Annotated in this window: 46 protein-coding genes (2 of these 46 running past the window's edge); 19 read left to right on the forward strand and 27 right to left on the reverse strand. The window is 42.0% G+C overall.

What is annotated here, in order from left to right; all coding sequences use genetic code 11:
* Nucleotides 1-1,283 carry the 5' portion of a bacillithiol biosynthesis cysteine-adding enzyme BshC gene (bshC, locus tag I4Q58_RS14430; protein WP_203296609.1) on the reverse strand. It extends 322 nt beyond the left edge of the window, so 1,283 of the gene's 1,605 nt are visible here — the first part of the coding sequence; its start codon is at nucleotides 1,281-1,283; the stop codon falls past the left edge of the window.
* A 140-nt stretch (nucleotides 1,284-1,423) separates the two neighbouring features.
* On the opposite strand from bshC, the gene I4Q58_RS14435 reads away from it, so the two are divergent.
* Together I4Q58_RS14435 and I4Q58_RS14440 are read left to right on the forward strand one after the other, a co-directional pair.
* Nucleotides 1,424-3,904 (forward strand): M14 metallopeptidase family protein, encoded by a 2,481-nt coding sequence (locus tag I4Q58_RS14435; protein WP_203296610.1) that lies wholly within the window; start codon nucleotides 1,424-1,426, stop codon nucleotides 3,902-3,904.
* A gap of 74 nt (nucleotides 3,905-3,978) precedes the next feature.
* Nucleotides 3,979-4,800, forward strand: coding sequence for an MBL fold metallo-hydrolase (locus tag I4Q58_RS14440; protein ID WP_203296611.1), 822 nt, complete (start codon nucleotides 3,979-3,981; stop codon nucleotides 4,798-4,800).
* Between the two features lies 1 nt (nucleotide 4,801).
* Here I4Q58_RS14440 and I4Q58_RS14445 read toward each other — a convergent pair whose 3' ends face one another.
* The 4 genes from I4Q58_RS14445 to I4Q58_RS14460 all read right to left on the reverse strand — a co-directional run bounded on the left by I4Q58_RS14445 (nucleotide 4,802) and on the right by I4Q58_RS14460 (nucleotide 9,292).
* Nucleotides 4,802-6,826 carry a S9 family peptidase gene (locus I4Q58_RS14445; RefSeq protein WP_203296612.1) on the reverse strand — a complete coding sequence of 675 codons (2,025 nt, stop codon included), beginning with the start codon at nucleotides 6,824-6,826 and terminating at the stop codon, nucleotides 4,802-4,804.
* 100 nt (nucleotides 6,827-6,926) lie between these two features.
* Nucleotides 6,927-8,618 carry an energy-dependent translational throttle protein EttA gene (ettA, locus tag I4Q58_RS14450; RefSeq protein WP_203296613.1) on the reverse strand — a complete coding sequence of 564 codons (1,692 nt, stop codon included), beginning with the start codon at nucleotides 8,616-8,618 and terminating at the stop codon, nucleotides 6,927-6,929.
* A 22-nt stretch (nucleotides 8,619-8,640) separates the two neighbouring features.
* Nucleotides 8,641-9,114: a DinB family protein gene (locus I4Q58_RS14455; RefSeq protein ID WP_203296614.1), complete on the reverse strand. Its 474-nt coding sequence runs from the start codon at nucleotides 9,112-9,114 to the stop codon at nucleotides 8,641-8,643.
* A 1-nt stretch (nucleotide 9,115) separates the two neighbouring features.
* Nucleotides 9,116-9,292, reverse strand: coding sequence for a CAL67264 family membrane protein (locus I4Q58_RS14460; RefSeq protein ID WP_236002951.1), 177 nt, complete (start codon nucleotides 9,290-9,292; stop codon nucleotides 9,116-9,118).
* Nucleotides 9,293-9,517: 225 nt separating this feature from the next.
* Between I4Q58_RS14460 and I4Q58_RS14465 the strand changes: the two genes are divergently transcribed.
* On the forward strand, nucleotides 9,518-11,146 hold the full coding sequence (locus I4Q58_RS14465) for an acyl-CoA carboxylase subunit beta (protein ID WP_203296615.1): 1,629 nt from the start codon (nucleotides 9,518-9,520) through the stop codon (nucleotides 11,144-11,146).
* 81 nt (nucleotides 11,147-11,227) lie between these two features.
* On the opposite strand, the gene I4Q58_RS14470 is transcribed toward I4Q58_RS14465, so the two are convergent.
* From I4Q58_RS14470 to I4Q58_RS14500, 7 genes are all read right to left on the reverse strand, one after another.
* Complete coding sequence (locus I4Q58_RS14470) at nucleotides 11,228-13,060, reverse strand: vWA domain-containing protein (RefSeq protein WP_203296616.1); 1,833 nt, start codon at nucleotides 13,058-13,060, stop codon at nucleotides 11,228-11,230.
* Between the two features lie 93 nt (nucleotides 13,061-13,153).
* Nucleotides 13,154-14,233, reverse strand: coding sequence for an AMP-binding protein (locus I4Q58_RS14475; RefSeq protein ID WP_203296617.1), 1,080 nt, complete (start codon nucleotides 14,231-14,233; stop codon nucleotides 13,154-13,156).
* Between the two features lies 1 nt (nucleotide 14,234).
* Nucleotides 14,235-15,191 carry a CPBP family intramembrane glutamic endopeptidase gene (locus I4Q58_RS14480; RefSeq protein WP_203296618.1) on the reverse strand — a complete coding sequence of 319 codons (957 nt, stop codon included), beginning with the start codon at nucleotides 15,189-15,191 and terminating at the stop codon, nucleotides 14,235-14,237.
* Between the two features lie 3 nt (nucleotides 15,192-15,194).
* On the reverse strand, nucleotides 15,195-16,247 hold the full coding sequence (locus tag I4Q58_RS14485; RefSeq protein ID WP_203296619.1) for an o-succinylbenzoate synthase: 1,053 nt from the start codon (nucleotides 16,245-16,247) through the stop codon (nucleotides 15,195-15,197).
* Nucleotides 16,248-16,928 (reverse strand): metal-dependent hydrolase, encoded by a 681-nt coding sequence (locus I4Q58_RS14490; protein WP_203296620.1) that lies wholly within the window; start codon nucleotides 16,926-16,928, stop codon nucleotides 16,248-16,250.
* Between the two features lie 61 nt (nucleotides 16,929-16,989).
* Nucleotides 16,990-17,892, reverse strand: a complete 903-nt coding sequence (locus tag I4Q58_RS14495) for a 1,4-dihydroxy-2-naphthoate polyprenyltransferase (protein ID WP_203296621.1) — start codon at nucleotides 17,890-17,892, stop codon at nucleotides 16,990-16,992.
* A gap of 92 nt (nucleotides 17,893-17,984) precedes the next feature.
* Nucleotides 17,985-21,332 carry a choice-of-anchor I family protein gene (locus tag I4Q58_RS14500; RefSeq protein ID WP_203296622.1) on the reverse strand — a complete coding sequence of 1,116 codons (3,348 nt, stop codon included), beginning with the start codon at nucleotides 21,330-21,332 and terminating at the stop codon, nucleotides 17,985-17,987.
* A gap of 190 nt (nucleotides 21,333-21,522) precedes the next feature.
* On the opposite strand from I4Q58_RS14500, the gene I4Q58_RS14505 reads away from it, so the two are divergent.
* From I4Q58_RS14505 to I4Q58_RS14525, 5 genes are all read left to right on the forward strand, one after another.
* Nucleotides 21,523-21,897, forward strand: coding sequence for a DoxX family protein (locus tag I4Q58_RS14505; RefSeq protein WP_203296623.1), 375 nt, complete (start codon nucleotides 21,523-21,525; stop codon nucleotides 21,895-21,897).
* 8 nt (nucleotides 21,898-21,905) lie between these two features.
* Nucleotides 21,906-22,403 (forward strand): YdeI/OmpD-associated family protein, encoded by a 498-nt coding sequence (locus tag I4Q58_RS14510; protein WP_203296624.1) that lies wholly within the window; start codon nucleotides 21,906-21,908, stop codon nucleotides 22,401-22,403.
* Nucleotides 22,404-22,475: 72 nt separating this feature from the next.
* Nucleotides 22,476-23,090: a superoxide dismutase family protein gene (locus tag I4Q58_RS14515; protein WP_317194072.1), complete on the forward strand. Its 615-nt coding sequence runs from the start codon at nucleotides 22,476-22,478 to the stop codon at nucleotides 23,088-23,090.
* A gap of 90 nt (nucleotides 23,091-23,180) precedes the next feature.
* The gene (locus I4Q58_RS14520; protein WP_203296625.1) at nucleotides 23,181-24,173 is read left to right on the forward strand and encodes a glycosyltransferase family 2 protein; all 993 of its coding nucleotides are present in this window, start codon (nucleotides 23,181-23,183) and stop codon (nucleotides 24,171-24,173) included.
* A 107-nt stretch (nucleotides 24,174-24,280) separates the two neighbouring features.
* Nucleotides 24,281-25,144 carry an OmpA family protein gene (locus I4Q58_RS14525; protein ID WP_203296626.1) on the forward strand — a complete coding sequence of 288 codons (864 nt, stop codon included), beginning with the start codon at nucleotides 24,281-24,283 and terminating at the stop codon, nucleotides 25,142-25,144.
* A 70-nt stretch (nucleotides 25,145-25,214) separates the two neighbouring features.
* On the opposite strand, the gene I4Q58_RS14530 is transcribed toward I4Q58_RS14525, so the two are convergent.
* Genes I4Q58_RS14530 through I4Q58_RS14540 form a run of 3 tightly spaced genes read right to left on the reverse strand, consistent with a single transcriptional unit; the run spans nucleotide 25,215 to nucleotide 26,981 of the window.
* Nucleotides 25,215-26,081, reverse strand: coding sequence for an alpha/beta fold hydrolase (locus I4Q58_RS14530; protein WP_317194073.1), 867 nt, complete (start codon nucleotides 26,079-26,081; stop codon nucleotides 25,215-25,217).
* Between the two features lie 52 nt (nucleotides 26,082-26,133).
* Nucleotides 26,134-26,751 carry an L-threonylcarbamoyladenylate synthase gene (locus I4Q58_RS14535; protein ID WP_203296627.1) on the reverse strand — a complete coding sequence of 206 codons (618 nt, stop codon included), beginning with the start codon at nucleotides 26,749-26,751 and terminating at the stop codon, nucleotides 26,134-26,136.
* A 14-nt stretch (nucleotides 26,752-26,765) separates the two neighbouring features.
* Complete coding sequence (locus I4Q58_RS14540) at nucleotides 26,766-26,981, reverse strand: hypervirulence associated TUDOR domain-containing protein (RefSeq protein WP_203296664.1); 216 nt, start codon at nucleotides 26,979-26,981, stop codon at nucleotides 26,766-26,768.
* Between the two features lie 101 nt (nucleotides 26,982-27,082).
* On the opposite strand from I4Q58_RS14540, the gene I4Q58_RS14545 reads away from it, so the two are divergent.
* Together I4Q58_RS14545 and I4Q58_RS14550 are read left to right on the forward strand one after the other, a co-directional pair.
* Nucleotides 27,083-27,970: an alpha/beta hydrolase gene (locus I4Q58_RS14545; RefSeq protein ID WP_203296628.1), complete on the forward strand. Its 888-nt coding sequence runs from the start codon at nucleotides 27,083-27,085 to the stop codon at nucleotides 27,968-27,970.
* Between the two features lie 123 nt (nucleotides 27,971-28,093).
* On the forward strand, nucleotides 28,094-29,032 hold the full coding sequence (locus tag I4Q58_RS14550; protein WP_203296629.1) for an alpha/beta hydrolase: 939 nt from the start codon (nucleotides 28,094-28,096) through the stop codon (nucleotides 29,030-29,032).
* Nucleotides 29,033-29,061: 29 nt separating this feature from the next.
* Here I4Q58_RS14550 and I4Q58_RS14555 read toward each other — a convergent pair whose 3' ends face one another.
* Nucleotides 29,062-31,380 carry an ATP-dependent helicase gene (locus I4Q58_RS14555; RefSeq protein ID WP_203296630.1) on the reverse strand — a complete coding sequence of 773 codons (2,319 nt, stop codon included), beginning with the start codon at nucleotides 31,378-31,380 and terminating at the stop codon, nucleotides 29,062-29,064.
* A gap of 127 nt (nucleotides 31,381-31,507) precedes the next feature.
* Between I4Q58_RS14555 and I4Q58_RS14560 the strand changes: the two genes are divergently transcribed.
* Nucleotides 31,508-33,175, forward strand: a complete 1,668-nt coding sequence (locus I4Q58_RS14560) for an FMN-binding glutamate synthase family protein (protein WP_394369346.1) — start codon at nucleotides 31,508-31,510, stop codon at nucleotides 33,173-33,175.
* A 40-nt stretch (nucleotides 33,176-33,215) separates the two neighbouring features.
* Here the strand turns inward: I4Q58_RS14560 and I4Q58_RS14565 are convergent, their stop codons facing one another.
* Nucleotides 33,216-34,355 carry a hypothetical protein gene (locus I4Q58_RS14565; RefSeq protein ID WP_203296631.1) on the reverse strand — a complete coding sequence of 380 codons (1,140 nt, stop codon included), beginning with the start codon at nucleotides 34,353-34,355 and terminating at the stop codon, nucleotides 33,216-33,218.
* Between the two features lie 244 nt (nucleotides 34,356-34,599).
* Here I4Q58_RS14565 and I4Q58_RS14570 point away from each other — a divergent pair, with 244 nt between their 5' ends.
* A complete protein-coding gene (locus I4Q58_RS14570; RefSeq protein ID WP_203296632.1) occupies nucleotides 34,600-35,124 on the forward strand; it encodes a DUF7935 family protein in 525 nt (174 codons plus the stop codon).
* 2 nt (nucleotides 35,125-35,126) lie between these two features.
* Here the strand turns inward: I4Q58_RS14570 and I4Q58_RS14575 are convergent, their stop codons facing one another.
* The 5 genes from I4Q58_RS14575 to I4Q58_RS14595 form a co-directional block, all read right to left on the reverse strand.
* Complete coding sequence (locus tag I4Q58_RS14575; RefSeq protein WP_203296633.1) at nucleotides 35,127-35,762, reverse strand: response regulator transcription factor; 636 nt, start codon at nucleotides 35,760-35,762, stop codon at nucleotides 35,127-35,129.
* A 68-nt stretch (nucleotides 35,763-35,830) separates the two neighbouring features.
* Complete coding sequence (locus tag I4Q58_RS14580) at nucleotides 35,831-36,583, reverse strand: sensor histidine kinase (RefSeq protein ID WP_203296634.1); 753 nt, start codon at nucleotides 36,581-36,583, stop codon at nucleotides 35,831-35,833.
* 643 nt (nucleotides 36,584-37,226) lie between these two features.
* Nucleotides 37,227-37,922 (reverse strand): hypothetical protein, encoded by a 696-nt coding sequence (locus I4Q58_RS14585; RefSeq protein WP_203296635.1) that lies wholly within the window; start codon nucleotides 37,920-37,922, stop codon nucleotides 37,227-37,229.
* Nucleotides 37,923-38,100: 178 nt separating this feature from the next.
* On the reverse strand, nucleotides 38,101-39,012 hold the full coding sequence (locus I4Q58_RS14590) for a patatin-like phospholipase family protein (RefSeq protein WP_203296636.1): 912 nt from the start codon (nucleotides 39,010-39,012) through the stop codon (nucleotides 38,101-38,103).
* Nucleotides 39,009-41,066 carry a M1 family metallopeptidase gene (locus I4Q58_RS14595; protein WP_203296637.1) on the reverse strand — a complete coding sequence of 686 codons (2,058 nt, stop codon included), beginning with the start codon at nucleotides 41,064-41,066 and terminating at the stop codon, nucleotides 39,009-39,011. Before I4Q58_RS14595 ends, I4Q58_RS14590 begins: the two co-directional genes overlap by 4 nt.
* A gap of 84 nt (nucleotides 41,067-41,150) precedes the next feature.
* On the opposite strand from I4Q58_RS14595, the gene recG reads away from it, so the two are divergent.
* The 4 genes from recG (at nucleotide 41,151) to I4Q58_RS14615 (ending at nucleotide 48,091) form a co-directional block, all read left to right on the forward strand.
* Nucleotides 41,151-43,256, forward strand: a complete 2,106-nt coding sequence (recG, locus tag I4Q58_RS14600) for an ATP-dependent DNA helicase RecG (protein ID WP_203296638.1) — start codon at nucleotides 41,151-41,153, stop codon at nucleotides 43,254-43,256.
* A gap of 82 nt (nucleotides 43,257-43,338) precedes the next feature.
* Nucleotides 43,339-45,207 carry a CBS domain-containing protein gene (locus tag I4Q58_RS14605; RefSeq protein ID WP_203296639.1) on the forward strand — a complete coding sequence of 623 codons (1,869 nt, stop codon included), beginning with the start codon at nucleotides 43,339-43,341 and terminating at the stop codon, nucleotides 45,205-45,207.
* Nucleotides 45,204-46,406 (forward strand): succinylglutamate desuccinylase/aspartoacylase domain-containing protein, encoded by a 1,203-nt coding sequence (locus I4Q58_RS14610; protein WP_203296640.1) that lies wholly within the window; start codon nucleotides 45,204-45,206, stop codon nucleotides 46,404-46,406. Before I4Q58_RS14605 ends, I4Q58_RS14610 begins: the two co-directional genes overlap by 4 nt.
* Before the next feature lie 68 nt (nucleotides 46,407-46,474).
* On the forward strand, nucleotides 46,475-48,091 hold the full coding sequence (locus I4Q58_RS14615) for a SulP family inorganic anion transporter (protein ID WP_203296641.1): 1,617 nt from the start codon (nucleotides 46,475-46,477) through the stop codon (nucleotides 48,089-48,091).
* 1 nt (nucleotide 48,092) lies between these two features.
* Here the strand turns inward: I4Q58_RS14615 and I4Q58_RS14620 are convergent, their stop codons facing one another.
* Together I4Q58_RS14620 and I4Q58_RS14625 are read right to left on the reverse strand one after the other, a co-directional pair.
* Nucleotides 48,093-48,428: a tRNA-binding protein gene (locus tag I4Q58_RS14620; RefSeq protein WP_203296642.1), complete on the reverse strand. Its 336-nt coding sequence runs from the start codon at nucleotides 48,426-48,428 to the stop codon at nucleotides 48,093-48,095.
* Entirely contained in the window at nucleotides 48,421-48,732 is a 312-nt protein-coding gene (locus I4Q58_RS14625; protein WP_203296643.1) for a phosphoribosylpyrophosphate synthetase, read from the reverse strand. Before I4Q58_RS14625 ends, I4Q58_RS14620 begins: the two co-directional genes overlap by 8 nt.
* Nucleotides 48,733-49,157: 425 nt before the next feature.
* Here I4Q58_RS14625 and I4Q58_RS14630 point away from each other — a divergent pair, with 425 nt between their 5' ends.
* Nucleotides 49,158-49,724: a thioredoxin family protein gene (locus I4Q58_RS14630; RefSeq protein ID WP_203296644.1), complete on the forward strand. Its 567-nt coding sequence runs from the start codon at nucleotides 49,158-49,160 to the stop codon at nucleotides 49,722-49,724.
* Here I4Q58_RS14630 and I4Q58_RS14635 read toward each other — a convergent pair.
* Both I4Q58_RS14635 and I4Q58_RS14640 read right to left on the reverse strand, forming a co-directional pair.
* Entirely contained in the window at nucleotides 49,721-50,239 is a 519-nt protein-coding gene (locus I4Q58_RS14635) for a YfiT family bacillithiol transferase (protein WP_203296645.1), read from the reverse strand. The two genes, I4Q58_RS14630 and I4Q58_RS14635, sit on opposite strands and share 4 nt — an antisense overlap.
* Nucleotides 50,240-50,299: 60 nt before the next feature.
* Entirely contained in the window at nucleotides 50,300-51,232 is a 933-nt protein-coding gene (locus I4Q58_RS14640) for a peptidylprolyl isomerase (RefSeq protein WP_203296646.1), read from the reverse strand.
* Between the two features lie 144 nt (nucleotides 51,233-51,376).
* Between I4Q58_RS14640 and I4Q58_RS14645 the strand changes: the two genes are divergently transcribed.
* Nucleotides 51,377-54,490, forward strand: coding sequence for a VPS10 domain-containing protein (locus tag I4Q58_RS14645; RefSeq protein WP_203296647.1), 3,114 nt, complete (start codon nucleotides 51,377-51,379; stop codon nucleotides 54,488-54,490).
* Here I4Q58_RS14645 and recQ read toward each other — a convergent pair.
* Nucleotides 54,487-56,679 (reverse strand): DNA helicase RecQ, encoded by a 2,193-nt coding sequence (gene recQ / locus I4Q58_RS14650; RefSeq protein ID WP_203296648.1) that lies wholly within the window; start codon nucleotides 56,677-56,679, stop codon nucleotides 54,487-54,489. The two genes, I4Q58_RS14645 and recQ, sit on opposite strands and share 4 nt — an antisense overlap.
* 203 nt (nucleotides 56,680-56,882) lie before the next feature.
* Here recQ and I4Q58_RS14655 point away from each other — a divergent pair, with 203 nt between their 5' ends.
* Nucleotides 56,883-57,671, forward strand: the 5' portion of a protein-coding gene (locus I4Q58_RS14655) for a KpsF/GutQ family sugar-phosphate isomerase (protein WP_203296649.1). 177 nt of this gene lie beyond the right edge of the window; the window shows 789 of its 966 coding nt (coding positions 1-789); its start codon is at nucleotides 56,883-56,885; its stop codon lies beyond the right edge, outside the window.

Raw genomic sequence — 57,671 nt, forward strand, 5'->3', positions numbered from 1 at the left:
TGTTGAAGATGTTCCCGTTGTGGGGTGAAGTCGATTTCGATTTCGGAAATACGCTTGGTTTGCTTGGTACGAAGTTGTTGTTGGGGAAGGAATAACTCTTCAACAGAACTGTCTAGTTTCTTCAATTTTTCAACCTGCTTCTCCGTCACCAGCAATACCGAATTTCGAAGGTGAACTATTGGGAATGTCAGCGAAATGGCTTCAAAATACGACTTCAACTGAAGCCAATAGGCCAATTCACCTCCCCCACCGATATAACAGAGGTTTGGTAGTATCATTTCTTGATACACGGGTCGTAACAAGGCGTTTGGTGAAAATCGCTCAGGATGGTTTTTAAGTTCTTCTTCCATTTCCTTTTGGGAAAAACTGAGCTCTGTATTATCGATAAAATACGTTTCTTCACGCTTGATAATACGTTCGCGGACTCCTTCACCCAAATAAAAAAGGTTGATTTCCCGAGGATGCACCTGTTCTTTATAGCCGTTTTCCTTAAGCTTTTCAGACGTTTCGGAAACATGTTGATGCGACAATTGTACGTTCAGTTCCTTTTCAACAACGGAAACAAAGTCCTTCTTCAATATAGCATCATCACCATCTAGCACTACCAATCCGTATTCACCAAAAAACTGATTGGCCAAGTGGCGGGTAGCTTCCGCTAAATTCTTATGTTCAAAATAAGCTTCTCGAAACAGGGTAGTTAAATGGTGTGCGTATTCCGTTTCACCCAAAGCGTTTGAGAGCTCTGAAAAAACCGCATCCATATTCTCAAGCGACATCCGTCCAACGGCACCACCGCTTTCTCGGTTCCATTCCATTCGTTTGCCTTCAAAATTGAAATATTGAATTTCCTCGAAGTCATGATCTTCGGAGGCCATCCAAAAAACAGGAACGAAGGTATGCTCTGGATATTCCGTTTTCAGTTTTTTGCATAGATTCAGAACTGAAATAATTTTATATAGGAAATAGAGTGGGCCAGTGAACAAGTTCAGTTGATGACCCGTCGTAACGGTAAAAGTTTTCTCATCATTTAACGCTTGAATGTTTGTTGAAGTTTTCTCGGAAATCTGGAAACCTTCATATTGCTGCTCCAATTGCCGAACCAAAAGTTGACGTTGATTGTCTGAAAACTGTTTTGACTTTTCGGTCAGTTGCTTTTTAAAATTTTCAACAGAAGGATACCGGTGATAAAACGGTTTGGTTTTCTCAGATTTTTGCAGATAGTCGCAAATCAAGGAGGAGAAATACCCGGTTTCAGAATAAGGAAGCGTATACTTTTTTGGCATAAAGTGTTACAAATTACAGCAAATGTAGCCTATTTCAGCCGTCTATTCCTCTAAAAATACGTTAATCCGATCAATTGAAATGGGGCTTTTACCATCAAAAAGTTTCAATTATCTTTAAGCTTTCAATCAAAAATACCTTTATGAAGCGACTTTCTTACCTCCTCCTATTCCTAAGTTTTCCTCTTTTTGCACAACTTCAATCACCAGCCGAATTTCTCGGCTATGAAATTGGCGAACAATTTTCGCGTCACGCGCAAGTAGTCGATTACTTCGAGCATGTAGCCGAAAATAGCAGTATGGTTACTTACCATAATTATGGAAAAACGAATGAGCGTAGACCCCTTACCTATGCCATCGTTTCTTCACCTCAAAATTTGGCAAATATTGAAACGATTCGAAAAAACAACCTTGCGAGTATTGGTATGGGTGAAGGCTCCGCTTCACCAGATGTTGCTATCGTATGGTTAAGCTATAACGTTCACGGAAATGAAGCTAGCAGTACAGAAGCTGCTATGGCAACATTATACGAGCTAATCACCGAAAAACAGGCATGGCTGCAAAATACGGTTGTCATTATCGATCCCTGTGTAAATCCCGATGGTCGCGATCGCTATGCCAACTGGTACAACCAAGTAAAGCGAACGCCTTTCGACCCGAGTCAGGATGCCACCGAACACCGTGAACGTTGGCCAGGTGGACGTCCGAATCATTATCTTTTCGACCTAAATCGTGATTGGGCATGGGCGACACAGGTAGAAACCCGCCAACGTCTAAAAATTTATAATCAGTGGATGCCTCATGTGCATGTCGATTTCCATGAACAGGGCATAAACGAACCCTATTACTTTGCGCCTGCAGCAGAACCGTATCATGAAATCATTACGCCTTGGCAGCGCGATTTCCAAACACAGATCGGTAAAAACCATGCGAAATACTTCGATCAGGAAGGTTGGTTGTTTTTCACGAGAGAACGCTTCGATTTATTATATCCGAGTTATGGCGACACCTACCCTACGTATATGGGAGCCATTGGAATGACCTACGAGCAGGCTGGTCACGGTTTTGCTGGGTTGGGCGTATTTACGGATGAAGGTCAAATGCTAACCTTAAAAGATAGAGCGGCACATCATACTACGACCGGACTTTCAACAGTGGAGATTTCCTCGAAGAATGCCGCAAAATTGAATGAAGAATTCCGAAAGTATTTCGGCAATACAAATTCCGCGACCTATAAAAGCTTTGTAATGCAAGGAGATGCCGATAATATACAGGCATTGACAGATTTATTGGATTTACACGAAATTGAATATGGGTTTACCAATGGTTCGTTTAAAGGGTATTCGTATGGTACAGGCGAAAAAGGTTCGCTGGAAGCTAAAAATGCATTGGTGGTTAGCACTAATCAGCCGAAAGGCCATATGGTTACCGTTCTTTTCGAGCCAAAAACTGCTTTAAGCACACCGCTAACATACGACATTACAGCTTGGAGCCTTCCGTATGCGTACGGACTGGAATCGGTTGCCAGCAGTAGCTTGGTTTCAACAAATGGCTCACAACCAAACCGAATGGTAACCAACCAGGCCACTACGAAAGCAGCAGGCTATATTTTGGAATGGAATAGCATGGCTGATGCGAAGTTCTTAGCCGATTTATTGAAACATGATATCAGGGTTCGGTTTTCAGAAAAGAAATTGAAGTTTGGCGGAAATGAATTTGACCGAGGTAGTCTAATTATCACGCGATCAGATAACCGAAACACCGAAAATTTTGACAGTAAACTTACGGAAATCGCAAATAATCATAATCGAAAATTATACGCATCTCCGACCAGCTTCGCCGATGCCATGACCGATTTTGGATCGCCTGATGTAAAATTGATCAACAAGCAGAAAATAGCCGTTTTACAAGGAGAAGGCACTTCATCCTTAAGCTATGGTGCTATTTGGCATTTCTTTGAGCAGCAGTTGGACTATCCAGTAACCTCTATCAATACCGACGATATAGGCCGTGTAAATTTAGATGATTATAATGTATTGGTAGTGCCCAGCGGCTGGTACGGACGTGCTATGAATAATGATGCTATGAAAGGCATTAAGGATTGGGTACGCGGTGGTGGAAAATTGATCGCTATCGGACGCGCCCTTTCAAGTCTTGAGCGAGCCGATGGATTTGGGCTAAAACGAAATGAACAAGATAGTGCCGATACTGAAAAATCGGAGGATTCCAAATTAATTCCATACGACCAACGGGAACAGGAACGAACCAAAAACATGATTACGGGAAGTATTTATAAAGTTACGCTAGACCCATCCCATCCTATGGCTTTTGGGTACGGCGATACCTACTATTCGTTGAAATTGGGAAGTGATTCTTATAAATTCTTAGAGGATGGTTATACTGTAGGCTATATCAAAGGAGACCCTGTAAGTCTTTCTGGTTTTTCAGGTGAAGAAGCAAAAGCTGGTTTGGCCAATTCGTTGGTTTTTGGTGAAGAACGAATGGGACGTGGTTCTGTAATCTATTTCGTAGATGATGTCTTGTTCCGGGGCTTTTGGCATAATGGAAAGCTTTTATTCGTGAATAGCCTATTTTTTGTGAATAACAACGCTTTCGAATTATAAGGCATATCTTAAAGTAATGTAAAACAACAGAATAGCTAGTGGTTTTTCTAGTATTTTCGTAGAAAATACTAGCTATGAAATATATTTTACCAGTTTTCCTGTTTTCCCTATTGCTAATTTCTTGCAATGAAACAAAGAAAGAATCGCAAGAAACCGATGCATCCGAAGAGACAAAAATTGTGCAGACTTCAACTCAGGATGAAGAAAAGGAAATGGAGCAGAACGTACAGATAACGCCCATTTCCCATGCTACGATGGTCATCGACTGGGATAATACTATCATTTACGTAGATCCCGTTGGAGGGACAAAAGCCTTTGCAAATCAACCTACCCCGACTATTGTGTTACTGACTGATATTCACGGCGATCATTTAAACGTAGAAACCCTAGAAGCAATCAACAAGGATGGCATTACTTATATCGCTCCACAAGCGGTGATGGACAAATTGCCTAAATCCTTAGCTGCTCAAACTGAAGTGATGAATAACGATGAAGCTAAACTTTTACAAGGTTTTAGCATCGATGCGATTCCAATGTACAATTTACGCGAAGAAGCAAAGGATTTCCATGTGAAGGGAAGAGGTAACGGTTATGTGCTTGAGAAGGACGGTCATCGTGTATACATTTCTGGCGATACGGAAGACATCCCAGAAATGCGAAGTTTGACCAATATCAATGAAGCCTTTGTCTGTATGAACCTACCTTATACCATGACAGTTGAAAGTGCCGCCGATGCGGTGTTAGACTTCGAGCCGGATGTGGTATACCCATATCACTATAGAGGAAAAGATGGCCTTAGCGATATCGATAAATTCAAATCGATCGTAACCACCGCAAACAAAAACATTGAAGTAAAGCAACTCAACTGGTATCCAAACCAGGATTCAAAGAAGTAATTTACTTCCGATATTTTTCAAACCATGCCAAGGTATGTGCTACCTTGGTGATCAAATTACTGGGGCGTGCCGCAATTCCGTGGGACGCCTCCGGTATTTCTACCAGAACCGTTTCAATCTTTCGAAGCTTTAAGGCATGGTAATACTGCTTGGCTTCACTCGGCGGTGTTCGTAAATCGTTCATTCCCACCATTACCATCGTGGGTGTTTCAACATTGCCTACCAGCGACAATGGTGAAAATTTCCAATACGTTTCGAATTCTTCCCAAGGCTGACCTGGATAGCGGGAGTTCGCGTACCCATAATAATTATCGGCAACCAAAGTCTTGCTAATCCAGTTGATAACGGGTTTCGCTACCACGGCAGCTTCAAAACGGTTGTTCTTTCCAATCATCCATGCGGTCATAATGCCTCCGGCACTTCCACCGGTCACGAACAGTTTATCTTCATGGGCAATTCCCTTTTGTATAAGATGGTCCACACCATCCATGACATCGTTGTAATCTTCACCGGGATAATTATGATATAAAAGGTTGCCAAATGCTTCACCATAACTTGTGCTTCCCCTAGGATTCGGGTAAAATACGATATAACCATTGGCTGCATAAAGTTGAATTTCTGTTGAAAAATGAGGCCCATAATTCAGAATTGGACCACCATGATTCTCTACCAACAACGGATACTCCTTTGCTTCCGAATAATTCGGTGGATAAACCACCCATCCCTGAATATCGCGATTATCGAAGGTCGATTTGTACCATACTTCTTCAACCTTTCCTAATTTCCGATAGCCCAACACATCTTCATTTAAAGATGTCAGTACCTCAGCAGCACCACCCTTTTCAACCACTGCCACTTCCGCGGGGCGATCAGTTCTAGAAATGGTATAGGCAATTACATCATCATCCGAAAGACTATAATTTCCGCTGGCATACGGACGTCCCAGTGTGGTGCCGCCAACATTTGAAACGATATCGGTTACCTTTCCACTCAAATTGATATGCGCTAACTTCGTCAGTCCTTTATCGTTATACATAAAGTACAGTCCTTTCCCTTTTTCATCCCATGAAATATTACCAATACTTCTATCGAGTCCTGTTGAAACAGAACGCCTATTGCTACCATTCTTATCCATCAGCTGAAGCTGGGTAACCTGGTACGCCTGACGCTTGTCTTCATACCCTAAAAAGGCGATAGTTGAACCATCAGGTGAAACGATCGGGCTATAATCGGGTCCATCGCGGTCTGTTAACTGTTGAATACCTCCCGTTGAAACGGAAACCGAATACACTTCACTGTTTCTGAAGTCGTATTCCCAATCCTCATTTCTATTTCCTGAAAAATAAATCATATTCCCATCCGGGCTCCATGACAGCGAACCACCATGGTTGAAATCGCCGGAGGTAACCTGTCTTGCAGTCCGACCCAGCGCTGGAATCGTAAAAATATGTGTGAACCCTGGGTTTAAGTATCCGCGACCATCGGCTTCGTGCTTCAACCGGTCGGTAATCCTCGGTTTATCGGCCCAATCGGCTCCCTTTGGTTTCTGCGGCATTTTGGCAATAACGGGTGCTTCGCTGTCTACTTTCATGGTGAAAGCGATGTGCGACCCGTCTGGCGACCATTCCAAGTTTGAAGGGCTGTTCTCTAATTGCGTCAACTTGGCTAGCGCTCCTGTTTCCGTCCAATAAAGATATATTTCACTTCCATTTTCACTACTACTCACAAAAGCGATACGATCGCCGGAAGGTGACCAGCGCGCCTGACTTTCGCTTCCGTCCCTTGCCGTCATTTTATGGTGAATGGAAGGATCTTCGATACTGATAATCCATAGACTTCCTTCACTCCTGTCCTTCATAACATCGAAGCCCATCCTTCTATAGACGATGTATTCGCTATCGGGTGAAATTTGTGGATCGTTGGCATATTCCAATTGAAAAACATCTAAATAGTCGAAGTTTCTTTGTTGGCTATAAACAGTTGATGTACTGATTAGGATTGTGAAAAAGAGTAACAGTCGATTCATAATGGTAAGGATTGAAGCTTAAAGATACCCAATTCTGAAGTGTTCGGAAACAAAAAAGCCGAAGCGATTGCTTCGGCCTATTAACTATTGTTTCAAAAAACTAGCGTACCAGTTTCTTGTATTTGATTCGTTTCGGCATAACATCGCCACCCAAACGTTTCTTTTTGTTCTCTTCATAATCGCTAAAACCGCCTTCGAAGTAATATACTTGACTATTTCCTTCAAAAGCCAGGATATGGGTACAGATTCTATCAAGGAACCAACGGTCGTGACTAATCACTACCGCACAACCCGCGAAATTCTCCAATCCTTCTTCAAGGGCACGAAGTGTGTTTACATCCAAGTCGTTTGTCGGCTCATCCAACAGCAAGACGTTTCCTTCTTCCTTTAAAGTCATAGCCAAATGTAACCGGTTTCGTTCTCCACCCGAGAGTTTCGAAACCTTTTTGTTCTGTTCACTACCGCTGAAGTTGAAACGGCTTAGATACGCACGACTGTTCACTTGCTTTCCGCCCATCATAACCAATTCCTGACCGTCGCTGAAGTTTTCCCAAATTGTTTTTTCAGGATCGATATTCGAATGGCTCTGATCTACATAGGCGATTTTTGCGGTGTCCCCTACTTCGAACGAACCTTTATCGGGTTCTATTTCATCCATGATCATTTTGAAAATGGTAGTTTTTCCCGCTCCGTTTGGACCGATAATCCCAACAATTCCGGCTTGCGGTAATTTAAAGTTCAGGTCTTCATACAACAGCTTATCGCCAAAGGCTTTTGAAACACCTTTCGCATCGATGACATTTGTTCCAAGACGTGGACCGTTAGGAATATAAATTTCTAGCTTTTCATCCAGTTGCTTTTGGTCTTGGCTTAATAATTTATCGTAGTTGTTCAGACGTGCTTTTTGCTTTGCCTGACGCCCTTTCGGTGCCATACGGACCCATTCCAATTCGCGCTCCAAGGTTTTTTGTCGCTTACTGGCCTGTTTCTGCTCTTGCTCCATACGCTTCGACTTCTGCTCTAACCAAGACGAATAGTTTCCTTTCCATGGAATTCCTTCCCCGCGGTCCAGTTCCAAGATCCATCCAGCTACGTTGTCTAAGAAATAGCGGTCGTGCGTAACGGCGATTACTGTTCCTTTATACTGTGCCAAGTGATGTTCCAACCAATGAACGCTCTCTGCATCCAAGTGGTTGGTTGGCTCGTCCAATAGCAACACATCCGGTTCCTGAAGCAACAGGCGGCAAAGTGCTACGCGACGACGTTCCCCGCCAGAAAGCACCCCGATTTTTTTATCGGCTTCAGGCGTTCGCAACGCGTCCATTGCGATTTCCAGTTTGGTATCGAGTTCCCAAGCATTGGTGGCATCGATTTTATCCTGAAGCTTTGCTTGTTTGTCCATTAACTCTTGCATCTTATCAGGATTTTCATAGACTTCAGGCAGGCCAAAACTGTCATTAATCTTGTTGTATTCATCCAGGATATCGACAACTTCCTTGACGCCTTCCTTCACCACTTCAATAACGGTTTTCTCATCATCCAACTCAGGTTCCTGTTCCAGATAACCCACGGTGTATCCAGGCGAAAAGACCACATCACCTTGATAGTTTTTATCGACTCCAGCGATGATCTTGAGCAAGGTAGACTTTCCGCTACCGTTCAACCCAAGAATTCCAATTTTTGCGCCATAGAAGAAACTCAGATAGATGTTCTTCAACACAGGGGTTTGCGCGCTGGGGAAGGTTTTGGTAACCCCAGACATGGAGAAAATCACTTTTTTATCGTCTGCCATATACTTTGAAAATTAAATCGGTTTAGTTATGAACGCCTAACAATCGGAGTAACACCAATAATTGTCCCGAATGATAGGCTGTATGTTCTAGTATTAATAAGGTTTCACGAAGATAGGAATGTTTATCGCTATGCTTCACATTGCTTAAAAGATCTTTTTCCCCATCCTTCAACATGGCTTCAAAAGCATCGCGATCATCAAAATAAGATTTCTTTAAATCGAACCACTCTTTTTCGGTAACGGTATTCGTTTCCGGCCAATAATCGTCAGGCCAATTTGGAAGCGTGTAGGTTTCACCATTACAATAGTCAAGAATATCTTTTTGTGTGAAGGTGATATGATAGAGTAGTTCATATACGGAATAGGGTAATTCGGCGGGGCGCACCGTTATTTTTTCAAAAGGGACTTCCTCAAGCATATCCTTTAACAGCAAAAAGGCCATTCCGCCTTGCAGGTGTTTTGATAATTGCGTCTTTATTTCAGCATCACGTTTCATATTATACTCGTCCCTTTAGGGCATTAAAAACCCATGCAATGGCAAAAAATCCAATGCCAACCGAGGCAAACCCCCAGCCCGCAACATCATCGTACCTAAAAGCACCCATAGCAATTAAGGCACAACCAACAATTATCATTATAAAAGTCGCCCAAGCGAGCACCGTGTTCTTATTCATCATAAAATTTCGTTTTCGTTTTAAACAAATCCTCCCGACCTCATCATCTTCTTCTGGCGAAGGAATAGCGTACAAATATCGGTATTTTGTATGTTTTTCTCTCTTTAAGAAAGGTTAATCACTTCCTAAAACAGCGGTATTCCGAATGAAATTTCCTCAGAATTGCGAAAACTGCGAGAAAAGCTTTTCAGCATTTCGTATTTTTGAGAAAATTTCAAGTTTTCTATGGATATAAAATTCAACAAGAACGAAGATCATAACAAGCTGCTTGTTTCCGAATTGAAGAAACGCCTTGCAAAAGTGAAACTGGGTGGCGGCGAAAAGCGCATTGAAAAACATCATAAAAAAGGAAAGATGACCGCGCGAGAGCGTATCGATTACCTTTTGGACGACAAATCCAAAAGTATTGAAATCGGTGCCTTTGCGGGTGATGGTATGTATGAAGAACACGGCGGTGCCCCAAGTGGTGGAGTGGTCGTGAAAATCGGATATGTGAAAGGTCGACAATGTATCGTGGTAGCGAACGACGCTACGGTAAAGGCTGGCGCCTGGTTTCCGATAACCGCTAAAAAGAATCTTCGTGCCCAAGAAATTTCCATAGAAAACAACCTGCCAATCATTTATTTAGTAGACAGCGCGGGTGTTTATTTGCCGATGCAGGATGAAATCTTTCCAGATAAGGAGCACTTCGGAAGAATTTTCAGAAACAATGCCGTTATGAGCAGTAAGGGAATCACACAAATTGCTGCCGTTATGGGAAGCTGTGTTGCTGGTGGTGCGTATTTACCCATTATGAGTGACGAAGCACTAATCGTTGAAAAAACGGGAAGCATCTTTCTGGCGGGCAGCTATTTGGTAAAGGCTGCCATAGGGGAAAGCGTAGATAATGAAACCTTGGGTGGTGCTACGACCCATTCTGAAATTAGTGGGGTAACCGATTATAAGGCGAAAGATGATAAGGATGCGCTGGATACAATTAAGAAAATAGTTTCCAAAATGGGTGCAGCGGAATCGGCTGGATTTAGTCGTGAAAAAGCCGTAAAACCGAAGGAAAAAGAAGATGAAATTTTCGGTCATTTACCGAAGTCACGAGCCGATCAGTATGACATGTTGGAAATCATCCACCGCTTGGTCGATGATTCCGAGTTTACCCAATATAAGGAAGGCTATGGCCAAACCATCTTAACTGGATATGCACGAATCGATGGTTGGGCGGTTGGTATCGTTGCGAATCAACGCAAAATTGTGAAAACCAAAAAAGGGGAAATGCAATTTGGAGGCGTTATCTATAGCGACAGTGCCGATAAAGCGACACGCTTTATTGCGAATTGCAACCAGAAGAAAATTCCGTTAGTGTTTTTACAAGACGTCACTGGCTTTATGGTGGGTAGCAAAAGTGAACACGGAGGGATTATTAAGGACGGTGCCAAGATGGTAAACGCTGTTAGTAATAGTGTCGTGCCGAAGTTTACAATCGTAATTGGAAACAGCTATGGTGCTGGAAATTATGCAATGTGTGGAAAAGCATACGATCCACGAATAATTGCGGCTTGGCCAAGTGCTGAACTAGCGGTGATGAGTGGAAACAGTGCTGCGAAGGTGCTGCTTCAGATTGAGACCGCATCCCTAAAAAAAGAAGGAAAGGAAATTACGCCTGAAGTTGAAAAGGAACTCTACGATAAAATCAAGGCACGCTATGATGAACAGATTTCCCCTTATTATGCCGCAGCCCGTTTGTGGACAGATGCCGTAATCGATCCGCTGGATACCAGAAAATGGATCAGCATGGGGATCGAAGCAGCCGATCAGGCGCCGCTTGAGAAAAAATTTAACATGGGAGTTTTACAGGTATAAAAAAGAGGACGGCATGCCGTCCTCCTTTCACCAACAAACCCTGCCTTTGCCAACATCAAAGGCATGCTCGTCTCCCAACAATCATCGGGTTTGCGAATAGCTTTTTACCAAGCGGATAAATTCGGCTCGGTAGCCCTCTTTGTCGGTACCGCGACCGGCTTCCGCCAAATCGACCACCGTTTGGGCGTTTTTATCGGAAATAAATTCTGAATCCCGTAGCTGCTGTCCGAACAAGGCAACCGCCGCTGAAAACTGAAAATCCTCAGAGGTTTTTTCAATATTCCGATTCGTATCCCGAAGTGTTTTTACGATTAGTTTGCTAACATCACCATCCGGTTCTTTGTAACGGAACTTTACAGTGAGTAATTCATTACTTCCATTATTAGATTGTACGTTGGTATACTTCAACCCATCGATTTTCTTCAAATACTTGCTCTTCACCCCTACTGGAATGATTTCATATAAAGCGGTAACCGTATGACCGCTGCCCAATTCACCTGCATCCTTGGTATCGTCGTTAAAATCTTCATCGTTCAACAATCTGTTTTCATACCCGATTAAACGATAGGCGGCTACTTTTGCGGGATTGAATTCCACTTGTAATTTCACATCTTTCGCAATCGTATAAATCGTTCCGAAGAATTCGGTTCCCAGTACTTTCTTTGCTTCCTGCATGGTGTCGATATAGGCATGGTTACCATTTCCTTTATCGGCTAAGGTCTCCATCTTGGAGTCTTTATAATTTCCCATTCCGAAGCCTAAACACGTAAGGAACACACCGCTTTTTCGCTTTTCTTCAATCATCGTTTCCATCGCGCGGTCGCTAGCAGCACCTACGTTGAAATCGCCATCGGTTGCCAAGATTACACGATTGTTTCCGTTTTTGATGAATTGTTCTTCCGCTACTTTATAAGCCAGCTGAATGCCAGCACCGCCAGCAGTAGAACCACCGGCACTAAGATTGTTTACTGCGTTCATAATCTTTTGCTTTTCGCTTCCCATGGTAGGAGAAAGTACCATTCCTGCAGCGCCTGCGTAGACTACGATGCTTACCTTATCTTCTTCCCGAAGTTGATCGACCAACACGCTGAAAGCGGATTTTAAAAGGCCTAATTTGTTTGGCGAATCCATTGAACCAGATACATCGATAAGAAATACTAGGTTACTGGCAGGGGTATTTTGGGTGGATATGTCTTTTCCTTTAAGTCCGATACGCACGAGTTTCGTATCCTTATTCCAAGGCGAAGTGGCCACATCTGTGGTGATGGAAAAAGGCTCGTTTTTTTTGGGCTGCGGATAATTATATGCGAAGTAATTGACCATCTCTTCAATCTTGACGGCATCTTCCGGAATCTGCTGACCGTGATTGATCATTCGGCGAATGTTGCTATAGCCTGCTTTATCGACATCGATTGAAAATGTGGATAACGGTGAAGTTTTTACATTCTTAAAATTGTTTTCCTCGATGCGGGCATAGGATTCGTTGTTTGAAACTCGATTTTGACTTTGTACATAAGAACCAGAACTAAAACTTGAAGCTCCTCTAATTCTTACCGTTTTAGTGGCATTACTCAGCCGACTCCTTTTCGCATCCTGGGCATAGCCTGTAATAACTACTTCCTCTAAAACTGCACCAGGCGCTAATTGTACATTTAGTGTTCCTTTTTTCTTAATTTTTCGTTCGGCAGTCTGGAATCCAACATAGGTAAAGACCAATATCTGTCCTATTTCACCTTTAATTTCATAATCGCCATCATAATCTGTTTGGGTGCCATTGGAAGTGCCCTTAACGAATACGTTTGCACCGGGTAATGGCATTCCGCTATCATCGGAAACAGTACCGTTTATAGTGACGGTTTGCGCGTGTGTTGTTAAAGTTAGCAGAAAAACTAGAAGTGTTGTTAGTGTCTTCATAACGAAAGGGTTTATGGTTATGAAGTAAATGTATTAGGAATGCCTAGTCTATGAAATGGTCAATGAGCGAACCGCCGTTTTCAGTGAGGGAAGTTATTTTTTATAGCGCTTAAGAATATCCCTAACCGCTCCTCTTTTTATTTTCCCGGTTTCGGTATAGGGAAAACGAGAGAGGCTTACTACTTTTTTGGGTCGCTCGTAGGGTTCCAACAATTTAAATGCTTCGGAATAGTCTGAAATTGTTTCCGCTTTCGATTCCACAACCATAATGACACGTTCACCAAGTGTTTCATGTGTTTCGGAAGTAATGATAAATGGGGTATCAATGGATTCCGAAAGCACTGCTTCAATCTTTTCAGGAAACAGTTTCACGCCACCACTATTAATAACGTTGTCCACTCTACCCAGCCAAGCAAAACTACTTTGTGAGTACAGCTCAACAATATCGTTAGTAACGACAATATCATCACAAATTTTAGGACAATGAATCACCAAACAGTCACGGTCATCCTGACGAAACGTAACATCGGGTAAGGCATGATAAGCTTCACTTCTTGCGGGTCCATTAATTCTTCTTGCTGCAATGTGGGTAATGGTTTCTGTCATTCCATAGGTGGCAAAGACTTCCGTATTGACTAATTGTAACCTTGCCTCCAATTCAACTGAAATAGGTCCACCGCCAACGATAAGCTTTTTTACCTTATTCAAATCGGGTAACGAATAGGCTACCTGATATGGCACCATAGCCACAAAGTCGTAATCATTATCGTATTGGGTTAAGGCATCTTTTTCTGGCGCTACCACATGCAATTGCCATCCCAAGACTAAGGCTCGAACCAACATCATTTTACCAGCAATATAATTGGCGGGTAAACAGAGTAAGGCCGAGGTATGCTCAGGTAATTTAAAATAGGAAGCAGTGGCCAACGCACTATTGGTCATTGCCGTTTTTGAATGTAAAATCTTCTTGGGTTTTCCAGTAGAACCCGAAGTCGTCACCGATATACTATCGGAATCATCTAACCAAGCTTCCAGAAATTGGCCGATGTGGGCTTCATATTCCTGCCCGTCTTCCTGAAGTTTGACCGCAAACTCCCGTAATTCTTCCGCCGACTCATACGCTAGGCCGTTAAATGTAAAGGAAGGGTGAAACGGATGTTGGGAGTTGGTCACGTTATTGTTCTTCTAGCGGAATCTGAGGTTGTGGTTCAGGCGGATGTACTTCGCCGAAAAGCTTTTCTTTCCAGCCACTCCACTTATATTTTTTTGCAAGGATAAGTAAGAATATTGGATACATAACCAATACAGGCAACAAAACATCGAAACCAGCGGTTGGATTGGAAACATCCTTCAAAATAGAGTTGGTTTGAAACACCGTCCAATCTGCCGTAACTAATAAAGCGGCAATTAAATTATTACCTGCGTGGAAACCTAATGCAAGTTCCATTCCCTCATCCATTAAGGTCATAATTCCCAATAGAAAACCAGTGCCAATATAGTAGACCATAATAATAGGTCCGAGTTTATCGACTTCAGGGTTGAAAAAATGAAGGCCACCAAAAATTACGGATGTCAACACCAAAGGAAGCCATCTGTTTTTAAACATGGTTCCAAACCCTTGCATTAAATAGCCTCGAAACAAATATTCTTCAAAACTAGTCTGAATGGGGATCATGATAATAGCAATGACTGCCAAAATCAGAAAAGGAACTAGATCGAATTGAACCACATAATCGTCTGGGTTTCCGTAATAATCGATAATTGTTAGCACTAGGGTTACTAAAACAATTAAAGAGAAGGAAAATAGTATTCGCCCCCAATCGGTTTTCTTTCGAGATGTCGTTACCGTTCGGAACGGTTGCCTATGTAGAAATCGCACTATGAAATAAAGCGCAACCATGCCTACTGCAAACGATAATAGCATTAAAAACAGCGTGAGGTTTGAATCCAAATAGGTTAGCATGGCACTTTCATCCTGCATCAATCCTTCATCGCCATTTGCCATCATTTTAATAAAAACTGCAGCCACAAGAGGGATAGCTCCTAATTGAGAGGCTATAAAAATAACAACGGCACCAACCAAATAGCGCCACCAATCGTGCAAATAGTTAAAAGCTTGTTTTATATACATTCTTTAGAATTCAGGGTTACTACAATCTATATTCCACGACCCATGAGTATCATAATGAAGCGATCCGTTACGAACTTTCAGCGGGGAATCGATATTATTGGTAAAGAGGCTCCCAGTGCCCAAACCTTGCGGCAAGGTACTATTTTTTGTGAAAGTATATTGCGCAATGGCATTTAATCCGATGTTGCTCTCTAACGCTGACGTTATCCACCATCCAATGCTATTTGAGGCCGCCATTCCAATCCATTCGTCGGATCTTTTAAAACCACCGACCAAACTCGGTTTTAAGATGATGTATTGTGGTTTAATGGTTTCCAAACATTTTTTTTTCTCTTTGGAAGTAAACAAACCGATTAATTCTTCATCTAAGGCAATTGGAAGCGGTGTTTCTTCACATAGTTTCGCCATTTCTTGCCACTGGCCTTGTTTGATGGGTTGTTCAATACTATGAAGCTCTAGTGCTGCCAACCGCTTTAGTTTTTCAAGGGCATTTTGGGGTGAAAAGGCTCCGTTGGCATCCACACGCAGTTCAATTTCATTAGCAGAAAACTCCTTCCGAATCGATTGCAGCAAGGAGAGCTCTGTTTCGAAGTCGATTGCCCCAATTTTCATCTTGATACAGGTGAAACCGTGCTTCAGTTTTTCAGCAATTTGCTCCCTCATAAACATCTTGTCGCCCATCCAAATAAGTCCGTTGATGGGAATTGCTTCGGTCCCATTGGTGAAGGCTGACGGATATAGTTCAAACGGTTCAGCACTCGTTAATGACCGGAACGCCATTTCAACCCCGATTTGTATGGAAGGCCATTCCACTAGCGCCTCGAATAGTTTTGCTTCACCCAACGCGATATTTTCACACACCCATTTCAATTTGGCTTCATACCCGGGATGATCATCGGCGCTAAGACCTCGTAATATACCACACTCTCCTATTCCGAAGCGATCATCGTCCTTCAAAAACAAAAACCAAGTTTCCTTGGTTTTCATTACGCCTCGGGAGGTACCGCTGGGGCGTTTAAATTGGAGTATATATTTCTGATACGTTGCTGTGACCATCTACAGTTCAATAGATTCGCCGATATCCAACAGCATCAAATCCTTATCGGCATCATAAAACTTGCGTTTTGCCTCTTCGTGGTCGATTTCAATATAGCCAAAGGTATCGTAATGAACCCCCAATACTTTATCGCACTGAATAAAATCGCAGGCTACGATGGCATCATCGACACCCATGGTGAAGTTATCACCTATCGGAAGAATGGCAAGATCCAATTTTGTGTGTATTGGAATCAGCTTCATATCCATCATTAATGCAGTATCGCCGGCGATGTAGATGTTTTTGTGTTCGCCTTCAATGACGAAACCACCCGGTTGACCGCCGTAACTTCCGTCGGGAAAAGAACTAGTGTGTATCGCGTTAACGTATTTCACCTTTCCAAAATCAAACTCCCAACTTCCGCCATGGTTCATCGGGTGGACATCGAAGCCTTTTTCTTCATAATGATTGGCAATTTCAAAATTGCTTACAATTGTTGCACCTGTGTTCTCAGCGATGGATTCCGCATCGAGAATATGATCCTGATGGGCATGCGTTAGGAGGATATAATCGGCTTTTAAATCTTTGATATTGACTTTATCTTTTGAAAGGTCGTTTCCTGTTATGAAAGGATCGACAATTAGATTTTTCCCACCTACTTCAATGGCGAGGCTATTTTGGCCGTAGAATGTAATTTTCATAGTGTTTCGCTTTATTTTTCCCTAAATATACTAAGCAATTGTATGAATTGGAAGAAGCGAATTATAAAAGTATGCTAACAAAGAACAAAATGGAGAAAAGGAACGTACTTAACGCTATTTTTTTTAGTTCTGGATCTAATAAAGCAGGTGAATCGTTCTTCACCACAACCCTTGCATGAAGTGCAAGTGGAAGAAAGGCGATTAACGGAAGAAAGGCTATTATCCCACTCTCCTGAAGAAGGATAAAAATTATAGTCATGATGAAAGCTGTAAAAAGCAACGCTAGGTGATATGTTTTTGCCTTTTTTATACCCAGCAGAACAGCTAAAGTATTTTTGTTCGCTTTTTTATCGCTCTCCAAGTCGCGCATATTGTTCAGATTAAGTACAGCAGCACTCAAACACCCAATTGTTATTGCCGGTAACAATACATATTGATTCAGTGCATGGGTATATAGGAAATAACTTCCCATTACGGCTAACAGTCCGAAGAACACAAACACAAAAACATCGCCCATAGCACGATAGCCATAGGCTCGTTTCCCGACGGTATAAGTTACCGCAGCAACGATAGATGCAATTCCAAGGTTGAAGAAAATAAATGACAATAAGAAGTTTTCATTTCCGAAGGCCATAAAAATAAGCAGACTTGCAACAAGAAGCGTAAGCGCACCGACGACGATCATGCCGTATTTCAATTCTGTGGCAGTCAGTAGGCCACTTTGCATAGCTCGTGCCGGTCCGATACGATCTTCATTATCGGTTCCTTTCACCCCATCGCCATAATCGTTGGCAAAATTAGACAATACCTGAAAGCCTATGGTGGTAAGAAGTGCTAAAACGAAAATGGGAGTAACGAAAGCATCGACGTGATACGCAACAGCACTGCCGGTTACAATTCCGCTGATAGAAAGCGGGAGGGTTCGAAGTCTTGCAGCTGAAATCCAAGCGCGGAATTTCTTCATGGGTTGACGAAAATTTCAGGTGCAAAGGTACATGAAAAAAAATGCCACACTCGTTATGAGCGTGGCATTTTCCAATACTAAACTAACACTTATTACTTAACAATCAATTTTTGGGATACTCCCGAAGCATTCGTAATAATGTATGTTCCTGCGGATAATTCCTGAACGGAGATTGTAGCAGCATTCATTACGCTTTTCACCAAACGCCCCCCTAAATCGTATACGGTATAGTCGCCAGGTTTGCTAAGGTAAATTCGTTCGCTTGCCGGGTTTGGATACATACTGAACGCATTTCCAGCCGCTATTTCAAACTCAGGATTAGAAAGTACGATTTCATCTAGGGTGTAAAGCGATAAGCTACCACTCACTTCATTTGAAACCACCAACATCGCTGTATTGATCGGGCTTTCCTCTGGTGTAACAAACATGATGCCCTCTGGGCCAAGATCGCCGCCTTCATCACCTCCAGGGACCGCATCGCGACTGTTCACATATTGAAGGAATACTGGCGCTGTAGGATCGGATACATCATACACCATTACCCCGCCTATTCGCTCTAACAAGATAAAGGCATAGTTCAATCCGTTAATTTCCTGAACCAAAACGCCTTCTGGCTCTGGCCCTTTGTTGTCGCTTCGGTTCTTAAATTCGTTGTTGCTGTTGCTAGCGTTAAAGATAGGTCCGTACACAGGATCGGCAGCGGTGATTACTTCAAAATCATTTCCACTATCGAATACGATGGTTCCGGTATTCGCTTCGAATATACTAAAGGAACGTCCGCCGAAAATGTGGATTTCTTCATATTCACCATCATTATCAGTATCACCGGAAGCATTGGTAATACCTACATCTCCTAAATTTGTTTCCAGTTGAAGGATATCGATGTTAGAGAATACCGTTTCATCTAAAATATAATCGGCATCATCTAATTTACGTTCCTCTTCAAAAGTGTCGTACTCACGAGCATCGCCTTCATTAGCTGTTACGATATACTGCGTTCCATTTACTTCATAGAAATCGATGGCATCTGGCATATACACTCCTTTTACGGGCCAGGAAGCGTTGAAGATGAAGTCGGTTTCATCGGTAAGGTCTAGACTATTTTCAGGCAGACTATGATCTTTCAATCCAAATGAAATAACATCCGTAATCTCAGGAATCGAAAGGTCTACGATGGCATAGGCGTTATTCTCTTGAAGCGTAACATACGCCATTTGTGAATCGTCGCTTACCGCGATATACTCAGGCTCCAAATCTTGTGAAACCGTTGCACCGGGACCGAAGATTCGAACACCTGCGGCGATAAGGTCCGCTTCTTGCGAATCGAATGCATTAAAGTTTAGGGTCGTAACATCGGCCTGCGAAATATCGCCCAGTCCACCACTCACATCAATAATGGAAACCGAACCTTCAGGATCTACGCTATAATCGTCATTAGGTTCCCCTTCATTCGCTACCAATACTTTTGTTCCATCAGGAGAGAACAATAACATATCGGGAAGTGGTCCTACTTCCACAGCTACCATACCATTCCCATCAACATCGCTAAATACCACCACTCCGTTATCTGTCTTAGGATCTACGGAAACGGCAGCTGCCACGATTCCATCATTTACGGCAATGCTTTGCACTCCTGCACCACCAAAATCGGTAACGTCTACTGTCGCCAACGCTTGAATGTTTTCAGGATCCGAGAAATCCAATACTTCAATAAGGGAACCATTGGTTACAAACAAACGTTGGGTTCCAGGGTCGTAGGCTGTAATTTCAGCTGTACCCTCTTCAGCAACGGTATAACTAGTTAGGTAATTTACATCTAAGATGGTGTTGTCGCCAGCAGGGACTTCAGTATCATCATCTAAAATGTATACAGAATACAACGTATCGCCGGACACCTCAGCGTTTTGTTCATTTTCTAATTCCAATACGAAGAATAGGTCGCTATCGTCGGTGCTATTATCCAAAATTGGGATTGTGATTGTCTGGGCATCGGTACTTCCCATAGGGAAGGTTACGGTCTGCGGACCACTAAAGGTGAAGTGTGTTCCTTCGGTAGCTGTTCCAGCGCCTACCAAGGTAACATCTACGGTAGCTTCAGAAGAAGGTGCATCAGAGATAGTTAGTGTAATCGTTACCTCGGTTCCATCTTCTGAAATAGAAGTGAAAGCGCCATCGAATGAAATATTGGACTGTACTATGGCCACTCCGTCACCTGGAGAACCAATATTTGGCACATCGCTGTTATCGCCACCTTGTGCAATGGTTTCAACCGCTCCATTTGCATTTCCTACAACACTGAATTCTTCTTGTTCGACGTCATACGACTGACCGTCATTTGCGTCTGTGTCGGGATAGGTAGCGGTTGCGATTGGGGAAGTAGTATTTGGGTCGCCTGCCCAAAGCGTTACGGCATCGCCGCCACCGCCAAGTCCAGCGCCATCGGCATACCCTATGGCTACGCCAGTTAGATCGATCACGGGGCTCCATACATCCTCGAAAGTAGTAATATCGGTAGTGTTATCGGTGATTAATACAATAGCTTTCGCGCCAGGTTGGATTTCTGTGATACCCTGTATAATATCGGCATCAACAGGATCGGCAGATTCATCATCATAATAAAGGTCTGGCGATGTTCCAGAAACCCATGCTTCGGTTCCGATATTTTCAATTTCGAACCAATCGGCTGTTAGGTCTGTTCCGCTTTGACCAGAGAATATTTCAGTTATGGAAAATTCCACCGGTGGAACGTCTGCTTCCCCTTCAAATATGATATTGTCTAAATAAATAGCCTCGCTACCCGAATTAGAGCGAAGCTCTACCACCAATTGAGCATCGATATTGTCAGGAATGGCTGTGGTTGTTGATTGCCAAGCACCTTCGATACCCAAATCGTTGATATCGCTACCTTCCGTATTTAGAATGTCTATTTCAGTGGCATTGGTAAGGTCCTTAATATAGATTCGGATACGATCGTTTCCAGAATCGTTTGTGGTACCGTCACCTTCATATCCTGTTTCATTTACATAATAATCCAATCGGATTTGATTGTTTACAAAACCGTCGAAATCTACGGCATCAAATTCTACGATCATGTTTCCGTCTGTATCAGACATCTGGTATCCCTGCAGACCGTCGGTATAGGCTCCCACATCTCCAGTGAAATCGGTTACCCCCACAAAATCGCCATCGGTAAGACCATCGCTTGGCGTATCGTAGGGCTCATATCGTGCATCGAAACCGATTTCATCAGCAACCTGAACAAAATCGACGGGTGCTTCATCTGTGTTATTAATAAGGTCATGGGCTACGTTTGCGTCGCCGGTGTCGGTGTACTGACCACCCGTTGTTGGGTCTTCAAAGCTTGTACCTGCAACGGTTTCAACTTGCGAAAAGGCAGTTCCCATACCGAGCAAACAGGCTAAAAGGGTAATTTTTTTCATGAAATAATTCTTATTGATTTAATACTTCCCCAAAAGTATTTTCATACTGGCTATTTCACTTTAGCTAAACTTTAAGGAACGGTAAACAAAGGAGCTACCCTAGTGCCGATACGTTAGGCGAATGTAAAATTTAGGTTTTGAATATCTTCACTTAAAAAATTGTAGCTTTATACCTCTTATACATAAAAACATGACAGCGACGTACCATTTAGGACTCTTATTAATGCGATTAGGATTTTCGGGATTAATGCTTACCCACGGCATTCCGAAATTTATTCAACTCATCAATGGAAATTTTGATTTTGGCGATCCGATAGGTATCGGACCCACAGCCAGTCTTATTTTAGCGGTGGTGGGTGAATTTGTTTGTCCGATACTCGTTATTCTAGGGATTAAAACAAGGATTTCCGCGATTCCTATAATAATCACCATGATTATCGCTGCCTTTGTAGTGCATGCAGCGGATCCGTTGGGAAGAAAGGAATTAGCATTGCTATATTTAATTGGATTCTTGGTAATAGCCCTAATGGGCGGTGGTCGCTTCGCTCTAAGCCGTAATACATAATAAATCGTATGAAGCCGAAAACAAGTCAGCCTTTCGATGTAATCCTTACCGGCACGCACAGCCTTAAAATTCCAGATGCTGTGGCAAAACCTTTTGCGATTGTGAAGAAACCAAGGGTGAAGGTAACGGCTACACATGAAGCTAAAACGTTGGAGTTTCATGCGGCCCTTCAAAAGCGAAAAGGTGATTTCTATATTACCTTTGGAAAGCGGCATCAAAAAGAATTAGGTATCTCGGCAAATGAACCGTTTAGCATACAGTTGCAAGAAGATACCACCGAATATGGCGTACATATGCCAAAGGAATTAGAGGCCGTGTTGGAAAGCGACCCACAAGCGTATGAGGCTTTTAAGGAATTAACAGACGGTAAAAAGCGTTCGCTTATTTACCATATTAAACGTATTAAGACTTCTCAGATTAGAATCGACAAGGCATTGCTCATTTCGGAAAATCTGAAAGCAGGTATAACAATCACTCGCGAATTGACGAAAAGGCACTTCGGCTAAAATGCTAAGATTCTTATAAAATCTTGGTCTTTACTTTCAATCACCCTACCTTTAACTAAACCAAAAAAACACATGATGAAACGCATATCCTTATTAGTACTTTTTGCAGCTACCACCCTATTTGTAAGCTGTAATGATGGAAACAAAAAAGATAGTGATGCCGACGAAACCATGACGGAGGAAAACATGGATTCGGATGTGGAAGAAACTGACATGAAAATGGAGGAAGAGATAAAGGAAGTCACATTCGAACTCGAATCAAAAAGCAATAGCTCAGCAACTGGAAAAGTTTCTTTTGTTGAAACCAATGGTCAGGTGAAAATGACAGCCAAAATTACTGGACTTGAGCCTGGAGAACATGCTATTCACATTCATGAAAAGGCAGATTGCAGTGCGCCCGATGGGAAATCGGCAGGTGGGCATTGGAACCCAACCTTCGACAAACATGGTCAATGGGGCGATCCTGAGGGCTATCACAAAGGAGATATAGGAAATTTTATGGCCGATGAGAATGGCGATGGAACAGTATCAATGACAACCGATGAATGGTGTATCGGATGTGATGACGAGAAAAAGAACATTCTTGGGAAATCGATTATTGTTCACCAAGGGGCCGATGATTTTACCTCACAACCTTCTGGTGCTGCCGGTGCACGTGTAAGTTGTGGTGGTATTATTCAGATGTAGAAAAAATCAATTACAAATTTTAAATACTTTCAGTCAATAGGCTGAAAGTATTTTTTTTACACCCCTTCGAAATTCACGTACTTTGCAAACATGAAGGTTGCCATTGTTATTTTGAACTGGAACGGAAAGGCGTTACTGGAACGCTATTTACCATCAGTTGTAAAACATGCGGAAGAAGCTACGGTATATGTGGCCGATAATGCTTCGACAGATGAATCGGTAGCATATCTTCAGAAAGAATTTCCAACTATTCGCATTCTTCAAAACGGAGAAAATCTTGGCTATGCGGGAGGCTATAATAAGGCCTTGAAATCGTTATCGGAAGACCTCTTCATTTTAATGAATAACGATATTGAAACTCCCCAACCATGGCTATCTCCTATTGTGGCTGCATTTCAACAACAGGAGAAATTAGTCGCTGCACAGCCGTTGTTATTAGATGCCAAAAAAACTACTCATTTCGAATATGCTGGGGCTGCTGGTGGTTATTTAGATGATTTTGGGTATCCCTATTGCAGAGGAAGAGTTTTTGATACAGTGGAAAAGAATACTGATCAATATGCTTCCGCTGAAATATTTTGGGCCTCGGGCGCTTGCCTATGTGTACGAAAGGATTCCTTTTGGGAAGTTGGCGGTTTCGATGAAGATTTCTTCGCCCATCAAGAGGAAATCGATCTTTGTTGGCGGTTAAAGGCTAGAAATGGTAGTATTAAATGCATATCGGAGTCGAGGGTGTATCATTTAGGTGGTGGCACGCTCTCCGATGTTCACCCTAAAAAAACATTTTTAAACTTTCGAAACACCTTATTAATGATGGTCAAGAATAAGAAAGGCTGGAAATGTTGGCAAATGGTTATCGGAAGAATGATATTGGATGCTGCTGCGGCAACTCGGTTTCTCCTACAAGGAAAATTTTCACATATCGGGGCGATCCTAAAAGCGCATCTCAGTTTCTATCGTTTGCTACCAACATTCCTAAAAAAACGCAAAAAATGCGCTACCCATATGCCTTATTACAACACTCGCTTTCTGGTATGGCAGTATTTCATGAAACGTCGGAAACAGTTTAACGAGCTACGATAAATTTTATATAAAGTATTGTTAATATTTGTTTCGGCGGTCCATCTATTCATAATTTTGGTCTATAACTTGTTAGTCGAAGATTTAATAACCTTAAAAACAATAAACCAATGAAGAAAGTATTGATTTTAGCAGCCTGTACGGGATTATTGCTGACTACTTCCTGTGTTTCTAAGAAGAAATATGCGGAATTGGAGGATAAGCAAGAAAAAACGCAGGATTTGTTAAATACCGCAACCGTAAAACTAAATGACTGTCTATCTGAAAAATCAGCCTTGACTGCCCAAAATTCATCGTTGAAAAGTCAGGTAAAATCTCTTGAAGAAACCAGTGCAAGTTTGATCAAGCAAATAGGCGATTTTACAGACCTTACCAAAAAGGGTGCTGAAAATCTTGAAAAATCTCTAGAGAGCTTAAAGGAAAAGGACCTTACCATCCGCAAGCTTCAAGATGCCATTACCCGTCGTGATTCCGTTAACCTTGCGCTTGTTCAGAGTTTGAAAGGTGCTGTTGGAAGTATGGATGATGATGATATCGAAATCAGTGTTGAAAAAGGTGTTGTATATGTAAACATCTCCGATAAACTACTATTTAATAGCGGAAGCTATCAAATTACTTCTCGTGCAAAAGAAGTACTTGGGAAGGTAGCAAAAGTTGTAAACAACAAACCAGATTTTGAATTCTTGGTTGAAGGTCACACCGATACCGTGCCAATTAGCACTAACTGTGTTAAGGACAACTGGGATTTAAGCGTATTGAGAGCAACAGCAGTTGTAAGAACATTGCAAAACGAATTTGGTGTGGAACCAGCTCGTATGACTGCAGGTGGACGTAGCGAATATGTACCGATTTCAAGCAATGATAATGCTGAAGGACGTGCCCGTAACCGTCGTACACGAATCGTTGTATTGCCTAAGTTGGATCAGTTCTACACTATGATTGAAGAAGGATTGAAAGATCCTGCTATCAACTAAGCAACAAACTTTCTTATACAAAAGAAACCCGGCCAAAAGCCGGGTTTCTTTATTTTGAAATGAACGAATTCTATTTATTTAAAAATGTTAATAAGATTTCGTTTACATCATTTGCATGCGTAAAAACACACCCATGTGGTGCTCCTTTAATTATTTGCAGTTCACTATCCTTCACTATTGAATGTCCCTGTTTTGCGGTAGGTTTAATTGGAACCACCTGATCGGCATCGCCGTGCACAAATAATGTTGGGATATCTATTTTATTCAGATCTTCACGCAAATCGGTTTTTCCGAAGGCATCAATACAGTCTAACGTTCCTTTAGGAGAAGCGCCTGCTGCTATGGTCCAATTGTAATGAAGTTGAGCTTTGCTTATACAATCTTCGTTTTCATCATAATTGACGAAGTTCTTTCCGAAGTCATCCAAAAATCCTAGTCGGTCATTTTTAATGGCATCCTTAAATTCTTCAAATGTTTCGGCTGGAACACCGTCGGGGTTATCGTCTGTTTTCAACATAAAGGGAGCGATGGAGCTCAAGAATACCACTTTGGATAGTTTTGAAGTACCGTAATTACCGATGTAACGAGCTACTTCACCACCACCCATAGAAAACCCAATCAGAATAACTTCATCTAAATGGAGGGCGGTAATTAAATCATTTAGGTCCTGAGCCATGCAATCGTAATCGTAACCATTCCAAGGTTTATCGCTTTTTCCGAATCCTCGGCGATCGTAGGAAATGCACCTAAATCCAGCTTCAACTATTGCCTGTTTTTGATATTCCCACATAGCGCTACTTAGCGGCCATCCATGAATAAGAATGACGGGCTGGCCGGCACCATAGTCTTCATAATAAAGGTTAATGTATTCGTTTCGTTCTTTGGAAGTTGTATTAAAATGTCTCAGACTTCTAAGATATTCATTGAAGGTGAATATCGCTAAGACTTTATAATAGCTTAAACACTTTTTAACATGAAGGATATTTTCATTAAACCTCCAAACTGCCCTTGCCTTCCCGAATCAATTCGGGTGCTCCGGAAGTAAGGTCGATAACGGTTGAAGGAATATTTCCTCCGTATCCGCCATCCACGATAACATCTACAAGTTTATGCCATTTTTCGTAGATCAATTCAGGATCGGTGGTGTATTCTATAACCTCATCCTCATCTTTTATTGAAGTAGAAACAATGGGATTTCCGAGCTCGCGTACAATAGCTCGCGTGATATTGTTATCGGGTACCCGAATTCCTACCTCCTTTTTCTTTTTGAAAACAGTGGGAAGATTGTTATTGCCTGGGAGAATAAAAGTATAAGGTCCGGGAAGCGCGCGTTTCAAAATCTTAAAGGTAGCCGAATCGATTTGGCGCACATAATCGGAAAGATTGCTAAGGTCCTCGCATACAAAGGAAAAATTGGCTTTTTCCAATTTCACCCCCTTTAACTGGGCGACTCGTTCCAGGGCCCGATTATCGGTAATGTCACAACCTAACGCATACACCGTATCGCTGGGATAAATAATAAGTCCGCCATCTCGTATAATCTTAACGATACGTTTTATGTCTTTCGGATTAGGATTTTCTTCGTAAAGCTTGATTAGTTCTGCCATAATTTCGGTTGAATTTAGTCGTCTGCTCGTTCTACTTCACTTTCTAATTTAAGGACATGGTCACCATCTTCTTGCTTAATATACAATGCTTTATTGCCAGATTCACCTTTACGAGTAATGGTACTTCCTTCAATGGTTTTACTAACCTCTTTGGTATATGTGGTTTGAACGGTGCCTGTAGCGGTTCCTTCTCCCCATTTCCATTTCACTTTAGTTCCTTCCTGAATCATTTTTTCTTTTAAATATAGCATGATTCTTGTTCAATTTTGGATAGAATAACGTTCCATTAACATAAATTGAAATATTGAACGTTCCTATTAAAAAGCAACTTATGAAAAAGATTCTAACGGCAGTATATTTCTCCTTGCTAATGATTTGCATACTTGGAATTACTTCTTGTTCCGAGGATAGTTCCGATACCACTTCAACTCCAGAATCGCTTGAAGCGGAAATCCAAATGAATGTTTCCTATGGGGTAAATTCCCAGCAAGTCTATGATATTTATCTTCCCGCCAATCGCTCGGATACCAAGACGAAGGTAATTGTTTTGGTACATGGCGGTGGATGGACCGGTGGTGATAAAGCAGATATGGAACCGTTTATAAGTAACATTCAGGATGCTCATCCAGATCATGCCATCGTTAATATGAATTATATTCTTGCGCAACCTCCCGCAATTCCAGCGTTCCCCAATCAGTTTGAAGATATCGGCAGAGTACTAAATGATCTCGAAACAGCTTCGGAAACGTTTCAAATAAAACCCGAGTTTGCCTTAATAGGCGCCAGTGCTGGCGCTCATATCAGCTTACAATACGATGCGGTTTATGATGCAACGGATCGAGTAAAAATGGTCTGCGATATTGTGGGGCCTACCGACTTTACCGACCCTTTTTACAGCGATGATCCTACATTCGATTTTGTTTTGTCGGCTTTGGTAGATGAAGATGCATATCCAAACACCACGGATTATGCTTCAGCGGTAAGTCCTGCTTTGAACATTAGTACTACTAGCAGTCCTACCATTATGTTTTATGGCGATGAAGACCCATTGGTACCTACCAGCAATGCCATCACCTTAGCCGATGCTTTATCCGCGGCATCAGTCGATAATAATTACACCATTTATAATGGCGGTCATGGCGATTGGTCGGAAGAAGATCAAGAGAATTTGCAACAACAACTGAGCGCTTATATCAGTACGTATTTTTCTATCGAATAAGGTATTAGCAGGAGGCAATTGCCTGCAATTTCACAATCGGGAGAATTTCTTAACAAATCTAAAATCTATTTTAACACTTTTTGTGTATTTTATCCGTTAAGTTTGCACTTAAACGATAAAAAGATGCCCTTTATCCCCAAAAACCTACTTGTGATAGCGATGCTATTCTTCCTTTTCATTAGTTGTTCACAAGAACCAATAGAGCCGACAACTGCAGACCTTCAATTCAAAAAACAGCAGTCGCAAGCAGATGAATTAGATAATTCCGCTTTAGAAGGCTTATTTTATCCTAAGAAAATTACAAAAGATGTGTCTTATGGCGCTCATCCAGAGGAAAAATTCGACATCTATTTACCTGCGGGTCGATCCTATTTAAAAACCAAAGTTCTTATTGTGCTTCATGGCGGTGGGTGGACAAATGGTGATAAATCAGGGATGGAGAATTTCGTTGAACAATTATGGCATGACAACCCCAATCATGCTATAGTAAATATGAATTATGTGTTGGCAGATGCATCGAACCCAGCATTTCCTAATCAATTTCAAAACATTCGGGCAGTGATTGCCTTTTTGACAAACAACAACGTTCATTTTAAGATTAAACCCGAATTCGCATTGCTTGGCAACAGTTCCGGTGGACACCTCTCGCTAATGTATGACTATGTGTACGACCTCAACGATCAGGTTAAGTTTGTATCTACTACCGTCGGACCAACAGACTTTACCGACCCCTACTATCAAAATATGCCCAACTTCGAGGAATTGATGGAACTTTTAGTAGACGAGAATGTATACCCTAATATTGAGGAAAATTTAGATGTCCTAAGCCCTGCTCATAATACTTCCCATAGTTCAAGTCCGACGATTATGTTTTATGGCGAAAATGACCCAATTGTTCCGTATGCGAATGCAATCACATTGTATCAAGAGTTACAAGAGAGTGGCGTTCCAACCAGCTTTCACACCTACGAGGGCGGTCACAATAATTGGTCGGCAGAAGATAATAATCACAAACATCAACAGTTGAATGCATTCATCCAGCAATATCTTCCCATAGAGTAATTAGTAACACAATCTTTCTAGGAAAAACGTTAGGATAGAACATTCAACTTTGCAAAACGGAGGAGCAGTTTTTTCAGCCCTCCGTTTTCAAATTGTATCTCCGCTTTCGTATCGGCACCAGCACCTTCGATAGAAAGAATCTTTCCCTTTCCGAATCGCACGTGTTCGACCATTGTACCTACTTTCAAATTTGCTTCTTCAGGATCGAAGTTTTTTGGGGAAGAGCTAGAAACCGGTTTTAAACGCCGCAATTTTTTCAACTGATTATCGCTAGGTCCCTTGGGAGGCGTACCCGATTGAGGCTTTCGCATTCTGAGCCTGCTTTTATCAACTTCACCAAAAATATCACTATCGATTAACGGCTTAAATCGGTTTTCGGTCTTTGGGGTTAAGAACTCTAAGAAGGTTTCATCTATTTCCTCGATGAATCGACTGGGTTCGGCATCGATCAACTTTCCCCAACGATAGCGGCTTTGGGTATATGTAAGAAAAGCCTGTTTTTCAGCTCGGGTGAGCGCCACATAAAACAACCTGCGCTCTTCTTCCAGTTCACTTCTAGTATTCATACTCATTCCACTCGGGAAAAGATCTTCTTCCATCCCGACGATATAGACATAAGGGAACTCCAATCCTTTAGCCAAGTGTACCGTCATCAACGCTACCCTATCCTCATCGCCTTTATCATTGTCCATATCGGTCGCCAAGGCAACATCTTCCAAGAACTCTGACAGTGATCCTGTGGTATCGGCGATTTCCTTTTGTTCTTCCACAAAGTCGCGGATACCATTTAATAATTCTTCAATATTTTCGATACGCGCAATGCCTTCTGGTGTTCCATCTTTCTTCAACTCCTGAAGCAATCCTGTCTTCTTCGTAACATGCTCTGCTATCTCAAAAGCATTATACGATTGGTTTAGTACTTGAAAGCTCTCAATCATTGTAACAAAGTCTTCCAGTTTTCCTTGTGTTCCGCGATTGATTTTAAGGTCAATTTTATCCAACGCCTTAATCACATCCATGATGGGTCGGTTATAATGATTGGCAGCAACCGTTAATCGTTCCATAGTGGTCTGACCAATACCCCTTGCAGGATAATTAATGATGCGTTTTAAAGCCTCTTCATCCTTCGGATTTAGAATCAGACGAAGATAGGCTAAGACATCTTTAATTTCCTTTCGTTGGTAGAAACTTAGTCCGCCATAAATTCGATAAGGAATATCTTTCTTCCGCAGGGCATCTTCAATGGCACGCGATTGGGCATTGGTTCGATATAATACGGCAAAACCTCCATACCCTACCTGATTGTTCATTGCAATTTCAAAAATTGAACTCGCCACATAGCGCCCTTCATCGCCATCGGTCATGGTTCGATTTACCTTAATCTTTGCGCCTTGATCATTGGCTGTCCAAACCACTTTTTCGAGTCGCTGCTTATTTTTTTCAATAACGCTATTCGCTGCATTTACGATATTCTTTGTAGAACGATAATTCTGTTCAAGCCGATACATCTGAACATCGTCATAATCCTTTTGGAAATTGAGGATGTTATTGATATTCGCACCGCGAAAAGCATAGATACTTTGGGCGTCATCGCCCACCACGCAAATATTCTGAAAGCGATCGCTAAGTGCTCGAACGATTAGATATTGACTATGATTGGTATCTTGGTACTCATCGACCAAAATGTAGCGAAAGCGATTTTGGTATTTCGCCAATACATCTGGAAAGCGCGTAAGCAATTCATTGGTTCGTAAAAGAAGATCATCAAAATCCATAGCACCCGCCTTGAAACAGCGATCGACATAATTTTTATAAATATCGCCCAATCGCGGCATTTTGGCCATGGCATCAGCTTCCATCAATTCTGGGTTCTGAAAATAAGCTTTTACGGTTATGAGGCTGTTCTTGTAGGAGGAGATACGGGAGTATACCTGTTTATATTTATAAACATCCTTATCCAATTGCATCTCCTTAATAATACTTCGAATAACACTTTGCGAGTCTTGGGTATCGTAAATTGTGAAGTTAGAGGGATACCCGAGTTTATCTGCCTCGAACCGGAGTATTTTGGCGAAAATACTGTGAAACGTTCCCATCCAAAGATTCTTGGCTTCACTGTTTCCAACTATCTCGGCAATCCGTTTCTTCATTTCGCGAGCTGCCTTGTTGGTGAAGGTAAGCGCTAGAATATTAAAGGGATCTACGCCTTGCGACATTAGATAGGCAATGCGGAAGGTTAGCACCCGAGTTTTTCCCGAACCTGCGCCTGCGATTACAATCATAGGACCGTCTTTTTGAAGGACGGGAGCCCGTTGGGCGTCGTTCAACTGATGTAAATATTCCTGCAAAATGCTTTCGTTTTATGCTATAAGAGGTGGAGGTCAAAAATAAAGGAATTTGAAAAGAATGTCGGGCAATGCTCCTAGATTTTATGAACAGTTTCTTCCAAGTCTTTCTCGTAAAATAAATATATTTATGCTACGCTTAGAAAGCGATGTATCAATTTACTTCACTATAAAATTACGTCTATTGGATTCCTTTTTATCACTTCTCGGCACTATCACTTGGTGGGGCTGGTTACTTATTCTTTTAGCGATTGTTGCTCTTTACGACATATTCCAACGGAAACATACTATACTCCATAATTTTCCTATCGTAGGACATATTCGATATTGGCTCGAAGGAATTGGCCCTGAATTACGACAATATATCGTGGCGAACAATAGGGAAGAACTTCCTTTCAACCGTATTGAACGCGGCTGGATTTATGCTTCGGCAAAGAACGAAAATAATTATGAAGGGTTTGGGACAGATCGTGATATCTATGAACCCAACTATATCTTCATCAACAATGCTATGTTGCCTTTCAAGCTAACGGAGAAGCATCCTAATGCCAAAGACCCCTATTTTTTAGCTTCGGCGAAGGTCATTGGTGCATTTCACAAACGAAAGCGACCCTTTCGACCTGCGTCTGTCATCAATGTTTCGGCCATGAGTTTCGGATCTCTGTCGGCTCGTGCCGTTGAATCATTGAATCGCGGTTGTGGGTTGGCCAACGCATATCACAATACGGGTGAAGGAGGTCTCTCGCCCTATCATAAAACTGGCAGTGATGTCATTTTTCATTTTGGAACAGGCTATTTCGGGGTGCGTAATGAAGAGGGAAATTTTTCAATGGAAAAGTTGAAAAAACTCGTTGAAGAAAATCCACAGGTCCGTGCTATAGAAATAAAACTTTCTCAAGGAGCGAAACCTGGAAAAGGCGGGGTGCTTCCGGGTTCAAAGATTACGAAGGAAATTGCTGAAATCAGACATGTTCCTATGGGAAAAGATGTGCTCTCCCCTCCTTCCCACTCAGCATTTGATGGTGTTGCGGGGTTGATGGAGTTCATAGAGGAAATCGCTGCAGAAACGGGGTTACCGGTAGGGATAAAGAGCGCTATTGGTAAACTTGATGACTGGGAACTCCTCGCTACCATGATGAAAGAAACAGGCAAAGGACCTGATTTTATTACGGTTGATGGTGGTGAAGGCGGCACGGGAGCAGCACCTCCCAGTTTTGCAGACCATGTAGCATTGCCATGGATTTTTGGTTTTGCAGAAGTATACAGGATCTTTAAAAAGCATGGCATATGTGATAGGATCGTTTTTATTGGTAGCGGTAAACTCGGCTTCCCAGCACGTGCTGCCATGGCTTTTGCAATGGGTGTGGACGTAATTAATGTAGCGCGTGAAGCTATGCTATCGATTGGTTGCATACAAGCGCAACAATGCCATACCAATCATTGTCCGAGTGGTGTTGCTACCCAAAACAAATGGCTGCAGCGCGGAATAAATATAGATGACAAGAAAGTCCGTACCCATTTTTATTTTAAGAATTTCCGAAAGGAATTATTGGAAATGACGCATGCCTGCGGGTACGAGCACCCAGCGCAATTTACGATGGATGATGTGGAATTGACCTTAGGCGATCGGAACCTCATTAAAACACTCGCCAATACTTTTGGATATCATAAAACGGAGGTGCCTTTTGAAGGCATTAAGGAAATTCAAAATTGCCCTTATTTAGGAGGAAAATACAATAAGAAGGAGGCGAAAAAAGAAGCCAAGAACTTAAAGCAGAAAAACAAGGTGCGATATTAAAAACACCCTCCTTTAAAGAAGGGTGTTTCCAATTTTTAATCTAATTCATAAAAATACAAGCGGTGTTGTTGTTTCCTGCTTGATTTACGATAGCCGTATGTGGACCACCGGTAGCATATTGAAAAATCTTCGTACAATTGAGATCGCCATTTTGGATTACTTCACTAATATGATCGGTTCCCTGTTGAAACACTTCATTTTTGTTGAAGTCACCATTCTGAAGCAACGTACTCGTGTGTCGTAACCCCTGTTGATCGATATTATTAAGATTGAAGTCACCATTTTGGATGCCAGAGGAATAATTACGGTTTCCAATCTGTGACACTGCTGAAACATTTTCATCTCCGCTTTGAAAAGCCACCGCACGATTACGGTTCCCGATTTGTAGAACGGTCGAGGAATTAATATTTCCCTGTTGATTCGTATTATACCGATTACGGTTACCATCTTGGATTAGCACCGATTGATTATCGTCTCCATTTTGAAAGGCATCGGCCCTGTTTCGGTTACCATCCTGTGTATGGTCTACAACATTCGCAAAACCTGTTTGGTCTGTGTCGTTTTCATTTCGATTTCCAACTTGGATAGAAAATGAATTATTGGCATCGCCCGTTTGATCTGCAATAAATTCATTGCGATTTCCAAACTGATCACTATCCACTTCATTCGCATCTCCCTGTTGATCGATGGTTGCTTCATTAAAATTCCCAACGGTAAAGGTATCTAAAATGTTCAGGTCTCCAGCCTGATCGGTATCGGCATCATTTCCATTTCCCTCCTGCCAAATATAGGTTTCATTTAGGACTCCACTTTGGGTAATATCAGCACTATTATCATTTCCCAATTGATCTAAGCCAGTAGTATTTAAAGCAATCTCTTGAAAAACATCTGCTTGGTTATCGTCCCCGAATTGATTCACCCTAGTATTTTGTAAAATTCCATCTTGATCGATAAAAGCAATATTGAAATCGCCTACCTGATCGGTATCGGAACTATTCAGTATTCCATTCTGATCGGTATCGGCGTTATTATAATCGCCGGTCTGATCAATCTCATAATAGTTAAAAAACCCAACTTGGTTACCATTTGCAAGATTGAAACTACCCGATTGATTAATAATTTGTGCCCATGAAGACACGGTAAACAATAGCGCTGCTGCGCCAACTAGTACTTTTTTCATACGTAATTGATAATTTGGTTACTATTTTACTTTGTGTATTAGTGAAATAACCTAGTGGGGAAAGGGATCATTAAAAGGGAAGTATGCTACATTATAGCGAGTTCCCTAAAGTTACTGAATTTGCTACAATGAATTGATATTCAATTTATTAAAAAAATTAAGCACATTCATTTGAGCAAAAAAAGAAATTCCTTTGCCCTTATATCAAAAACGTAGTAAGTTTGTTACCCTTATCTTTTAACTTATGGAAGAAGCCGTTCAAGTTTTGAATTATTTTGCCTACTTACTGCCTGCTGTAGTCGTAGGAATTGTAGCGTACTATTTTTTTAAAGGTCATACCGCAAATGAAGAAGGTCGCCGACGCTATCTAATTCAGAAGGAAGCACAGAATAAAATCATTCCCACACGGCTTCAGGCATACGAACGCATCACCTTATTGCTTGAGCGTATCGACCCCAATAAATTATTGCTTCGAGTGAAGCCTTTTTCAGAAGAAGTCGATAAATATGAGGCCAATCTAATCAAGAATATCGAACAAGAATTCGATCATAATGTTACCCAGCAGATATATGTTTCATTAGAATGCTGGAATATGGTTCAGGCAGCTAAAAATGCAACGATCCAAATTATTCGCCAGGCTTCCATGCATGAAAATCAAAATTCGGCAGATGAAATGCGGGAATACGTTCTTCGTAATATGATGGAGGAAGTAACTCCTTCACAGAAAGCACTCGCCTATATCAAGAAAGAAGTTTCGGAGCTGTTCTAAAACTAAGGTGTAAAAAGGTTGTTCCGAATGGCGTAGAGCATTAAGCCGATTCGATTTTTAATATTCAGTTTTTCGTAGATAGAATCGCGATAGCCTTCGATGGTCTTAGGACTCAAACACATTTTGTCGGCGATTTCCTTATAGGTCATTTCGGTGCAGGCATGCTGTATAAACTCCACTTCGCGCTCCTTCAACTCGGTATCCTCATGGCTTTTTGTTAATGAGCCTACTAAAATTCTAGCAATGGTATTGGTATGGTAGTAGCCCTTCTCCATAACTTGTTCCAAGGCTTCACGCAATACGCTTTTTTCGGTATCCTTCATCAGGTATCCTTTAGCCCCGGCCCGTAACATTTTTAGAATGGTACTTTCGTTTTCTTCTACGGAAAGTGCCAAAACCTTTACCTCGGGATATTTTTCGGCGAGAATTTTGGTCGTTTCAATACCGTTCCGCACAGGCATATTGATATCCATCAAAACAACGTCAGGTACATTTGCAGGAATTTTAAACTTATCAAGTAGTTCCTGTCCATTTTTGCAGAGATACAATACTTCGAAGTTTTCAAACCCCCTTACCAACCCACCGATAGCCTCTAATAATAAAGTATGGTCATCTACAACAACAATTCGATATTTCATATCATGTTATTTTACGCCCCAATTCATTAAAAACCAACATCTAAGGTAATCAATTCTGTCGGCATAGGTTATTGATATGTATAATTTAACAGCAACGAAGTTCCTTCTTCCTTTTTTGAGGAAATGGTCAGATCAGCTTCAATTACTTTTGCCCTATTTCGCATATTTTTGATTCCTATTCCTGAAAAATCGGCATCATCCTGAAAGCCTACGCCATTATCCTTTGCCTCCACTTCTAATTGTTCTTCACCATAAGTTACGGTTACCTCCAAATCGGAGGCTTTTGAATGCTTAATGGTATTCGAAAAGAACTCTTGCAAGATACGGAAAATGATTACTTCTCGCTCAGGATTTAGCTTCCGAACTGTGCCATTTACCGTTAGTTTGGAATGTATAAATTCCATTCGGTTAAACCGTTCGATCTCTAGCTGTAAGGCTTCAATAAGATTGAGGCTTTTTAGTGCTTCTGGGTTTATGAGTTTTGAAAGGGTTCGCAGTTCATTGATACCCTTACCTATTGTTTCCGCTACATCAGGGATCGTTTCGGGTCGCTCTTTGGCCAACTGCGCCTGAATTTTTGCCAAGGTCATTAACTGACCGATATTGTCATGCAGTTCCCAACTTATATTTCGCAGTGTTTCCTCTCGAATTTCAATCTGGGTTTCTGAAAGTTCCTTTTCGAAGGCTAATTTGGCAAGCTCCTTTTCTTCAACAAGTTTGTTTTTTCGACGAACGAATACAATGAATAGGGTGATGATAATCCCTACCAAGAGTAATAAAATAAATACCGATATAAGTCCGGCTATCTCCTTCTCGTCCATACAAAGCCAATAATAAAGCAGCTGTTCATGATAATTATCAAGATACGTTGCACATTTAACAAGGTAACATATAAATCTACGGAACTCGTAAAATAATGCCTTGTTAATTTAATGGGAATATAGCCAACATAAAAGAGCAGCAATCCAACACTGATCCAGAAAAGCAATTCTCGCTTAATATTCAGGATCTTGGAGCTTGAAAGCAACTCGATATAATATAGAATTATACAGAAAATTAGAATGCAGGCACCCAATATATAGGCTAACAATTGGGTTTGAGTTCCAAAATCAGAAATAAATGGATTTATGATACTAGCTGTACAATAAACCGCTATACTCGCAACAATCCAGTTTCTGAAATCTGTGCGCCTGCTAACATTCCAAAAGACAAAATAGAAATATAGATAGTAAATTATATTATAAACATTATATAGTAGAATATTATTTCCGAACCAGTAATAAACCTGCTTAGCGAATAACTCATTTAAGAAAACGTATGAGAATATCCAAGGCAGGAACTTTAGAACCGTATGCTTATAATTTCTGTAAAAAAGAATTGCCGTGAGAGCGGCAATTCCTTCAAACGCCAATACAACGTATTGGAAGACATTATCGAATATTATCTTATCCACCTATGGAAGTATTAATTTCCACTAAAATCATCCTCTTGTGGTGGTGGGGGAACGATATGCGATTCATTCATAATCAAACTATTCATTCCAGAACCACCATCGTCTTGAAACAGTGGGTTAATCAGTAACATTTTTGGCCCCATTCCTGAAGCACCGCCTACATATCGCATTCCTTGCTCCTCTCGTATACCAGCAGGATTCTCCGCAAAATAATCACGAATTGGTACGGCGGTTCTATCGCCGCTTTCGGAAATTTGAATATAGAAACCAAGCTCTTCCCCATTGAAATCTGTCGTAGGTAAGATCATTAATGTATTATGCTTGCTAAACGCACCGAAATCGCCATCGGCTGGATAATTGGCAAAATAAAACCGTAATCCCTTCACGGATACTTTCGCCATTTCCGCTTCGTTTTCCACATAACTGATATAATGCTTTATGGTTTCTAGGTCGTATTCGCCATAACGCGTCGGACTAAATTTCTGTGTGGAGTCTTGCATATCTTCATACTCCTTGATAATGGGCACACGACGTTCGGTATATGAATCATACTGTTTTTTCGAAGCATCTAAGGAAATTATTTTACTTGGCGGCCCATCGTATTCCGGACCATCATCAGCGGGTTGCTGATCTACACAACTACTGGTTACCACAGCAAATAGAATTCCCATGGCAATCATTGTTCGAATCGTAAAAAGATTTTTCATAAGGTTGATTAGTTTAAGGTTTCCTTAAATGTAAGTTGAAATTTTTATAAAGTCAATTTTGCTAGCCGAAACTCTTCCTCCTAGCAGGAGGATATGAAAGTAAATAATTTGCTAAAAAAATCACCCACGATTCATGAATTTGGGTTAAAAACAGGAGACCAATATGGGGTAAATACCCCTATTGCTCATCCTTAATCTCATTGAGTTCGCTATTTTTCAACCGTGCATATTGAAAACCACTTTCCCACCATTTCGCCATTTTTCCCTTGTCGAAGATCAAGGAATTAGTTGTTAGTACTGTCGGTGTATAATAAAAATTGAGAATGGCATCCTTGTTACCCGCCACAAACTTACCGATACGAATATTTTGCTTCTCAACCCTATCCAACATATAGCCATGCATATTCGTTAGTAATGAAAAAGGGTTCCGGGAAGGAAGTTTATTATAATAGGCCACCTCTGTTTCCAACACTATAACATCAACGGTCGTAGCACCTCGATTGATGGCCTCTTCAATAGGCACCATACTCCCAAATCCGCCATCGGCGTATTCGCAGCCATCTTTCACCACCAAACTCATAAAGGGAATATAATTACAGGAAATCCAAATCCAATCGCAGAAATCCTCATAGCCGAAATCGTTGATACTTTTATATTCTACCTGATTCAAAGAAAGATTAGAAACGGTTACCACGATATCTTTTGGTCCTTCTTTCAGCGTGTTAAACTCCTCTTCGGTAACGGTGTTTCGAATCAATTTTCGCAGGTTTTGGCTTTCACCAAAAGTTTTGCTGCCACGAAAAAAATTTCGAAGAACACTAAAATGGTCAATGCTGATTTCCTTCTCTCCATACTTACCCTTCTTCACCCGAAACGGTCGAATACTGAAAATATCGCTTTGTTTCACCGAAGTATATACCTCCTTTATCTTTTCAATCTTACCTAGTCCGATATGCGAGATCAACAAGCTCCCTGTCGAAGTCCCTACCAAAATGTCGTAATCGTGATGAAGTTCCTTCCGAAGAAATTGCGCCACGCCCCCAGCAAACGCGCCTTTACTGCCACCTCCAGAAATTACGAGTGCTCTCATCCCTTCACGTTTAATCTGTTAAGATACGCTTTCTCTTCTTCTGAAAAGGAATCGAAATTCTTATACACCGCGTTTTTGGTACCCGGGTTTTTAAGAATTTCGGTTAACAGATCCCGAGCAAACGTTCGGAACCTCCAATTGTGATGTACAGCAGCATTTATCAAGTTACCAATAACCTCATCGTTATACAGTTGCAGCTGATTGATATATTCGAATGCTTTTTGTCGCACCTCGAAGCTGTAGACTGAGGACGTAAAGCCTTGAAGCCTATTTTTAAACGTAGCCTTTTGAAGTTTAGAATATCCATCCGTTAACAACGCCAATGCCAGCCACAATTGTTCTACATTTCGATCCTGAAATCCTATAATCCCATTTAAACGATCCAAATATTCCTTTCGCTTATCCGTAAAATTCATCCATAAGGTTTGAAGGGCAATTTCCTTTGTTAGATACGAATCGTCCTCCAGCAGTGTTTCATATTCTTGTAGAAAAGAAACTGGAATTTCTTCCATAATCATGGCTACGGTCTGACGCACATACAAATTGTTGCTTTCCATTGCCTGCTGTAACAGCGGTTCGGTTTCTGAAAACGGCTCACCATATAATTGTTGTACGGCTTCTTGCCCAATGTAATCATTCGGCAAGGTCAATGCTTGCTGTATTTGTTCCTTCTTTTCGGCCAAGGGTGTTTCACGCAAAGCGGCTATTTCGAAATATCGATTCATAAAAGGTGACTTCAACAGCGATTGATAGGCTTGTTCCGATTGAAAGGCGCTTTGGAATAGCCAATCCTTTTCCCATTGTGAAATATCCTCTTGGGTAATCGAGCGAACTTCTTCTAAAAAATCCTCGGTGGTAACATTTTGAAAAGCGTATTTTTCCAAATATTGCTTCACCGACTGACGAAACGCTTCAACCCCTATTTTCTCACGTAAGATGTGAAGTGCCCATGCTCCTTTTTGGTAAAACGTTAGGGAACTTGCATTTGGATTGACCAGTTTTTCACCTTTACCCTCATCGCTTAATGCCTTCAACTGCTCGGCGCTGTTATACAACTGCCAATAATAATAGTCTTCACCAAAAATCTCCTGCTCCGCCAGCAGCGCATAAAAAGTAGCAAACCCTTCCTGCAGCCAATGGTGGGTGCCCTCGGTTTCCGTCACCAAATTTCCAAACCATTGATGTGCTAGTTCATGGGCATTTACATTCACATAATTGCGATCGTTAAACCCGATAGAATCGACCAAAAAAGCTTCAGAAAATATCGTGGCTGTGGTGTTCTCCATTCCAGCATAGAGGAAATCGCGCACAGGAACTTGCTTGTAATTCTGCCAAGGGTAGTCGACGCCTATTTCTCTTTCCAAAAAATTAAAGATTTCAGCAGTATAGCGATAGGTAGGCTCAGCTTTTTGGTCTTCCCCGACAGGATAATATGTTTCGAGCAATATGTCACGCTTGGAATTTTGGACATTCTTTTCAAAATTTCCTATAGCCAACGCTACTAGATAGCTAGCCATTGGGTTTGGCATATCATACTTCCACACTCGTTTTCCGTCGAACTCGTTTTTCCCCATAAGATCCCCGTTGGAAATCACAGTTTTATCAATAGGAGCCTTAATACTAAGATCGAACTCAATTTTATCGTTCATATCGTCTAGGCTTGGAAGCCAATGAGACGTATATTTCCCCTGTCCCTGTGTCCAAATTTGATCTCTAGTGAAGTACAGGGTCTGTTTTGGAGTTGCCATAAAATTGAAAGAAGCGGTATAGGTGTTATCTTTCTGAAAATCGCCCACCATCCAAATTTTGTCTTCTGTGGTTGAAAGAGAAGTGTTTTCTGCTTTTACATTCCTTACTTGCATCTTATGGGCGTCTAGATAAATACTATCCGTTTCCGTAAGCATTTTGAAGGTTATCTCAAGAATGCCTGAAACCGACTCTGTAGCAGGTTCAGGTTCGACCACGGCATGAATCCGAAGAAAATCGACCGTCTCGGTTTGCTGCGCAAAAAGGGAAGTAACGGTTAGAAAAAGAAGGGGATAAATACATTTCATATAAAAAAGAATCGCAAGTGATATACCAGAAAGCAAATTACAAATTTTCGAGAAGGGCAAAACAGGAATTTGTACCTTCGTGATATGGATCCTGGGTATCTGCAAACTCCTATAGCGTATTTAAAAGGTGTTGGGCCAAATCGTGCCGAGGTTCTTCGCAGCGAATTGGGCATCGAGACCTTTCAGGATTTGTTGAACCTGTTTCCCAATCGCTACTTAGATCGCACACGCTACCATAAAATCACCGAACTTCAACAAAGCAGTGCCGAGGTGCAATTGGTCGTAAAGATTATTCACCTTAAAACCGTAGAACAAAAACGCGGCAAACGATTGGTCGCTACTGCAACCGACGGACAATCGAAAATGGAATTGGTTTGGTTTCGGGGCCATAGATGGATTAGGGAAAGCATCACCTTTAATGAACCCTACGTGGTTTTTGGAAAGGTGAATTTTTTCAATGGAATGTTTTCGATGCCACATCCCGAAATGGAACCGCTTAAAAAACACGAAAAGGGCGTCAGATTACGCATGCAACCCCTCTACCCTTCCACCGAAAAATTGAGCAACAAAGGGATTAGTAATAAAGTGCTGATCGGATTGGTACAGCAACTTTTCAATCAAACCAAGGGCCGTTTCGAAGAGACCTTGTCGCAGCCCGTACTTCAATCCCTAAAGTTGATTTCAAAAAGTGAAGCCTTGTTTCATATTCATTTTCCACAAAGCTCGGAATGGTTGGCAAAGGCACAGTATCGACTAAAGTTTGAGGAATTGTTCTTTATTCAGCTGCAACTTATTCAGAAAAACCAAGAACATAAAACGAAGATTAAAGGATATCCATTTCCAGAAATCGGTGACTATTTCAACACCTTTTATAAAGAACACCTCCCTTTCGAACTAACTAACGCCCAGCAACGCGTTATCAAGGAAATCCGCAACGACATGGGGCAAACCGCCCAAATGAACCGCTTGCTACAAGGCGATGTTGGTTCGGGAAAAACTATCGTAGCGTTTATGTGCATGCTCATTGCGCTCGATAATGGTTTTCAAGCGTGTATGATGGCGCCTACCGAAATTTTAGCGACCCAGCATTATCACGGACTAAAAGAACTGTGCGATAAAATTGGGATTACGATTTCTCTCTTAACTGGTTCTACCAAAAAAAGTGAACGTACCGAGATTCATCAAGGATTGCGCGACGGGTCGCTGCATCTGCTTGTTGGCACCCATGCATTATTAGAGGACGTGGTACAATTTAAGAATTTGGGGTTGGCCGTTATCGATGAACAACATCGCTTTGGAGTAGCACAGCGAAGCAAGCTTTGGCATAAAAATGAACTCCCACCCCATATTTTGGTCATGACTGCTACGCCCATCCCTAGAACCTTGGCGATGAGTGTGTATGGTGACTTAGATGTAAGCGTTATCGATGAGTTGCCGCCTGGGCGAAAGGAAATCAAAACGGTCCATCGCTTTGATGCGAACAGATTGAAAGTGTTTCGTTTTCTAAAGGAAGAAATAGCGAAGGGCCGTCAAGTGTATATTGTATATCCACTCATTCAAGAAAGTGAAGCGTTCGATTATAAGGATTTGATGGACGGGTATGAAAGCATTGTGCGTGAATTCCCGATGCCGAACTATCAAACTTCTATCGTACACGGACAGATGAAACCGGCCGATAAGGATTATGAAATGGATCGCTTCGTTAGAGGTGAAACCCAAATTATGGTCGCTACTACCGTAATTGAAGTCGGCGTAAATGTACCCAATGCCTCGGTGATGGTGATTGAGAGCGCCGAACGCTTTGGCTTGTCGCAATTGCACCAGCTTCGCGGAAGGGTGGGCAGGGGTGCCGAACAAAGTTATTGTATCCTAATGACGGGCCATAAATTAAGCGACGATGCCAGAACCCGATTGGAAACCATGGTGAAGACAAACGATGGCTTTGAGATTGCGGAAGTTGATCTAAAACTAAGGGGGCCCGGCGATATCATGGGAACCCAACAAAGCGGTGTGTTACAAATGAGAATTGCCGACCTTGTGAAGGATTCAGCTATCTTGAAAATCGCTCGTGGTGCTGCGCAGCAAGTACTACGGCAAGACCCACAACTTTCCAAGCCCGAAAATACAGCAATAAAAAACACCCTCTCCCAGATGATGCGTTATAAGAATATCTGGAATTACATTTCATAGCATGCTACCAAACATGACATTTCGCATTTTTTAAACCTCCCTTGCGTGCTACCTTGCAAATTGAGCATAGAATTTAAAAGGTATGGGCGATCATCGGGTTACACAACAGCTGAGCAAAAAGGAACGCGCACAATTTGTGGGTCATTTGCTTACTGACCTTGAAGCACTGGAAAAAATGCTTCAGGAAGGAATGATTGAAGATGACAAAATTCGAATTGGTGCCGAACAGGAGTCTTGCTTGGTTACCGATCATTGGCGGCCCGCCACCAATGCCGAAGCGCTCTTAAAAGCTATCGACGATCCGCATTTCACTACCGAGCTTGCCACCTTCAACCTAGAAATCAATCTCGATCCGGTAGAAGTCTCCAGCGACTGCTTTTCAACCGTGAGTTCACAACTCAAAACCTTATTGAAGAAAGCTTCAGCAGTAGCCGAAAAGCACAATACCAAGCTTTTATTGACCGGTATTCTCCCCACCATAAGCAAAAACGAATTGGAGTTCAAGTACATGACGCCCCAACCGCGCTATTGGGCGTTGAATGAACGGTTAAAAACACTAAGAGGAAGCGATTTTCAATTGCATATCAAAGGGGTCGACGATTTAGACATCAATCATAATTCAGTATTATTTGAAGCTTGCAATACCAGCTTTCAGATGCACCTACAGATTCGTCCAGACGATTTCATCTCAAGCTACAATTGGGCGCAAACCATCTCTGGCCCTGTCTTGGGTATTAGTACCAATTCACCATTACTGCTTGGAAGAGAACTTTGGGCCGAAACACGCATTGCCTTGTTTCAACAGAGTATAGACACCCGCTATTCTTCCTATGCGCTAAAAGACCAACAGCCGAGGGTTTCCTTCGGGAGTAGGTGGGAAACAGAATCCATAGCCGAAATTTTCAAAAACGACATTGCAGAACACAAGATTGTACTATCGAAGGAGATTGAGAAGAATTCACTGGAAGAGCTGAAAAAAGGCAATTTTCCCAAACTTGCAGCACTTAATCTGCACAATGGAACCATTTACAAATGGAACCGTCCGTGCTATGGCGTTGGTAATGGTGTCCCGCATGTCCGTATCGAAAATCGTTATATCGCTGCAGGTCCAACCACTATCGACGAGATGGCCACCTTCGCATTTTGGGTTGGATTGATGCTAGGCCGACCGAAGGAGTGCGACAATATGCCTTCCCAAATGGACTTTAAGGATGTAAAGGCGAACTTCATTCGCGCTGCGCGTACGGGTCGTTATGCAGTGATGGAATGGATGGGCGAGCAATATTCGGTAAAGCGATTGATTTTGGAGAAACTGCTTCCTATTGCTAAACAAGGCCTGAAAACTGCTGGGCTTTCAGCCACTGAAATAGATTCCTATTTGGATATCATTGAGCGACGAGCGTTACATACCACTCCTTCGCAATGGATGGTGAAAAATTTCAGAACGCTTCGTAAACATATGAAGAAAGACGATGCGCTTCGGGTGTTGACAAAAACCATTCACGAAAACCAAACAACGGAATTACCTTGCCATGAATGGGAATCCCTTTCCGAAGAAACGCCTATCCTAAAAACGGCAAACCTTGTTGGTCATATCATGAATACCCAACTCTTTACGGTAACCGCCCACGATTTAGCAAGTTTGGCCACCAAAGTAATGCAATGGAAAGCTATTCACCATGTTCCAGTGGTCGACGAACGAGGGTATTTGGAAGGCTTACTTACATGGACACATATGCAACGGTACCAAAAAGGAGCCTCTCCCGAAAGTGAAAGTACCGTAGCCGATATTATGACTTCCGATGTATTAGCTGTAACCCCAAATACTTCGATAGAAGAAGCTATTTCACTTATGAAAACAAATGAATATGGCTGTTTGCCCGTGGTTCAGGATGCTGAACTCATAGGCATAATAACCATCAAGGATGTATTAGAATTTGATAACCAATGAAGTCAGTAAGCCCCAAATCGAAACTGTTAAAACAGCCACGGATCATCGATGTTCTGGAAGGTTCCGAGACCGGTCCCACCCTAATTTTTGTGGGAGGTATCCATGGAAACGAACCAGCTGGAGTGCAAGCGTTACGCGAAGTTTTTAAGGAAGTCCATTACGTAAACGGACTGCTAAAAGGGAAAGCCTTTGCCATCGCAGGGAATATTTCTGCCCTACAAAAGGGTTTGCGTTATATTGACCAAGACCTTAATAGAATGTGGACAAAAGAATCGGTCGAGCAGCATTTGGAAAATAACTCTGAGCTCCCCCCTACCCAAGAAGCCATCGAGATGAGGGAGCTATATGACACCCTTCAACATATTTTGAAAACCGAGGTCGGACCGTTTTATTTTTTCGATCTGCATACTACTTCTTCCAAAACAATCCCCTTCTTAACGGTAAACGATAATTTATTGAACCGAAGGTTTGCAAAGCAATATCCCGCTCCGATTATTTTGGGTATTGAAGAATATTTAGAGGGACCGCTTCTTAGCTATATCAATGAATTGGGATATGTGGCGTTCGGTTTTGAAGGTGGGCAGCATGACGACTCAAAGGCTATTGAAAACCATAAAGCGTTTATCTATTGTAGCTTGGAATTCTGTGGTATGCTACATCATCAACATTCGTTAGTAGAAACGAATTGCCAAATCCTCGACAATTGCTGTGAAGGTATTTCAGGAATGTTTGAAATCTTTCAACACTATAAATTACGCGAGTCCGATCAATTTATCATGCAGCCCGGTTACCAAAACTTTTCTTCAGTTACCAAACATGAGGTATTGGCTTCCCATAACGGAAAACCGGTAACTATTGCTTCAAATGCAAAGATTTTTATGCCGTTATACCAACATCAGGGTACCGACGGTTTTTTCCTTATCAAACCGATTCCGAATTTCTTCTTGAAGCTTTCGGCCATACTTCGAAGATGGAAAATCCATCATCTTTTACCTATTTTGCCGGGTGTTCGGTGGGCTTCAGCCAAAAAAGACGCCTTACTCGTCAATAGAAAACTAGCCCGTTTTTTTGCGCGCGATTTCTTTCACCTCTTGGGCTATCGCAGCAAAACAATGAAGAACAACCATCTTGTTGTCCGGAACAGGGAATCGGTTGCCAAAACGAAGCTATATAAAAAAGAAGCCTGGTTTCACGCCTAAACAATAGCTACTTTCCCTTTTCTAACAGTGAAAAACCTGTATCTTTGCGCCCTTTTTAAGCGGAAAAAATGATACAGAAAACCATCAAGAATTTCACCCAAAACCCTAAGAATGATATTCTTTCAGGCCTAACGGTTGCTTTGGCGTTAGTACCTGAAGCAGTCGCCTTTGCCTTTGTGGCAGGCGTCGATCCGTTGGTCGGATTATACGGTGCCTTTATGATGGGAATCATAACGTCTCTCTTTGGCGGACGACCGGGTATGATTTCGGGAGCCACCGGTGCGATGGCGGTAGTGATGGTACACCTCATCCAAAAAGGAAATGAAATTGGGATGGCAATGGACACCCCCATAGAAAACTTAGGGCTTCAATGGCTATTTATCACCTTGCTATTTACCGGAGCCATACAGATATTGGCAGGTGTTTTTCGCTTAGGAAAATTCGTCCGACTTATTCCGCATCCCGTAATGATGGGTTTCGTAAACGGATTGGCAATCGTTATTTTTCTTTCGCAATTAGGATTGTTTAAGCGAACGGTAGACGGCACCCAATCTTGGATTCAGGGAACAGAATTGGCCATAATGCTTGGCTTGGTCTTTCTTACCATGGCCATAATGTTTTTGCTTCCCAAACTGACTAAGAAAATTCCAGCTGCCTTGACGGCAATCATCGTAGTAGCAGCCATTGTTATTTTTGGAGATGTTGATGTAAGCACCGTTGGTTCCTTTATTCGAGAAGGTGGTGGTGAAGGCCTAGAAGGCGGTTTACCAACGTTCCAAGACCAGATTTTTGCCTTATTCGGAACGCTGCAAGGCAATTGGGGATTGATTTTTTCTACTGCCTTTATTTTAGCTGCTGTAGGGTTGATTGAAAGTTTGATGACTTTAAACCTTATCGATGAAATGACCGAAACGCGTGGTTCTGGAAACCGCGAATGTGTCGCCCAAGGAGGCGCGAACATTCTAAACGGCCTATTTGGAGGAATGGGTGGTTGTGCGATGATTGGTCAGAGTATCATTAACGTTAATTCCGGCGGACGCGGAAGACTGTCTGGAGCTGTAGCAGCGATTGCATTGTTATGCTTTATTCTATTTGCGGCGCCGTTGATTGAACAGATTCCTATTGCAGCCTTGGTCGGCGTTATGTTTATGGTAGTAATCGGAACGTTCGCGTGGTCCAGTTTTAGAATCCTGAATAAAATTCCGATTAGCGATGCTATCGTATTGATTGCGGTATCGGCTATTACCGTTTGGCAGGATTTGGCAATTGCCGTGATTGTTGGCGTTATTATGAGTGCATTGGTCTTTGCTTGGGAAAATGCGACAAAAATTCGCGCAAGGAAAAGCATCAAAGAAGATGGAACCAAGGTATATGAAATCTGGGGACCGTTATTTTTCGGCTCGGTTACGGCTTTCAACAGTAAATTCGACCCCAAAAATGATCCTGATAAAGTGGAATTGGATTTTATCGAATCGAAAGTGAGCGATCATAGTGGTGTGGAAGCCCTTCGGAATTTAGCAAATAAGTATTTGGACATGGGCAAAGAAATAAAGCTGACACATTTAAGCCCAGATTGTAAAGCACTCTTGATGAAACGGAATCCCGAGTTCAGCACCATTATTGAAGATAATATTGACGATCCACGTTATTATGTGGTTACCGATGTGCTGGATAGTGAAGTGTAGATTATAAAATTCGTAAGCCGTTGGCAGTCGGTTTATTGGGTTGCAGTAAAGTGACTTCATCACCATTAACAGCTCCCAAAACCAAGCATTCACTCATAAAGTTTGCGATTTGCTTTTTGGGAAAGTTGATAACGGCAATAACCTGTGTTCCTATCAACTCTTCCTTTTCATAAAGTGACGTAATCTGCGCAGACGTTTTTTTGATTCCGAGGTCACTTCCGAAATCAATATGAAGCTGATAGGCAGGCTTCTTTGCCTCCGGAAAATCATGCACCTCAACGATCGTCCCCACACGCATATCGACTTTCTCGAAGTCTTCCCAAGAAAGATCAGGCATCGTGGTGAATCTTCAGTTTTTGAATCATATCCGGTGAAATATTCTGCTCGCCCGCTCCATAGTTATCCACCAACAGCCCCTGGGTGCCATCATCGGTTTCGATAACATATAAGATTGAATTATCGCCCGGGTTGGTCATTCCTTCAAAACGATAGTATTTCTTTACATCCAACTGGCCGGCTTTCCATTCCTTTTTTAGGTTTTTGGACTCAATACCTTCCTCTACTAAGTTGAAGTCTTCTTCATATCCGTTCTCCTGTAAATCTTTAATCGCTACTGATAATGAGCTGTAAGAATTTTTCATGATTTCTTGCTTTTACTTAAAAATACAGGGCTCATTGCACATAGACAAAACTTTATAAAATGTTTAGTAATCGCGGTAGGCTGTAAGCCATACGCTTTATGCTATAAGCGGTAAGCTTTTTGCAATAGTGGGATGATGGATGATGGGTGATGGGTGATGGGTGATGGGTGATGGGTGCTTAAACATATTCTTACTGCTTACTGCTTACTGCTTACTGCTTACTGCTTACTGCTTACTGCTTACTGCTTATTGCTCACTGCTTACTTACTTACTACTTCCCCGTCCGAACGTGCCTGTCCGAATGAGGTTAGGCGGGCCTTCGGTACCGGCGAGCTACTTTCTGATCACTGATCACTGTTCACTGTTCACCGAAAATCCGTAACTTTCAGCTTCCAAAATAGACCTATAAATAAACAAGTTTTACCATGTCTTTGACTCCTTCCAACATGTTAGCGCTAGGGACAAAAGCTCCCGATTTCACGCTATTGGACACTATTACCATGAATCCCGTTTCCCTTGAGAGCATTCGCGGTGAAAAGGGCACCGTCGTGATGTTTATCTGCAATCATTGTCCGTATGTAAAACATGTAAATGAAGAACTGGTTCGTTTGTGCAACGATTATCGCGTCACCGGTTTTGGTTTTGTCGCTATTAGCAGTAACGATGCAGAAGCCTATCCACAGGATTCCCCTCAAAAAATGTGGGAAGTTGCTCGAAAACTGAACTATCCCTTCCCCTATCTCTACGACGAAACACAGGAAGTCGCCAAAGCATATAAAGCTGCCTGCACTCCAGATTTCTTTGTGTTTGATGAAGACTTGGAGTTGGTGTATCGCGGCCAATTGGACAACAGCCGACCCGGAAATGGAATTCCCGTGAACGGTCGTGACCTCCGTGAAGCCTTGGATAATATTTTAAACAATAACGCGCAGCGAAAAGACCAAAAGCCAAGTATGGGCTGCAATATCAAATGGAAAAAAGAACCAGCTTAAGACAAAGCATTCTTGATGTGCGCATAGTGGTGCAAGCTATGCCAAGCGTAGGTTAGCGCCAACGCTTTTAACGAAACATCTAAATCGGTTTCAGGATGATGGTAGTTTCTGTTCCATTCTTCTTCACCTAAACTACTTAAGATGGCAACCATCTTTTGATGCAAAATTTCAATGTGCGTAAGCGACCAAGCAATGGGTGCCGTGTTGTAATCCTCCATATTGGCAAATGCATCCTGATCATAGGCTTTTATGGTCGGCGTGTCTTCGGTTAATGTCCACCGAATGCGATTATAGGCGTGATGGTGACTGTCGGAAATATGATGAATTAGCTGTCGAATTGTCCAACTGCCTTCACGGTACGGCATTTCTAATTGTACCTCCTTTAAGGTGTAGACCAATTGTTTCAACTGCTCTGGAAATAGTTTCAAGACAGTTATCGCCTCCTCCAAATCGTTTTTTGAAATGGTTTCAGGAAGTTTCAGTTTGCCGATCGGAAATTGTTGCGTTGTTTTCATAGTTCGAAAATAAAAAACACCCTCGAGCTGAGGGTGCTTCTTATCGTTTATTTTTTTAGCTTACTTCACATTCACCAATTCAACATCGAAAATCAAGGTAGCATCGGGTGGAATAACGCCTCCGGCACCACGACTACCATAAGCCAATTGTGGTGGAATTACAAAACGAGCCTTATCGCCTACCTGAAGTAGTTGGATCCCTTCATCCCAACCGGGTATAACGCTTCCCATTCCTACGGGGAAATCGATCGGATTGCCACGTTTAAAACTGTTATCGAATTCCTTACCATCGATAAACATGCCTTTATAATGAACCGATACCATTTTGCCCTTTTCCGCTTTCGTACCATCTCCCTTCTGAATGATTTTATAGCGAAGTCCGCTATCGGTCTTTTCAAAACCAGTTGCTAATTCTTCCAACAATTCTTCTTGCTTCTTTTTAGCAGCGGCTTCACGTTCTGCCTTTGCACCGTTAAATTTTCGAAAGGTTTCAACAGCATTCCAATTTTGAGCTTTTTCACCTTCACGGATAATCGCAACCTTTTGCATACTATCGCCCTGTTCAATGCTATCCACAACTTCTTGTCCTTCTACTACATGTCCGAATACACTATGCTTGTTATCAAGCCAAGGTGTTTCAACATGGGTGATAAAAAACTGACTTCCGTTGGTGCCTGGCCCAGCGTTCGCCATCGAAAGCACACCAGGTTTGTCATGTTTCAAATCGGGATGGAACTCATCATCAAATTGATATCCTGGTCCGCCAGCACCCGTTCCCTTCGGATCGCCCCCCTGAACCATAAAGTCTGGAATAACCCTATGAAACTTTAGTCCGTCGTAGTAGGGTTTCCCTTGAGGTTTTGCTTCATTTTCAAGATTTCCCTCGGCCAATGCGACAAAATTGGCGACTGTTCCTGGAGTTTGTTTATATGTCAGTTTAGCGAGAATATCGCCTTTCTCTGTTGAAATTTTTGCGTAAATACCGTCTTCCATGCTTTTGTTTTAGTTTTCATACAAAAATACACATTACTGAAAATTTTCGCAGCATGTTTCACAGCTACCTCATCAACCCCTACAATTGCTATTTTATACTGTCCATATTTTAAATATCTTTATAGACCAACCAATTTGACGTTTATGAAATTTTACCTCTCCCTACTGCTTTCATTATTCATTTTTCTTCCTTTCGACACTTCTGTTGAAGCACAAGAGCTTTCCGATACTGAACTTTCAAATTTGGAATATCGCTTCGTAGGCCCTTATCGCGGCGGTCGTGCCACGGCAGTGACAGGCATACCCAATCAGCCACATACCTTTTATGTGGGTTATACTGGAGGAGGCGTTTGGAAAACCGATGATGCCGGTCATCATTGGACGAATATTTCAGATAGTGGAATTGAATGTGGAAGCATAGGCTCCGTTGCGGTTTCTCCTATTTCACCTAAAACCCTATTGGTAGGAACCGGAAGTGATAGCCCTAGAGGAAATATTAGCCCAGGAATTGGAATGTACAAGACTACTGATGATGGCAAAAATTGGAAGCATGTAGGCATGGAAAACTGTGGTCAGATTGGCGATATTATTTACGATCCTAAAAACCCCAATATTGTATATGCCGCAGCCCTAGGAAACATTTTCGAACCCAACCCAGAACGCGGTGTATATAAAAGTACCGATGGTGGCGATACGTGGAAGCAGGTATTCTTTTTAAATGATAAAACCGGAGCAATTGATATTGCGCTACACCCAGAGGATTCCAATATTATTTATGCCGGAATGTGGCGGGCCGAGCGTAAGCCATGGACCTTAATAGATGGTGGTGAAACGGGCGGATTGTATAAAAGCACCGATGCCGGAAAAACATGGAATCGCATTTTCAACGGGTTACCAAAAGGACTGGTTGGAAAAATTGGGATTGCGATTTCACCCGTAAATCCTGATAGAATATGGGTGATTCAACAAACAGCAAAAGAAGAAGATGGCGGTGTGTATAGAAGTGACGATGGCGGAGATTCCTTCAAAAGAATAAATAGAAATCATAAATTACGGCAACGGGGTTGGTACTATTCCAGAATTTTTGCCGATCCACAGGATGAAAATACCGTTTATGTAACCAATACTGGGTTTTATAAATCTATCGACGGCGGAAATACTTTCGACACCCGATTTAATGTTCCACATGGTGATTGCCATGCGGTTTGGATTAACCCGAACAACCCAAAGATTATCGCTAATACGAATGATGGTGGTGGCACCATCAGCATCAACGGTGGTAAAACGTGGAGTACCCCTAACAACCAACCTACCGCCGAACTGTATCGGCTAACGGTGGACAATCAGTTTCCGTATCGTTTATATGCAGGTCAACAGGACAATACAACCATTGCCATGCCGAGTCGACATGATGGCGGTATTCATCCCCAGCAGCATTGGGAAGATGTCGGCGGAGGCGAAAGCGCCGATGTTGCGGTGCATCCCGATAATCCGAATATTGTATATGCCACAACCTATAGCGGTATTATTACACGAAAAAATTTAAAAACAGGAGAAACAAGGGATGTGGGTGCCTACCCACATTATACCGAAGGAACAAAACAACGCGATTTAAAGTATCGCTGGCAATGGAACTTCCCCATTCGGGTTTCGAAGCACAATCCAGACGTGCTGTACCATACTTCAAATTATGTTCATAAAAGCACTGATGAAGGTCAACGTTGGGAAATGATAAGTCCCGATTTAACCAACGATATCGATGCCTACCAAGACATTCCTGGCGGTCCTATTCAGCATGATGGTACTGGAGTGGAAATTTACAGTACGATCTTTAGCTTTGAGGAAGACATTTTTGAAGCGAATACCCTTTGGGTTGGCAGTGACGACGGACGGATGCATATTACTAGAAATGGAGGCGGTTCTTGGGAGGAAATTACCCCAAAACAAATGCCGAAGGAAGGAACCGTAAATGCTATTTTGCCATCCATTCATAAAAAAGGAAAAGCCTATGCGGTTATTTATCGATACCGCGATGGCGACCCAAAACCCTATATTTTTAAGACTGAAAACTATGGAAGTTCTTGGACGACCATTACCTCTGGAATTCCAGCGGATCATTTCGCAAGAGCAATTGCGGAAGATTCGCAAGTAGAAGGACTGCTATTTGCCGGAACAGAATTTGGAATGTATATATCGATGAATGATGGCGCCTCGTGGCAACCGTTTCAACGAAACCTTCCGTACACTCCTGTAACCGATATGGAGGTAAGAGGAAATGATCTCATTCTATCGACACAAGGACGTGGCTTTTGGATCATGGATGATATTTCAACCCTTCGCTCGTTAAAAAAGAACGGCGTTCCTAATGCTGCTACCCTATTCCCCATTTCCGACACCTATCGCTCTACCTTAGGCGGCTATTCCGGATGGGGACCTGCGCCAACTTCCAAGCGCTATACAGCAGACATTGTATTTTATATTCCGAAATGGGACAGCACACAAACCGCTAGTCTTAAGGTTATGGATGCACAAAATAATGTTGTGCTGGAGAAAAGTACAAATGCGGAAGAGAGCAATTCAAAGTTATCGGTTCAACAAGGTATGAACATGTATTCCTGGAATCTTCAATACCCAAGACCGACCTTGGTTGAAGATTTGGTTATGATGGATATGCGCTATCCAGGGCAAGGGCCAGGCGCGCCTTCTGGTAAATACACGGCGGTCTTGACTGTTAATGGGGATACTAAGGAACAAACGTTTCAACTGAAGAAAGATCCTCGCTGGGATATTACGGATAAAGACCTTCAACAAAATTTCGAATTGGCATCCTCGGTCTCCGCATTGCTAACCGAAAGTCAAGAGCGTATACAGAACCTACGAGCTATTCGGGAACAAGTAGAACAAACCAATTCCCTTTTAAAGAAAAAAGAAAAACAGCAAGTTTTAATTTCTAAAGGAAAAGAACTTTCAGAAAAAAGTTTGGAATTGGAAGACATGATCTTTCAACGGAAAATTGAAACCAGTCAGGACGAAATCAACTATCCTAGAAAGTTTACGAATCATCTTATCAGATTATACCGAGTGGTATTAGGACAGGACAACAGGCCTTCGGCTGGAGAATTAGAACGTTGGGAAGATCTTCAGCAGCAATACAAGCCGTTCGATTCGGCATACACGCAATTCATGAATCAAGAGTTGAAATCGTATGAAGCTGCTTTAAAGGATGCGAATATTCCACATGTGGTAGTACCACATTAATTGGCGACTTCGCTGATAAATTTGATTCGATAGAGCCGAAGTTCCTCTTCTTCGTATTCGCCATCGAATTCTTCCATGGCGACATCAATTTTATCGGTTTCGGCTTCTAAGAAGTAGTCGTGGATTTCTTCCTGTTGGTCTTCATCTAGGATGTCTTCAAGCCAATAGTCGATATTTAGCTTAGTACCACTATACACGATGGCTTCCATTTCCTTGATAAATTCATTCATATCAAGACCTTTTCCGTCAGCGATGGTATCTAAAGGAAGCTTTCGATCCACATTTTGTATGATATATAATTTTAAGGCGCTGTTACTTCCAGTACTTTTCACCACAAAATCATCAGGACGAATAATATCGTTTTCCTCCACGTAACGTTCAATAAGTGCTAGAAATGGTTGCCCAAACTTTTTCGCCTTGCTTTCCCCCACCCCATGAACATTCGACAATTCATCCATTGTAATAGGATATTTTAGTGCCATATCTTCCAAGGAAGGGTCCTGAAAAATAACAAAGGGTGGTAAATCTTTTTTATCGGCTACCTTTTTTCGTTCTGCCTTCAACAACCTATAGAGGTCTTGGTCGGCGGCATCGCCTGCTTTTTTCTGGGAAACAATGGCATCGTCGTTGGCCTCCTTAAAACTGTGGTCTTCCGTCATCATAAAAGTGGAAGGGTTCTCGATAAATTCCTTTCCGGCTTTCGTCATTTTAATGACACCATAGGTTTCAATATCCTTTCGAATGTAACCTGCTACTAATAACTGACGTAATAATGCCATCCAATATTTCGATTCGTGTTCGTCTCCACTTCCAAAGAAGGGTTGCGAATCGGTACGGTGCGACTTTATCAACGCATTGGTTTTTCCGACCAACACATTCACAATTTCCTTCGCTTTATATTGTTGATTGGTCTTGGAAACGATTTCCAGTAATTTTTTGGCATTTTGAGTAGCTTCGTGCTGCTTTTTGGGATGCCGCATATTATCGTCCATATCGCCGCCCTCACCCGTTTCATTATCGAACTCTTCACCAAAATAATGAAGGATAAACTTTCGACGTGAAATAGAGGTTTCCGCAAACGCGACCACTTCCTGTAATAATGCATGCCCGATTTCCTGTTCAGCCACAGGCTTGCCGCTCATAAACTTTTCAAGCTTTTCGATATCCTTATAGCTATAAAAGGCCAAACAATGTCCTTCACCCCCATCGCGACCTGCACGACCGGTTTCCTGATAGTAGCTTTCGATGCTTTTAGGAATGTCGTTATGAATGACAAAGCGAACATCGGGTTTATCGATACCCATTCCGAAGGCAATGGTCGCCACTACTACATCTACATCTTCCTTTAGAAACATATCCTGATGCTTCACTCTTGTTTTGGAATCCAATCCCGCATGATAGGGAACTGCTTTAATGCCGTTCACCTGAAGGGTTTGTGCCAATTCTTCTACGCGTTTACGCGCCAAACAGTAAATGATTCCGCTTTTTCCTTCATTCTTTTTTACAAAGCGAGTGATGTCGGCATCGACATTCTTGGTCTTCGGGCGAATTTCATAGTATAAATTCGGTCGATTGAAGGAAGCCTTAAATGTATTGGCATCCTGAATCCCTAAGTTTTTTAAAATATCTTCTTGAACCTTCGGTGTAGCGGTTGCGGTTAATCCGATAATCGGAATACCATCCCCTAACCGTTGAATAATTTTACGAAGATTTCGGTATTCTGGTCGAAAGTCGTGTCCCCATTCACTTATACAGTGCGCTTCATCTATAGCGACAAACGAAATTTTTTGGGATTGAAAGAAATCGATGTATTCTTCCTTCGTCAATGACTCGGGAGCGACATACAAAAGTTTGGTCACGCCATTTTCAATATCGCTTTTTACCTGCCGTATTTCTGATTTGTTTAAGGAAGAATTCAATACATGTGCAATGCCTTCTTCAGAAGAAAGCGATCGTAGCGAATCCACCTGATTCTTCATCAATGCAATAAGGGGTGAAACAACAATGGCCGTACCATCCTTAATAAGTGCGGGAAGTTGGTAACAGAGCGATTTTCCACCGCCAGTTGGCATAATTACAAAGGTATTGTGATTGGTAAGAATGCTTTTTACGACATCTTCCTGTAATCCCTTAAAGGAACTAAAGCCAAAATAATGCTTAAGTGCTGCGTATAATTCAGTATCGGTCACGCTGCGAAATCTTTTATAAGTGAATCAATTGCGAATTGTTACGATTAAATTGTGTTAGCGACGGAACAATTGTAATTTTGCAATCGTTGCCTGCAAACGGTATCTTATGCTGAAGATAGGGCCGATAGGCGATTTTTTTAAAAATTTGCATTCTAAATATACTAAATTCCCCTACAGTTACAAACTAAGAAACCGCTAAAGTTTTGAGCACAACCGAACAGATTATAGCCATCGCAAAACGCACCATCCGAATTGAGAGTGAAGCCATCGCGCACCTTGAATCGCTCGTGGATGATGAGTTCGCAGCCGCTGCAGAATATATTTACAAATCGAAAGGAAGGGTTATTATCACCGGAATCGGAAAAAGCGCCAACATTGCCACAAAGATTGTGGCGACGCTAAACTCTACAGGTACTCCCGCCATCTTTATGCATGCTGCAGATGCCATCCATGGCGATTTGGGCACCATATTGGAAAACGATACTGTAATCTGTATTTCAAAAAGTGGAAACACACCAGAAATAAAAGTACTGGTTCCGCTAATTAAAGGCATCAATAACAAATTAATTGCCATTACTTCCAATCGAGAAAGTTTCTTGGGCCAGCAAGCCGATTTCGTGTTACATGCCTTTGCCGAAAAGGAAGCCTGCCCTAACAATTTGGCACCTACTACCAGTACGACCGCACAGTTGGTAATGGGCGATGCCTTGGCTATGGCGTTATTGGAATTGCGAGGCTTTTCGAGTAGCGATTTTGCGAAATTCCACCCCGGAGGTTCACTAGGGAAGAAATTATATACCAGAGTTAGCGATCTCGCTGCCTTGAATGCGAAACCTGAGGTATCCACTGGTACGCCTGTTAAGGATGTGATTGTTGAGATTTCAGAGAAAATGTTGGGTGTGACCGCAGTAGTAGAAAATGAAAAAATTCTTGGTATTATTACCGATGGCGATTTACGTCGTATGCTTGCGAAGACAGATTCCTTTAAGGGA

The sequence above is a fragment of the Luteirhabdus pelagi genome, from assembly GCF_016827595.1.
Taxonomy (GTDB): domain Bacteria; phylum Bacteroidota; class Bacteroidia; order Flavobacteriales; family Flavobacteriaceae; genus Luteirhabdus; species Luteirhabdus pelagi.

What these genes read in the sequence shown, in the direction of transcription:
- I4Q58_RS14640 (WP_203296646.1), bottom strand. Translation starts at nt 51,232, where the DNA reads ATGGAAGACGGTATTTACGCAAAAATTTCAACAGAGAAAGGCGATATT.
- I4Q58_RS14480 (WP_203296618.1), bottom strand. Translation starts at nt 15,191, where the DNA reads ATGTATATAAAACAAGCTTTTAACTATTTGCACGATTGGTGGCGCTAT.
- ettA (WP_203296613.1), bottom strand. Translation starts at nt 8,618, where the DNA reads ATGGCAGACGATAAAAAAGTGATTTTCTCCATGTCTGGGGTTACCAAA.
- I4Q58_RS14630 (WP_203296644.1), top strand. Translation starts at nt 49,158, where the DNA reads ATGTCTTTGACTCCTTCCAACATGTTAGCGCTAGGGACAAAAGCTCCC.
- I4Q58_RS14435 (WP_203296610.1), top strand. Translation starts at nt 1,424, where the DNA reads ATGAAGCGACTTTCTTACCTCCTCCTATTCCTAAGTTTTCCTCTTTTT.
- I4Q58_RS14610 (WP_203296640.1), top strand. Translation starts at nt 45,204, where the DNA reads ATGAAGTCAGTAAGCCCCAAATCGAAACTGTTAAAACAGCCACGGATC.
- I4Q58_RS14645 (WP_203296647.1), top strand. Translation starts at nt 51,377, where the DNA reads ATGAAATTTTACCTCTCCCTACTGCTTTCATTATTCATTTTTCTTCCT.
- I4Q58_RS14615 (WP_203296641.1), top strand. Translation starts at nt 46,475, where the DNA reads ATGATACAGAAAACCATCAAGAATTTCACCCAAAACCCTAAGAATGAT.
- I4Q58_RS14545 (WP_203296628.1), top strand. Translation starts at nt 27,083, where the DNA reads ATGAAAAAGATTCTAACGGCAGTATATTTCTCCTTGCTAATGATTTGC.
- recG (WP_203296638.1), top strand. Translation starts at nt 41,151, where the DNA reads ATGGATCCTGGGTATCTGCAAACTCCTATAGCGTATTTAAAAGGTGTT.
- I4Q58_RS14595 (WP_203296637.1), bottom strand. Translation starts at nt 41,066, where the DNA reads ATGAAATGTATTTATCCCCTTCTTTTTCTAACCGTTACTTCCCTTTTT.
- I4Q58_RS14460 (WP_236002951.1), bottom strand. Translation starts at nt 9,292, where the DNA reads ATGAATAAGAACACGGTGCTCGCTTGGGCGACTTTTATAATGATAATT.
- I4Q58_RS14540 (WP_203296664.1), bottom strand. Translation starts at nt 26,981, where the DNA reads ATGATTCAGGAAGGAACTAAAGTGAAATGGAAATGGGGAGAAGGAACC.
- I4Q58_RS14580 (WP_203296634.1), bottom strand. Translation starts at nt 36,583, where the DNA reads ATGGACGAGAAGGAGATAGCCGGACTTATATCGGTATTTATTTTATTA.
- I4Q58_RS14620 (WP_203296642.1), bottom strand. Translation starts at nt 48,428, where the DNA reads ATGCCTGATCTTTCTTGGGAAGACTTCGAGAAAGTCGATATGCGTGTG.
- I4Q58_RS14535 (WP_203296627.1), bottom strand. Translation starts at nt 26,751, where the DNA reads ATGGCAGAACTAATCAAGCTTTACGAAGAAAATCCTAATCCGAAAGAC.
- I4Q58_RS14440 (WP_203296611.1), top strand. Translation starts at nt 3,979, where the DNA reads ATGAAATATATTTTACCAGTTTTCCTGTTTTCCCTATTGCTAATTTCT.
- I4Q58_RS14565 (WP_203296631.1), bottom strand. Translation starts at nt 34,355, where the DNA reads ATGAAAAAAGTACTAGTTGGCGCAGCAGCGCTATTGTTTACCGTGTCT.
- I4Q58_RS14560 (WP_394369346.1), top strand. Translation starts at nt 31,508, where the DNA reads ATGCTACGCTTAGAAAGCGATGTATCAATTTACTTCACTATAAAATTA.
- I4Q58_RS14485 (WP_203296619.1), bottom strand. Translation starts at nt 16,247, where the DNA reads ATGGTCACAGCAACGTATCAGAAATATATACTCCAATTTAAACGCCCC.
- I4Q58_RS14500 (WP_203296622.1), bottom strand. Translation starts at nt 21,332, where the DNA reads ATGAAAAAAATTACCCTTTTAGCCTGTTTGCTCGGTATGGGAACTGCC.
- I4Q58_RS14635 (WP_203296645.1), bottom strand. Translation starts at nt 50,239, where the DNA reads ATGAAAACAACGCAACAATTTCCGATCGGCAAACTGAAACTTCCTGAA.
- I4Q58_RS14590 (WP_203296636.1), bottom strand. Translation starts at nt 39,012, where the DNA reads ATGAGAGCACTCGTAATTTCTGGAGGTGGCAGTAAAGGCGCGTTTGCT.
- I4Q58_RS14550 (WP_203296629.1), top strand. Translation starts at nt 28,094, where the DNA reads ATGCCCTTTATCCCCAAAAACCTACTTGTGATAGCGATGCTATTCTTC.
- I4Q58_RS14505 (WP_203296623.1), top strand. Translation starts at nt 21,523, where the DNA reads ATGACAGCGACGTACCATTTAGGACTCTTATTAATGCGATTAGGATTT.
- I4Q58_RS14495 (WP_203296621.1), bottom strand. Translation starts at nt 17,892, where the DNA reads ATGAAGAAATTCCGCGCTTGGATTTCAGCTGCAAGACTTCGAACCCTC.
- I4Q58_RS14585 (WP_203296635.1), bottom strand. Translation starts at nt 37,922, where the DNA reads ATGAAAAATCTTTTTACGATTCGAACAATGATTGCCATGGGAATTCTA.
- I4Q58_RS14525 (WP_203296626.1), top strand. Translation starts at nt 24,281, where the DNA reads ATGAAGAAAGTATTGATTTTAGCAGCCTGTACGGGATTATTGCTGACT.
- I4Q58_RS14465 (WP_203296615.1), top strand. Translation starts at nt 9,518, where the DNA reads ATGGATATAAAATTCAACAAGAACGAAGATCATAACAAGCTGCTTGTT.
- I4Q58_RS14455 (WP_203296614.1), bottom strand. Translation starts at nt 9,114, where the DNA reads ATGAAACGTGATGCTGAAATAAAGACGCAATTATCAAAACACCTGCAA.
- I4Q58_RS14520 (WP_203296625.1), top strand. Translation starts at nt 23,181, where the DNA reads ATGAAGGTTGCCATTGTTATTTTGAACTGGAACGGAAAGGCGTTACTG.
- I4Q58_RS14510 (WP_203296624.1), top strand. Translation starts at nt 21,906, where the DNA reads ATGAAGCCGAAAACAAGTCAGCCTTTCGATGTAATCCTTACCGGCACG.
- I4Q58_RS14490 (WP_203296620.1), bottom strand. Translation starts at nt 16,928, where the DNA reads ATGAAAATTACATTCTACGGCCAAAATAGCCTCGCCATTGAAGTAGGT.
- I4Q58_RS14445 (WP_203296612.1), bottom strand. Translation starts at nt 6,826, where the DNA reads ATGAATCGACTGTTACTCTTTTTCACAATCCTAATCAGTACATCAACT.
- I4Q58_RS14515 (WP_317194072.1), top strand. Translation starts at nt 22,476, where the DNA reads ATGATGAAACGCATATCCTTATTAGTACTTTTTGCAGCTACCACCCTA.
- I4Q58_RS14625 (WP_203296643.1), bottom strand. Translation starts at nt 48,732, where the DNA reads ATGAAAAATTCTTACAGCTCATTATCAGTAGCGATTAAAGATTTACAG.
- I4Q58_RS14575 (WP_203296633.1), bottom strand. Translation starts at nt 35,762, where the DNA reads ATGAAATATCGAATTGTTGTTGTAGATGACCATACTTTATTATTAGAG.
- I4Q58_RS14605 (WP_203296639.1), top strand. Translation starts at nt 43,339, where the DNA reads ATGGGCGATCATCGGGTTACACAACAGCTGAGCAAAAAGGAACGCGCA.
- I4Q58_RS14570 (WP_203296632.1), top strand. Translation starts at nt 34,600, where the DNA reads ATGGAAGAAGCCGTTCAAGTTTTGAATTATTTTGCCTACTTACTGCCT.
- I4Q58_RS14470 (WP_203296616.1), bottom strand. Translation starts at nt 13,060, where the DNA reads ATGAAGACACTAACAACACTTCTAGTTTTTCTGCTAACTTTAACAACA.